We start from the raw sequence: 49,280 nt of genomic DNA, 5'->3' as shown, positions 1-49,280 counted from the left end.
TTCGCCGACGTCGTTCAATAGACCCGCAATCAAGCGAACGGAACGACTGCCGCGCGCGCTGGATACCAGTGTAAACGACCCGCAACGGCTAAATCGTCCGGCCGGCCCGTTCAGTTCCGGGCAGTCTGCGTCGGCTTGCCAGCTATTGCGTTCGGTGGCGGACAGTAAGCGTACCCGGACGGCGGCGAATTCGGCGGGATATTGTTGTTGCCAGCGTTGCAGCCGCGGCGACGCATAGGCTAGGACGCCGGCGCCGTTGACGCCGCGCTGGCGGAAAACCGCTAAATAGACCGGATGTCCGGCCGGCCAGGCCACCATCAGATGACCGATCTCGGCTTGGCCGTCCGCGCTCGAGACCGTGCCGGTTTTTGCCATTGCCTGTAATCGGCGCAATATCGCTAGCTCGGAGTCGGGACGAGCTGCCAAGGTCGAACCCGGAAGACTACCGTTTTGGGCTAGGCCTTGAAAATAGCTGGGCTGGCTTAACATGGCGGCTCGCATGGTCAGCGCCAATTCGGGCAAGTCGGCGACGATCGGGAAGCGGCCGTCGGTGTCGCGTTCGCCTAAAAACACGCGCCAACCTTGGTCGTCAATCTGGGCTGTCGGTGGACCTGGCCGAGAAGCTTCCGGCAAAAATCGTCGGTAAAGGTCGGGTTGAAATTGGGCGCGGCGTTGTAGCAATTTGTAGGTGTCGCTGGTCGCTAATTCGGTGGTCAGCACTTCCGGATTGGCGTTTCGCAATGCGGCCGCATAGGGAATCTTCAATAACGAGCCCGGCGGCAAAGCGGTTTGCGAGTCACCGCCTTGGTCCAAAATCCGCCCCGAAATCAAGTTCATCAGTAAGTAGCCTGCTCCCGCGCTCGCATTGGAGCCCAACCAAGATTGCCATTGTGGCGGCGCGCCACAGGCACGCGCCGGCCAATCGGCTGTCACCGCGAGGCGGCCCAGTAACGATCTGGCTTTAGCGCTCAATTGATTGCCGGAGCGGATGTCTGCCGCTAGCGCTTCCAACTCGGCAGCATTGAGTTGAGACGGGGCATCGACGTTGGATAGTTCGCCGCTAAAGCGCATTGCGGCGGCTTCCTCGATCCAGGTCGGCCAAAGTCCACCGCAGCTGCGATGGCTGGCTTCATGAAACAGCTCGTGGCGCAGATAGACTGCCGCATCCAAACCGCCTTGCGGTTGCTGGCGCAGGTAAATGGCGCCGGGTCGCCAGCCGCCCGCATGGCTAGCGCTGAATTGGCCGTTCGTTAATGTCGGAAACACTCGTACCGGATCATTTTCGCTGGGGACTCGGTAGCCTTGTTCGATCAATTCGGCCAACGCTGCAACGCCGGCGTCGTGCAAATCTGGCGAATGGGCCAGGCTGCCGAAAAACAGGATAGCGGCACCGGCTTCCGCGCAGTACCCAAAGCGAAGCAAGGGGCGTATCCAGGCCGCAATGGTCGTCAAAGCTAAAATCCTCCAACAAATAATGTCAGGGTACGTCATCTCTTGTTTAAAGACACGAATTAGATTGACATGCCGGCGAATCAGCCTAGAATAAGGTCAGCTAGAAAATACGTTTTTACCTTTGTTTATCAAATCGGTGTCGGTACGTTAGACATTCGTCCTTGTTCTTCATTTAGTAATTCCAGCATTTACCAGCGTTACCGGCCTATCGCAGGCCAAATTTTAATATTTTTCTAGGACTTATCATGTCTACTACTTTCACCACCGGCGTCGTCAAATGGTTTAACGCGGATAAAGGCTTCGGCTTTATCGAGCAAAAACAAGGCCCGGACGTTTTCGTTCATTTCAAAAACATTCTGAATCCGAACAACAGTTACAGAACCTTGGACGAAGGCCAGCACGTGCAGTTTAAATTGGGTCGCGGCCCTAAAGGTCCGCAGGCCGAAGAAGTTAGCATTATTTAATGCGGAGAAAGGCCGCCGAGATGTCGGCGGCCTTTTATGAGCCGCATCCGGTTTGGTGCCAGCTTCTCTATCCAGATGGGCGGCGCTAAACTCCCTCTTCTTACTCGATTCGGTTCTGGTTAGCGAAAAGCTTGCGCCGAAGCTACCCATCTTTGTTAGAATAAGCCGTCCAAGACGGCATCGGAGTGTAGCTCAGCTTGGTAGAGCACTGCCTTCGGGAGGCAGGGGCCGGAGGTTCGAATCCTCTCACTCCGACCATTCCAAAATGATTGAAAATCCCTCGTGATTGTCAATTGTCATCGATAGTCTCAAGTATAAAACCGGCGGTTGCCTGACAACGTGGATCACGCCGCTTCCCTGGCTCGAAACGGTTCAGGGCATTTGAAAACTTCAGCGTTGTTCCGGAATTGTCTTTGTTGAGATCAATTTAAACTAGCGCTGCTAAGCTATTGCCAGCTGGATTTTAGAACGCAAACGGAATGCTGAAGGTCGCCCGCATCTGGTGGCGGATGCTATCGGCGTGCTTTGGACTTCGCAGATGCCGTTATTATATTTCCCCGGCTGAGTGTACGCGCAGGTATAGCGGCTGCGGACGCGCAGGGAAATCAGCATATTCATCCCTCGCCATCGGCCGTGGTACCCAGGTTACAAACTGGAGGAGATGGCTGGCGCTAACTTTTTAAATGCTTGGCACCGATGGTTTGTCTTTCACGATTACAAGGGGAGCTGAATGCCGTGAGTTACGGTAAAAATAGATCGTCGGCGTTGCCACTCGTTTTTAATTGACTTCTTAAGCACTTGAACTGACTTCCTGGCGCCGCGAAGGGATATCAAACCGTCTCGGCCCCATATCTACAGCGCCCTTAGGCATTTTCCACTGTCCTTAACGCAATCGTTCTAGCCTGGACGGTGCGCTAGCCAATCGCGAAGAAACGGCCCGAAGCAGCGATGGTATCGCTGAATGTCGTGCAAGTGTGGTCGGCGTGGCTGTCCACGCAAGTAATTTCGTTGCAATCCTCGCTTACAATGGATGCGAACCAAGTTTTGGGTTCGAGCCTGCCGCGACTTTGGCGTTGGAACGGCGGTTAACAAAGTTTTACCTGCTTTTACCTTTTCGGTGGCCCCGTTGAAGGCGATGTCTTCTAGTATTTCGTTGGCCGGTCAAGTCGCAACTTCCCTCTATTCGATTTGGCCGGCTACCGGCGACGGCGTTGCCGTCGCCACATTCCAACGAAAACCAGGAGTTTTAATCATGACTAGAGCATGGCTGATTTCCAGTCTCTTGATCGCGTTGGTCGGCAGTGCGCCGGCTTACGCCAAATCGTCGCAAACCGCGCTACGGACCGCCGAGTTCGAGGCTGCCAATACCGACACCGCCGACGACTTGACCTTGGCCGAGTACCAGACCTATATCGCCGGTTTGACCGACACTCGTTTCGACGAACTGGATGCAGATGATAGCGCCGACATTTCGCTTAGCGAATTCGTCGTCGGCAAGACCGGGAAGGCGCTGACTTTGGAAACCGAAGTTTTCAATTTGGCCGATGCTGATGCCAGCGGTGCGTTAAGCAGCGAGGAGTTCGCCGTGACCGCATTGGGCAACAGTGATGGAGAAGTATTGCGCCGCTTCGCGGATATGGATCGAGACAGCAGCTTGACGGTCAGTCTGAGCGAGTATTTGGTCGGTTGTCGGAAACAACGTCATTGATTCGCGTACTCGGTCGGAGGGTTAACTGGGCGGCAAACGCACAGAGGCGGTTCGCCTTGATTTAACTCCTTACGGCTCGACACGCCTGTCCGCGAGAGGGAGCTTCGCCCTAAAAAGCACGCAAGACCGGCGCTTGGGCCAATTGAAAATGCAGCTCGAAATTTGTCGAAACTGGCGGCGTTTATCGATGCCGGTTTCGGCGCGGCTCGCGTTTATTGGGCTTTGTGAGCGAGAGCGGAGTCGGGTTTCAAAATCACCGCCGTCCGCAGCCTGGATTTGCCGAAACAGCACATCCGCTCGAAATCCTCGCGGGCGATCGGGATGAACTGGCAATCCAGGTCGCTTTGCCGGCCATCGTCGGGGTCGGAGTCGTGCATGTACAAGCAATCGTTGTCGTAGCCGCTCATGACGACCCAATGCGGGGCTTTCTTACGGTCCATCGCATAGGTGCTGATCAGAATCAAGGGAATTGCACCGGTCTCGAACGCGGCGATTAGATCGGCCTGGCTGATGCTGGCGTAATGTACCGGTATTTGCCGACGCTCGGCTTCGCGTTTGAAATATTGATCAGTGAGTTCGATGACGCGTTTTTTCTCGTCGCTGCGTACGCTGTCGATGAACAAGGTCGAGGTTTGGTTGATCCAGGTTTCCACGTGAAAACCGCGCCGGCCCGCCGCCAGCGCCAAACCGAGCGGGTGGCAGCCGCCGTGGCCGGAGGTCATGAAGACTGTGGTGGCCTCGCGCCAAAGATTGATTTCTTCGTCGGCCGACGGCTGGTAGGTTCGGTTCAAGGCGTGCATCGCCATCATCAGCGCGGCCGGCCCGCAGGTAAACGGCGTGGTTTGTCTGAGCCAGTGCACCGAGCGGTGCTGCGGTTTGTCGCGGTAACGGCGGATGCGTTTTTGATAGCGCAGCGCGTCCTTGTGATCCTGATAATAATCGCGGTAGACCCCGAAACGCTGGTAGCCTAGCGCTTCGTAGAGCTTGATCGCCGCCGCGTTATCGACGCTGACTTCCAGGCGCAGATAAAGCCTGCCGTCGTCGCGAGCGGCTTGTTCGCCGGCGGTCATCAAGGCCTTGGCGATGCCGTGGCCGCGCAACTCCGGCGCCACGGCCAGCGAGTAAATTCGCGCCAATCGGGTGCCGGGATGGTAAATGATCAATATGTAGCCCGCCACCCGATGTTCGAATTCGCCGACCAGCAGGGCGCGATGCTCGTTGGTCAGCCAATGCCGAAAACTGCGCCGACTGAGTTTGTCGGTGGCGAAGCTGGCGTTTTCCAGTGCAACCAGCGCCTCCAGATCGGTCGGCAGCGCCGGGCGTATCACGGTCGTCATCGTGCCAGCCCAGCTAGTGCTTGGCCGATGACCTGACGGGCGCGAAACAGTACCTGTTCGCGCCAGACCGGATCGTCCGGACAGAAATGCCGGCGCATCGCGTCGCGGTGGATCAGGTGAGCCGCGTCGTTGCCGGTTTGCGCCCAAAGCAAATGATCTTGCAGCAAGACATCGAACAGCGCATCGGTGGAGTAGGTGCCGAACTCCAGCGTGACGTAGCAACCGGCATCGCCGATTGCCGCGTGCCACAAATAATCCAGCAAACCCCATTTCGGTACCGAACTCGAGGTGCCGGCCGCCGGTAAGGTCACCGCGTCGCCGTACCAAGTTTTTGCAAGCGTCGAGCCGATGCTGTTCGGCGCGTGGTCGCAGATGATTTCTCCGTAACCGTAGGCTCCTAGTCCTGTGTGGATGTCGACGACCGCCAGCCGGCGCCGATTGAGTTGATAGCGAGAAATCAACGCTTCGCATACCTTACGGCCGTGAGCCGGCGCGCGGCCGCCGTAAAAAGGCCCGAGCGGATCGAGGTATTGCCCGCCGCTGATCGCGATTTCCAGCGCGGTTCGGCCGTGGCGGGTGGCGAATTCGGCGAGTGCCTGTTGGCGTCGGCCAACATCGGCTTCGAATAAGGCCGGCCGGAGTTCGCGGTAATGTCGGTTGTCGGGCGGTGGTTGGCTGAAGTCGATTGCGTTGCGGTTCAAATCGACGCCGTCGGCATCGCAGCGACGCGACCAGGCATAACCCCACGGCGTTAATGCATGCACCAGCACTAATGCGACACCGTTGGGCAGCAGCGAGGGTTGTGCACTCAAACGGTGCAACCAATCGGTTTGTACCGCCGAACCGGTGTAGCCTTCGATGCCGTGGGTGCCGGCCAGAATCACCACCACTTGTTCGGCATCGGCTGGTCCTATCCAAATGCTGTCCGTGAATAAGGCCGCGCCGTCCGGTCCTTGGCCGGGACAGGGAAAATCCAAACTCTCGCAATGCAAGCTTAATTCCGCCGCCGCTAGCCAGCCCTGGCGCGCTTCGACGTAGTTGCTTGGAAAGCAAGCGAGGTCTAATGGGTTGGAAGTGGTTGAGCTGGACATGGTGTTTTGGTGGCAGGGCGAAGGCCGGTTTTGCGGTTCACGGATTATCGGCCTTCCTCGGCTAGCGAGTCCAGCGCTGACTGGAGAAATACCGGCCGGATTTTTGCATGGATTCGTCCGCAACTATCGGTTATCAGTAAATAGTCAATTCGTGAACAATCCCGATTTTCGGCTGTGTTTATTTGCTGTTTGCAATAGAATAGCTGCATCACCGCCATTAAACGCAAGCTTTCAGGAGAATTCCCCGATGACTGACAGAAAAGTGACGATAAAACGGGACGATCAGGACCAGCACTACGAATTGCCGGTGATGCCCGGTACCTTGGGGCCTTCGGTGATCGACATTCGCTCGCTGTACGCGCAGACCGGCCATTTTACTTACGACCCTGGTTTTACCTCCACGGCCAGTTGTACGTCCAAGATCACTTTCATCGACGGCGACGAGGGCGTCTTGCTGTATCGCGGCTATCCGATCGAGCAATTGGCTGAAAAATGCGACTTTTTGGAGGTTTGCTACCTATTGCTGAACGGCGATTTGCCCAACGGCGCGGAAATGAAGAATTTCGTCACGACGGTCAGTCAACACGTGATGGTGCACGAACAATTGACCAAGTTCTACAACGGTTTTCGCCGCGATGCCCACCCGATGGCGGTGCTGGTTGGCGTGGTCGGCGCGCTGTCGGCTTTCTATCACGACGTCATGGACATCAACAGTCGTGAGGATCGTTACATGTCGGCAATCCGGCTGATCGCGAAAATGCCGACCATCGTGGCGATGTGTTACAAGTACAGCATCGGCCTACCCTTCATATATCCCAAGCGCCGCTTGGGTTACGCCGAAAACTTCATGCGGATGATGCACGGCGATCCGTACGACGATTACATCGCCAATCCGGTGCTCACCCGCGCGCTGGATCGCATCCTGATCCTGCACGCCGATCACGAACAAAACGCATCGACCTCGACGGTGCGTCTGGCGGGTTCCAGTGGGGCGAACCCCTATGCCTGCGTCGCGGCGGGCATCGCTTGCTTGTGGGGCGCGGCGCATGGCGGCGCCAATGAAGCGGTGTTGAACATGTTGGAGCAGATCGGCGATGTCTCCCGAATTGGCGAATACGTGGCGCGGGCCAAGGACAAAAACGACTCGTTCCGCTTGATGGGGTTTGGGCATCGGGTCTACAAAAATTACGACCCGCGCGCCAAACTGATGCGGCAAACCTGCCACGAAGTGTTGGACGAATTGAATTTAAACGACGATCGCCTGTTCAAGCTGGCGATGGAATTGGAACGCATCGCGCTGGAAGATCCGTATTTCGTCGAGAAAAAACTTTACCCCAATGTCGATTTCTACTCGGGTATCGTGTTGCGGGCGCTGGGCATCCCGACCGAGATGTTTACCGCGATTTTTGCGCTGGCCCGTTCGGTGGGTTGGATCGCGCAGTGGGACGAAATGATTTCGGATCCGGAGCTGAAGATCGGCCGGCCGCGCCAGCTATATCGCGGGGTCGGCAAGCGCGATGTCAAGTTTATCTCCGGCCGCTAGCTCTTAAGGCCGCCAGCGGCCGGCGCGCGCCGGCCGCGTTCCGTCAAACTCTTGCTCGATCGCTTAGGTTAGCCGCCAAATAATTGGTGGTCGATCAAATCGCACAAACAATGCGAAATCAACAAGTGGACTTCCTGAATCCGGGCCGTGGAATAGGACGGCACGCGGATTTCGATATCGGCTTCGTTCAAGGCGCCGGCCAGTATTCCGCCATCCTTGCCGCTCAGCGCGATCACGGTCATGTCGCGGTCGTGCGCGACTTTCACGGCCTTGACGATATTGCCGGAATTGCCGCTACTGGTGTACACCAATAAGATGTCGCCGGCCTGCCCCAGCGCGCGGAGTTGTTTGGCGAAGATTTCGTCGTAGTGGTAGTCGTTGGCTATCGAGGTGATGGTGGACGTATCGGTCGTCAACGCAATCGCCGGTAAGGCCGGCCGTTCGCGCTCGAAGCGGTTCAGCATTTCCGACGAGAAATGTTGGGCGTCGCCGGCCGAGCCGCCGTTGCCGCAGGTTAATACCTTCCGGTCGTTGACCAAGGCCTCGACAATTTTCTGCGAGGCGAATTCGATCAACTCGCACAAACTGGCCATCGAATCCTGCTTGGTCTGGATGCTGTCGGAGAAGTGACTGATGATGCGGTCTTGTAAGCTCATGTTAGGTTTGAAATGCGTTTTTGATCCAATGGAGATGCTTGTCGCCGGAGACGGCCACTACATCGAAGCGAACCGATAGGTGGTTTAGCTTGTGGATTATGACATAGTGCTGAGTGGCGGCGATGATCCGGGCCTGCTTTTGCGGCGTGATACTGGCCAGGGCTCCGCCGTATTGTTCGGATTTGCGGTAGCGAACTTCGACGACGACCAGCATTTCGCCATCGCGCATTACCAGATCCAATTCGCCGCCTTTGCAGCGGAAATTGCTGCACACCCAGATCAATCCTTGGCCTTGCAAATGGTTCAGTGCCAAGCGCTCGGCGTCCGCGCCGCTTTGCAAATGCGCGGGTTTGGGTTTGCCGAAACGGATCAATTCAAAAATCCGTCGGCGATCGGCACGCCGGCCTTGAATTGCGCGCAGACCAGCGCCCGGCCGATCCGGTTTTCGCCGGTCAAGGACAAGCGCCCGGTGGCGCCGGCATAAGCGCCGCCGGCTAACTGGTTCAATTGCCCGCTCAGATTGTAGGCGTCCACGCCCAGCGCCACCAGTTTGATTTGGCTGTCCGGCAGACCTTGCCAGATGTTTTGCAACGCCGACTGGCTCAGCGGGCCGGGATAGTATTCGCCGAACAACCATGGCATGTCGCAAAAGCGGATGGCGCCCAAGTCCACGTCCCGCACCGGATTTTGCCGGCCGCTGTAAAGGTTGGGCATCGCGTAAATCGACAATTCGGCACTTTGCGGGTACTTGAGCTGCGGCGCCAATTCGCGGGCGATTTCCGGGCTGGCGCTGACGAATACCGCCAACGGTTGTTTCTTACCGTCGATACTGATCGAGGGCGCCAGCAAAGCGGCGACCGATCCCGAGAAATCGTGCTGCTTGGGGTCGTATTGTTCCAGACCTACAACGCTGCCGCCGCCGGCTTGCCAGGCCGAGGTCAAAAAATGGCCGACGCGCTGGCCCTGGGGGGTATTCGGCACCAGAAACACCGCGTTTTGCAGGCCGTCGCGGCGGGCTTTTCGCGCCAGTTGCTCGGCTTCGTCTTGCGGACTTAGACCGAATTGGTACAGGTTGGCCTTGCCGAGATTGTCGACCTGGTTCAACGCCAGCACCGGTATCGGCAGCTCCCCGGATAGCGCTAAGGTTTGAATGTCTTCCTTAACCAACGGGCCGACCACCAAGCCGGCGCCCTCGGCGATGGCCTTGCGGTACAGTTCGCCCAGTTCGCCCTGGCTGGTGTCGTAAAACTTCAATCCCGGTTGCGGCGCGGCACTGGCCGCCAAGCGGTGGGCGACCGACAAACCCTCCTTGATGGCTTTCGCGGCGGGTGCGTAAGGGCCGGCACTGGGTAACAACACGGCGAGGTTGGCGCCGGCGGCGGAGGTCGCCGAGGCCGGGCCAATAGCGGATTCACTCGGCGCGGGTTCGGCCGCGGCCGCCGGCGCATTCAGGTAGGTTTGCAGATATTCGGCGTTGGCCGGATGGTAGGGATAGGCTTGCCGCCAGCCGGCGATTTGCCCGCTCAAATCGAAACCCGGCGAACCTTGCTGCTTCAGGATCTTGGCCAGCGCCATCCAGCCGCCCAGTTCGTCGGCCACTGGCGCAGATGCATTCAAGGTTTCCACCGGCAGTACGCTTAATGCGTCCAGGATTGCCGCGATATTCTGCCTTTGCTGTTCCGGGGCTTGCAGTAATTGGCCGAGCTTCAAGCGGGCGCGTACCGAGGGCAGGACGTCGCCGAGCAAGGCATGCACGAAGGCCAGGGACTGATAGTAAGCAATTCGGTCGGCTTCGGCCAACACCGCCGGCCGGGTGCCTTCCAGTTTGTGCAACGCTCGTTCGGCGTCTCCGGCGCTCAACGAGATTTGCGCGTCGAGCAGTTTATACTTGCTCAGTTGCTCGGGCGTTAGCTGCTCCGGATTGATCCGGTCCAGGGCTTTTTGCGCGGCTTCGCTGTCGCCGGCCTGAATGCGGGTATCGGCATCGAGCAAATGCAAGCCGTTTTGGTTGTCCGTCATTCGGTAGCTTTGGGTCGGTTCGTTGGGCTTGCCGCGTTTCGCCGCCGACTTGGCCCGCGCGGCCTGAGGTTTGACGGATTTCACCGGCTCTTCGGCGCAGGCCGTCAATAACAGCCCGAAAACCCAGCAGGCGGCCAAGCGAGCGGGCATAATGGCGGCGAATTTAAAATCAGACATGGCAAGAGGGCCTGCAGCGGAAATGTCCGGGAAATTATACGTGGTCGCCACGCCGATAGGGAATCTGGCCGATCTCAGCTTTCGAGCCGTCGAGGTTTTGAAGTGCGTCGATTTGATCGCCGCCGAGGATACCCGCCATGCCAAGCTGCTGATGCAGCACTACGGCATCGGCAAGCCGTTGCAATCGCTGCACCAGCACAACGAAGAGCATGCCTCGGCGGGCTTGATCGCCAAAATTCAAGACGGCCAGTCGGTGGCACTGGTTTCGGATGCCGGCACGCCGCTGATCAGCGATCCGGGCCTACCCTTGGTACAACTGGCACGACGCCAAAGCATTGATGTCGTGCCCATTCCCGGCCCTTGCGCACTGATCGCCGCGCTCTCGGCGGCCGGCTTGCCGACCAGCCGCTTCAGTTTCGAAGGGTTTTTGCCGCGTACCGCTTCGGCTCGCAAAGGCTTTTTCGAAACAAAATTAAGCGATACTTCGACCTGGGCCTTCTACGAGTCCAGCCATCGGATAGAGGATGCGTTGGCCGATATGCTGACGGTGTTTCCTCCGGAACATCCCATCGTCGTGGCCAGGGAAATCACCAAATTGCACGAGACCATCGTCGGCGATCGCTTGGACAAGGTTGCCGAGCGCGTCAGAGCCGACGAAAACATGCGCAAGGGCGAGTTTGTGGTTATCGTCGCCGGCTATCAAGCGCCGGAAGTCGCCGGCGAAATCAGTGACGAAGAGCGGCGGATTCTGGCCTTGTTGTTGAAGGAGTGCTCGACGAAAACCGCCGCCGCGTTGGCGGCCGACATCACCGGGCAGCGCAAAAAGTTGCTGTATCAAGCGGCGTTGGCGATGCAGGGCGGCGCCAACGCCGCCGATTAACCTACGTTGCCACGGCTCAGCTTCGACGGATTAGGGGTTTCAGATCGAAGGCCGCGACGACCGCCAGATAAATCATCAAGCCCAGGCTGCCACTCAGCCAAGCGTTCCAATGGTATTCGCGCAGCGTCCAGCGATTGGCGAAATACAAGCCTATCCCCAGTAGCAAATAGCTGAAAATCCGCGCCAACGGATACGGAACCGGGTAATAGTGCCGTCCCAGCAGCCAGGAAGCCGCCGCCATGAAGGCATAGCAAGCCAGCGTGGCCCAGGCCGAGCCGACGTAACCCCAAAGCGGTATCCAATAGATATTCAAGGCGACCGTCAACGCGGCACCGGCCAGTGCCACCCAGGCACCGAGGCCGGTGCGGTCGGCGAGTTTGTACCAGATCGCCAAATTCACATAGATACCGAGCAGCAAATTCGCCATTAGCAGGATGGGGACGACTTCCAGGCCGGCTCGATATTCGGCGCCGATAAAATATTGGAAAAAGTCGATAAACAGCGTCACCAACAAAAAGATGAACACCCCGGCGATGACGAAATAGCGCATCACCAACGCGTAGGCGCGTTTGGCATCGGCGCGGCCGGCGTAAGCAAAAAAGAACGGTTCGCCGGCGTAGCGGAAGGCCTGCACGAACAAACTCATCAGAATCGATAGTTTGTAACAGGCGCCGTAGATGCCCAGCAGTTTCAGGTTGGTGGTCAGATCGTAAGGCAGTAGGATTTTCAGGATGGCCCGGTCCAGCATTTCGTTAACCATGCCGGCGAAGCCGATCACCACCATCGGTAGCGAATAGCGCAGCATGGGGCCGAGCAGCGCCGGATTTAGGTTGACCGGTATCCGGCGGAATTGCGGCATCAGCAGCAGCCATTTTGTCAGACTGGCGATCAGATTGGCGATGAAGATGTAGCCCACGCCCAAGGTGGGGTCGTAAAAGCGTAACCACGCCGCGTCCGGCCAGTGTTGCGCCAGTTTTGGGCATAGCAACAGGAAAAATAGATTCAGCGCGATCGTCATCGCGATTTCGCTCAATTTGATGCCGGCGAAACGCCAGGCGTGGTTTTCGGCGCGCAGTCGGGCGAACGGCAGCGCGGTGATGCCGTCCAGCGCTAAAATCGCGGCAAACCAGACCAGATACTCCGGATGATCCGGATAGCGCAGCCAATCCGCCAAGTCCTGGCGCCAATAAGCGACGGCGGCGAGGAATCCGGTATTGGCCAAGGTCAGCAAACTAAGGGCGTTAGCATAAATCGTGTCGCTGGCGTAAGCGGGATTTTGCCGAAACCGAAAGTAACCGGTTTCCAGGCCCAACGCCAACACGACCGCGAAGAAGCCGGCGTAGGCGTAAAACTCGGAGACCACGCCGTATTCCGCGGCGCTGTAGGTATAGGTGTAAAGCGGGACCAACAGATAATTCAAGAAGCGGCCGACAATGCTGCTGAGGCCGTAGATTGCGGTTTGGGAAACCAGTTGGCGGAGATTCACTTGACGAAACCGGGGAAACGAGGGCGGCGCTTATTGTAATCGTTGCAGGCGCGAGCGAAATGGCTCAATCGCGGGCCGATGCGATCAGGATTTCGGCGGCCTCGCGCGCCAAGCGCATGTTTTCGGTGCCGCGCCGCATTTGCTCGCCGACCATCGCGCCGGCGATCAACATCGCCAACTGTTTGGATAACGGCTCCGGATCTCGGACGCCGGCCCGAGCGGCCAAATCGGATAACAGCGCGCGAAAGCCTTCCGAAAATTCGGCGGCGGTTTGTTGAATCGGACTGCCGGAGTCGGCGAATTCGGCGGCGGCGTTGATAAACGGGCAGCCGCGAAACGCCGGGTTGGCCTGCAAATCCCCGAAAGCATCGAAAACCGCCAGCAGTTGTCGCCCCGGATCGGTACCGGCCTTGAACAAATATTCTTGGATGTACGCCTGAAGTTTGGCCCGGCTCTTGCTCAAATGCGCCAACACCAGATCGTCTTTCGACGGATAATATTTGTACAAACTCATTTTGGTGGTGCCGGCCGCTTTGACGACGGCATCGACACCGGTGGTTTTTATGCCCTGGCTGTAAAACAGCTCCGAGGCGACATTCAGGATATGTTCTTGCAGATTGCGGGTCATGGCGGCGAGAGAAAAACGATGTTGCAACTATACCGACCGGTCTGTATTATTTCAATAGACTGACCGGTCTGTTTGGGTCGGTCGTTTTTCAACCAAGGGAGACAACAGCATGATTACTCTGTACGGTTTTGCGATCAGCAATTATTACAACAAGGTCAAATTCGCGCTTTTAGAGAAAAACCTGCCGTTCAATGAAGAAGTGGTGCGGCCCAGTCAGGATGAAACGGTATTGAAGCGCTCCCCGCTCGGCAAGATTCCGTTTATCAAAACGCCGGAAGGTTATCTGTCCGAATCGCAAGCCATCCTCGAGTATTTGGAAGACGCCTTCCCGGAACATCCGCTGTACCCGGCCGATCCCTATCAACGCGCGAAATGCCGAGAATTTATTCAGCACATCGAATTGAACGTCGAACTGATCGCTCGCCGCCTCTACGGCGAAGTGTTGTTGGGCTCCGCCGTGTCCCAGGAGGTTAAGGACGAGGTAAAAATCAAAGTGGAAAACGGGTTGAAGGGCTTGAACCGTATCATGCTCCGGACCCCTTACGCGCTGGGCGAGCACTTCACGCTGGCCGACGTGATCGCCTGGCCGCACTTGCAATTGGTGGGTTTCGTGACGCAGAAGATTTACGGCGTCGATTTGGTGGCGGAACATTTGCCCGATATTGCCGCTTACATCGCGCTGATCGAAAGTCGCCCGCATGCGCAAACGGTGTCGGCGGGACGAGCCGAAGCGCTGGCGAAGTTTTTCGCACGTTAATTGTCGGGAAGACGGGCTGGCCTTAACTCAGATGTTCCCAGGCGACGTCGGCGCTCAAAAACGCGGAGATGGCCTGGGGCGAGCCGAAATTGGCGAGCGCCAGCATGAGTTTGGCGTAAGCCGCTTCCAGCGACATATTCCAAATCATTTCGGCGCCAGCCGCCAGCAATGCGCGGGTCGAGGCGTAAGCGTCGTCCGAATACAGCGCCGGGGCCAGATACAGCGGAATGCCACGCTGCCGGCACGCGGCGGCGAACTCGATCAGGTTGTATTGGGCGCCAGCCTCCGCCGATACGCAGGCGGTACCGGAGTGGTACAGGTCGTGCAGCACCGCATCGCAACCATCCAGACGGAAGTCGCGGTAATTCAAGCCGGGATAGGGGCGGATCACCAGCAATTTTTTCGAGAAGTCAGGTTTTAGCGCGTAAGGGCTACGCGCCGGTAAGGGATGATGGAATTCGAAACCGTCGAACGAATAGGTCGCGTAGGGCCGGGATTGCGCGCTGATGAAATCGCTACCTAGCGGCAGACAGGAGGCTAGGCGACTGGCTAGATGCAAGTGCATCGCACCGCCCGGATTGCGATACGCCGCAAACACGCCGGCCGTGCCGATGTCGCGGATATAGGACACCGCGCAACTGAAATTATCCAGCCCGTTAGCCCGCGGATCGGCAAGCGGTTTATCGCTGGAGACCAGTACCAGCGGTATAGGCAAACGGTTGAAGTACAGCGCCAGCATCGCGGCGGAAAACGCCAGGGTGTCGGTGCCGTGGGTCACGATGATGCCGGCGAAACTTGCCAGATCCAGGGCTTCTATCGCGGAGACCATGGATCGCCAATGGCTGGGGTGTAGATTTTCCGATAGTATGCCAAACGGCTGCATACTGGAAAACGTCACGGTTTCGGCAATGTCCGGGTGGCTTTGCCGGTAGCGTTGCAACAACGCGAAGCCGGCGTCGGCCGAGGTGTTTATCGTGCCCGCCTCCGATTTGGAGCCTATCGTGCCGCCGGTAAATACCACCAGTATGTTTTTCTTCATGGGCTGATGTCTAGTATCATCTTCGGTTTGAACAAGGCTAGCCATCTTAACCCACTCCATGAAAATTTCACTGATCGTCGCGATGTCGTCCAATCGGGCGATCGGCTTGGACGGCCGTATGCCCTGGCATTTGTCGGCCGACTTGCGGCGCTTCAAACGCATCACGCTGGGCAAACCGGTTTTAATGGGGCGTAAAACCCATCAGGCGATCGGCCGGCCGCTGCCGGGTCGGGAAAATCTGGTGGTCAGCCGCGCGAGCGATTACCGGGCCGAGGGTTGTCTGGTCTTTACCGGCATCGACGCGGCGCTGGCGCATTGCCGGGACAATGACGAGGTATTCGTGATCGGCGGCGCCGAACTTTACCGGGCCTTGCTGGACCGGGCCGACTGCTTGTATTTGACCTGCATAGACCGGGATTTCGCCGGCGACACGTTTTTTCCGGAAATCGATGCCGAAGCTTGGCTTGAGGTCGAATCCGAGGAAGTCGACGACGACCCCTCCGTCGATTTCGGCTATCGGTTTTTGACGTTACGCCGCTCCGTAGCCGATAGCGCGGTTAGGCGCGAATGACGCCGGCGGCCGGCTAGGCCTACAATTCGCCGGCAATTGTCACAAAACTGTCATATTCGCTTCATACTATTGTCACGCTTGCTTGGCAAACTGTTTGCAAGTTTTAAAACAAACCTTTTCGAGATCATTTATGAAAAATACTTTCGCGCTGAAGTCACTGGCATTAGGATTCGGGTTCGTATCGGCAACGCTGACTGGAGTCGCGGCCGCCGCGCCTGCCACCTTAGATCCCGCTCTGCCCGAATACGCGCCGGCCAGCGGCGTCTCCGGTAACATTTCCAGTGTCGGCTCCGATACCCTAGCCAACCTGATGACACTGTGGGCGGAAGAATTCGGCAAGATTTACCCTAACGTCAATATTCAAATTCAAGCCGCCGGCTCGTCGACCGCGCCGCCGGCGTTGACCGAGGGAACCGCGAATCTGGGTCCTATGAGCCGGAAGATGAAAGACAACGAAATCGACGATTTCGAAAGCAAATACGGTTATAAACCAACCGCTATCCCGGTCGCGATCGATGCGTTGGCGGTATTCGTCAACAAGGACAACCCGATCAAGGGTTTGAGCATTCCGCAGGTCGACGCCATCATGTCGTCCACCCGAAAATGCGGCTATGCGAACGACATCGGCACCTGGGGACAAGCCGGCCTGACCGGCGGCTGGGCCAGCAAGCCGATCCAGTTATACGGCCGCAACTCGGTTTCCGGCACCTACGGCTTCTTCAAGGATGAAGCACTGTGCAAGGGCGATTTCAAAAGTAACGTCAACGAACAACCCGGCTCGGCTTCGGTCGTGCAATCGGTGACCACGTCGAATAACGGCATCGGTTATTCCGGTATCGGCTATTCGACTTCCGGCGTAAAAGCCGTGCCGCTGGCCCGCAAGGACGGCGAAGCCTTCGTCGAAGCGTCTCCCGAAAACGCCACCTCCGGTGCTTATCCGTTGTCGCGCTTCCTATACATTTATGTCAACAAAAAACCCAACGAGCCGTTGGCACCGTTGGAAAAAGAGTTCTTCAAAATGGTGCTGTCCAAAGCCGGTCAGCAAGTCGTGATTAAGGACGGCTATATTCCGCTGCCGGCCAAAGCGGTCGAAAAAGCCCTGTCCTTGGTACAGTAGTCTAAGTTTCAGGGATGGACGATACATGGATTTCGTTGCAGGGATGCAACCAAGGAACGGCGACTTGCATCAATGCCTATTCCCCACTCCCCCTTTCTACGGGCGTTGATCTTGTATAATGCTCAAGCCGATAATCCCTAAAGGTTATCGGCTTTTTTGTTGGCGCCGCGTCGTTTCCGAGCGGCGCAACCCAAGTTAACTACACATGCCTTGTTATGACTGAAGTCCAATCGATTCCGGCGAAACCTACGTTGCTGCAGAGCGCCTCGAGCGAACGTCATCAGCGTTGGCGGCTGTTAAAAGACAAAATCGTCGCGCGCGGCGTGGTGGCGGGTGGTCTGAGCATCATTGTCGCCGTCGTCCTGATTTTCTTCTATTTGCTGTATGTGGTGTTTCCGTTGCTGTTGCCGGCGACACTGCAGCCGGCTGGCGGTTATCCGGTTCCGGAGCCGGCCTTGGGCAAGACTCGTTTCCTGGCCACCGAAGAGCAAAACGAATTGGCCGTGCGCTTTACCGATACCGGTAATGCGGTATTTTTTCGGGTCGCGGACGGACAGACAGTGAAAGCCCAGGAATTGCTTGGCGCCGACGCCGCCAAGATTGCCAGTTTTAGCCACGGCAGCCCGGACAGCGGTGTCGTCGGCTACGGCCTGTCCGACGGTCGCGCGGTAATTATGAAGCACGAGTACAAATTAAGTTACCCCGACGGCAAGCGGGTGGTGACGCCGAATATCAGTTACCCGCTCGGCGAGCAGCCGTTGACGATAGACAACTCCGGTCAGTCCTTGCTGCAATTGACGTTCGCGATCGGCGATGAGCATAGCCTGCTGGTTGCCAAGACCGCCGATCATCGTTTGATTCTGGTTAGGCTCAGCAAGAAAGAGTCGATGTTCGACGACGAAGTCACGCTGGATAGAAGCGATGCAACGCTGGATGTACCGGGCGACGATGTCGAATTCATGTTGGTGGATAAGGAACAGCACAACCTTTACCTGCTCTCCAAACAGAGCCTGACGGTGGTCGATGTTGGCGAATCGTCGGCCTTGGCTGTCAAGCACAAAATGAACCTGGTCGATAACGGCCGGCAAATTACCGACGTCGAGTTTTTGAATGGCGAAAATTCGCTGCTGGTCGGCGATTCGAAGGGCGAATTGGCGCAGTGGTCGATGGTACGCAACGAGCAGAATTACGTTAGCTTGCAAAAATTGCGCAGTTTCAAGCTCGCCGACAGCCCCATCGTCAAAATCAATCCTGAGCAGCGCCGGCGCGGCATGCTGGTGGTCGATAGCAGCGGTATGCTAGGCGTGTTTAATTCCACCGCCGAGCGCGAACTGATCAAACAGCCGGTAATGCCCGGCGCGCCGATGGCAATGTCGTTGTCGCCGAAAGCCGACCATGTGCTGGCCGAGGACGCCGACGGCAACCTCAAGGCCTGGAAGCTGACCAACGAACATCCGGAAATTTCGATGAAATCGTTGTGGCGGAAGATTTGGTACGAGAGCTATTCCAAGCCGGATTATATTTGGCAATCCTCGTCCGCCAGCAACGACTTCGAACCGAAAATGAGTTTGACGCCGCTGGTGTTCGGCACATTGAAGGCGTCGTTTTACGCGATGTTGGTCGGCATTCCGCTGGCCTTGTTCGGCGCGATTTACACCGGCTACTTCATGTCTTCGGGGATTCGCCAATACGTCAAACCGGGCATCGAAATCATGGGGGCGTTGCCGACCGTGATATTGGGTTTCCTGGCAGGTTTGTGGTTGGCGCCGTTCGTCGAAGCGAATCTGGCGGGAATCTTCGCACTACTGATGATCGTGCCGTTGGCGGTAATGCTGTTTGCCTACGCTTGGCAGTTCCTCCCAGAGCAAAAACGGCAAAAAATTCCGGACGGCTGGGATGCCATTATATTAATCCCGGTCGTGGTTTTTGCCGCGTGGCTGGCCTTTCAAGTCAGTCCCGGTATCGAAGCCTTATGCTTTAACGGTGATCTGCGTACCTGGATGCGCGAGGAATTCGGCATCGCTTACGATCAACGCAATACGTTGGTTGTTGGTCTGGCGATGGGATTCGCGGTCATTCCTATGATTTTTTCGATCGCCGAGGATGCGATTTTCAGCGTTCCCAAGCATTTGACCACCGGATCGCTGGCCTTGGGCGCGACGCCCTGGCAAACCTTGACCAAGGTGGTTTTACTGACGGCCAGCCCCGGTATTTTTTCGGCGATCATGATCGGCTTCGGCCGGGCGGTCGGCGAGACGATGATCGTGTTGATGGCTACCGGCAACACGCCGGTAATGGACCTGAGTATTTTCCAGGGCCTGCGGACCTTGTCCGCGAATATCGCGGTGGAAATGCCCGAGTCGGAAGTCAACAGCACCCACTATCGGGTTTTGTTTTTGGCCGCGCTGGTCTTGTTCATGTTTACCTTCGTGGTCAACACCTTGGCTGAAATGATTCGGCAGAATCTGAGACAAAAATACAGTTCATTATGATGAAAGAATGGTTCAAAAGCGGCACGCCGTGGATTTGGTTTACCGCCGGCGCGGTCAGTATCAACCTGGTTCTGGTGATCGGTTTGCTATTGTTGATTGCGGTGCGCGGCCTGGGGCATTTTTGGCCGGCCGACATCGTCGAATATCACTACCGCGATCAGCAAGGCTTGGACAGCGTTATCGTCGGCGAGCAGGTCGCCACCGCGTTGCTGCCGACCGCGCAAGCCAGGGCCGCCGGTCACGAAGTCTTGAACAATGCCGAATACTTGGAACAGCATCTGGTCAAGACCGGGAATCGGGATATATTAGGTAGCGATTTCCGTTGGATATTGCAGCAATACATTACCGGTATAGCGCATCCGGACGATCTGGCGTGCATCGAGCGCCGCGAGTGGGGTAATTTTTACGGCCGACTGGTCGCGGTCAAGGAGGACGGCAACGTCCTGGCGCAAGGCGGATCCGCTTGGTCGGTAGCGCAGCAAAAACTGAATGACGCGCTGGCCTTGCATGAACAGATCGACCGTTTGCAAAACAAGGACATCGGCGCGATTAATTACAATTTGGAGCGCCTGCGCTTACGGCAACGCAAGCTGGAGTTGGAAGGTACCTGGAGCGCCGACACCGAGCGCGAATTCGCCGCCCAAAAGCAGGCCTATCAGGTGCAATATCAGCAAATTCAACAACAACTCGCACAGCTCAACCGGGAGATCAAACGCGTCAATCTGGTCGTCGCCGAAGCCGGCGGAAGAGAAGTCAATCTACCGTTGCATCGGGTCGTCAAACTGACGCGGCCCAATGCGATGAGCACCTTCGACAAATCGATCGAATACGTAGCGCGCTTTATCGACTTCATCAAGGAAGAGCCGCGCGAAGCCAACACCGAGGGCGGCATATTCCCGGCCATTTTCGGTACGGTGCTGATGGTGTTGCTGATGGCGGTGGTCGTGACGCCATTCGGCGTGATTGCGGCGGTTTATTTGCGCGAATATGCCAAGCAAGGTTTCATCACCCGGGTGATCCGCATCGCGGTTAACAATTTGGCCGGGGTGCCGTCCATTGTGTATGGCGTGTTCGGTTTGGGCTTTTTCGTTTACATCATCGGCGGCAATATCGACCGGCTGTTTTATCCGGAGGCGGCGCCCGCGCCGGTGTTCGGTACGCCGGGTCTGCTCTGGGCGGCGTTGACCTTGGCGTTAATGACCCTGCCGGTGGTTATCGTCGCCACCGAGGAAGGTTTGTCGCGGATACCCAAATCCATCCGCGAAGGCAGTCTGGCGCTCGGCGCGACCAAGGCCGAAACCTTGTGGCGTACGGTGCTGCCGATGGCGAGCCCGGCCATCATGACCGGTTTGATCTTGGCCGTGGCTCGTGCCGCCGGCGAAGTGGCGCCGCTGATGTTGGTGGGTGTCGTCAAGCTGGCGCCGACCTTGCCGCTGGACGGCAATTTTCCCTATCTGCACTTGGACCGCAAGTTCATGCATTTGGGTTTCCATATCTACGACGTCGGTTTTCAAAGCCCCAACGTCGAGGCGGCCCGGCCGCTGGTATACGCGACATCGCTGCTGCTGGTGATGGTCATCGTCGGTCTGAACATGACCGCGATCGCGATACGCAATAACTTGCGGGAAAAATACCGCGCCCTCGAAAACTAACAGCCATCGATATCCCGATGTTCGGACCCGATAACATGACGACACTACAAAAACGCACTCACGGCATTGACATTAATGCGCTGAATCGAGAAGAGAAGCCCGATGCCGGCAAAATCGAAACCTGCATCAAAGTTGAAAATCTGGAATTGTTTTACGGCCAAAAACAAGCCTTGCATAGCATCAATATGGAAATGCCGCGTAAGAAGGTCACGGCCTATATCGGTCCCAGCGGTTGCGGCAAATCGACCCTGTTGCGTTGCATCAACCGGATGAACGATCTGGTTGACGGTGTCAGCATCCGCGGCAAAATATTGCTGGACGGCGACGACGTCTACGACAAATCGGTCAATGTCGCGGCCTTGCGGCGCCGGGTCGGCATGGTGTTTCAAAAGCCTAATCCTTTTCCGAAGACCATTTACGAAAACGTCGCTTACGGTTTGCGTATCCAAGGCATCAACGACCGACGGGTTCTCGATGAAGTGGTCGAGAAATCGCTACGCGGCGCGGCGCTGTGGGACGAGGTGAAAAATCGCTTGAACGACAACGCCTTGGGCATGTCCGGCGGCCAACAGCAGCGCTTGGTGATTGCCCGGGCCATCGCAATCGAACCGGAAGTGATTCTGCTCGACGAACCCGCTTCGGCCTTGGACCCGATTTCGACGTTGAAAATCGAGGAATTGATTAACGAGTTGAAGGAACAGTACACCATCGTCATAGTGACTCATAACATGCAACAGGCGGCGCGGGTATCGGACTACACCGCGTTCATGTACATGGGCGAACTGATCGAATTCGGTGAAACCAGCGAGTTGTTTACCAACCCGGCTAAGAAACAAACCGAAGATTACATTACCGGCAGGTACGGCTAGGAGGTAAACATGGATAACAGCAAAATCAAACAACACATCTCCCAGCAGTTCAACCAGGAAATGGAGGAGCTGCGTAACAAAGTGATGATGATGGGCGGGTTGGTGGAAGAGCAAGTCGATCTCGCCACCAAGGCCTTCATGAGTTACGACATGGAAAGCGCCGATCAGGTGGTGTTGCAGGATCATCAGGTCGATACGCTGGAAAAGGAAATCGACCACGAATGCACCGATATCATGGCGCGCCGCCAGCCCGCCGCCTACGATTTACGGATGCTGATCGCGACGATCAAGATCATTACCGACCTGGAGCGGATCGGCGACGAAGCTACCCGGATCGCGCGGATGGTGATGCGTCTGGAAGGCACCGACTACTACCAGGACAAATACTACGAAATCGAGCATTTGCTGAATCTGGTCAAGGGTATGCTGAACGGCGCGCTGGATGCCTACGCCCGCAACGACGTCGAGGAAGTCATCGCGATCACCGCGCAAGACGCCAAGGTCGACCGCGAATACAACAGCATCACCCGCCAGCTGATCACCCAGATGATGGAAGATCCGCGCAATATCACCCGCGCGTTGGATATGCTGTGGACCGCCCGCGCCCTGGAGCGGATCGGCGACCATTCTTGCAACGTCTGCGAACATGTGATTTACATGGTCAAGGGCAAGGACGTTCGCCATCTCAGCCGCGAGGAAATGGAACGCACCATCAATTCCGTGCGTTAGCACCGAGCTCGGCCGGAACCCGCAAGCCAGGGGGCCGGCCTTGCGCCCTTACGGTTACCGGTGAAGGGAAGTTCCCGCCCTACCCTTGACTGGACTCAGGGGTCACGCCGTATCCGGTATAAACCCCGGGCTCCGACTGGTCGGCGTCGGTGGAGGCGACCGGCAGTAAAATCGTGAAGCGACTGCCCACGCCGGGCCTACTGTCGACCAATAATTCGCCGTTCATCAACTCCACCATGTGTTTGGTGATCAAAAGACCGATCCCGGTGCCTTCGATGGTTTCCTGTTCCAAATGAAAACGGGTGAAGGGTTGAAACAGCAGGGGCATATTCTCGGCGGCGATGCCGCGGCCGCTATCTTCGACGGCGATTGCGACTTTGGTCTCGGCCATGAAGATCGATACCTGGATCGTGCCGTCGGCGCGGTTGTATTTCACGGCGTTCGACAGCAAATTCAACAAGCACTGTTTCAAACGCAAACGATCGGCGCTCGCTGGCGGTAGCGCTTCGCCGCCGCTGATGCCGATTTGCAGTCCCGCTTGATGAACTTGCGGGGTGACAAGTCGGACGGTTTCCTCGACCAGCGATCGGCACTCGATCGGTCCGGGTACCAGATTCAGTTTGCCGCTTTCCACGGTAGCGAGGTCCAGCAACTCGCTGATCAGCGCCAGCAAGTGATTTCCGGAATTCAGGATATGCCGCACAGAGTCGTGTTGCTCCTCGCTTAACGGGTGTTCGGGGTCCGATTCCAGTAATTGGCCGAAACCGATAATGGCGTGCAGCGGTGTGCGCAGTTCGTGGCTCATCCTCGACAAAAACTCGGATTTGGCGCGGCTGGCGCGCTCGGCTTCCCATTTGGCGTGAGATAGTTTGACGATCAGGGCATTCTTGTTGTGTTCCTGTTGTTCGAGTCGGTCTAGCATGTTGTTGAAACTGTGGATTAAAACGCCGGTTTCGTCGCGACTGTCGGCATTTAGGCGCGTGTTGAAACTATGATTGCGGCTGACTTGTTCGATGCTACGGGTCAGACGTTGCAATGGACGGCTGACCCGCCGCCCCAGCCAGCGGGCTAGTAATACCGAAAATAGAATGGCGATCGCTAAGCCGGAAACGGCTTCGTGGACCGTGCGTCTGAAATGTTCCGAAGTTTCCGCCAGCGACAGATGCAGGTCGATGAACCCGACCCATCGGCTGTCCAGTCGAATCGGTACGACGACGGCCAGACAATCGTCGTTAAAGCGGTAGGTCGCGTCGTCGCTGGATAGCGTGTCGACGGAGTGGGAACCCGCTGAAATCCCTTGGTCGATTTCAGCCAATAACGCCATGTGTTGGCTTAAGCGGCTGCGATATTCCGCGAAAACCTGGCGGTCCGGTGTGAATACGTGGGCCGAGATCACGTCGGACTTTTCCTTCAGCGCGGCCAATACCTCGGTCGCGGTGGCCGGATCGTGGTAAATCACGGCGGCGGCCACGTTACTGGCTAGGATGCGCGAGAGTAATTTGCTTTGCTCCAGCAGGGTTTGTCGCTGCTGATGAAAATCGGTAACCAAAAAAAACGACAAGGACAGGATTCCGGTCAGCAAGGCAGTGGCAAGCGCCATCGCTAGAATTTTTTGTCTGATGGATGGCGTGCCGCTGAACATAATGCCGCCTACTCGACCAGATGGGAGCTGCGCAACAACTTGGAGCTGATTCGCAGGTTGCCGTTCGAGACATTGCGCATCTGGATCACGGGTACTATCCGCCGACCCTCGCTAGCGAGTCGAATCATGCCGCCGCGTTGTTCGAAATCCGGTATGTCGCTAACCGTCAACACCGGGTATGGCTTGATTTGTTCCAGCGCGGCGGCCGTTATGCGCTCCTGCTGCAGCGGAATGAACAAAATCTGGCATTCGCTCAGTCGATCGGAACCCGGATCGACAATTAGCCGGAACGGACGGTTGTGCAATCGTTCGCCGTCAACCAATCGGGCCAACACCGGCGTCACCGGCGAGGCGGAATAGCTGCAAATGTTGAAGTTCGCATGGATGTCGTCATCGGGCCAGCTGGCGAAATACGCGAAGTTGTATAAGAACGCGGCTTTTAGTTCGTGTTCGCTAAACTGGTGTTGCTCGGTGGCGCAAACGATGCCGGAAAGCAGCCAGCCCAGCAGCCAGCCGCGTCGCGGCCCCTTGGCGGGACCCGGAAGTCCGGGCTTGCGGATGCGGAAGCTTTGCTTCGCCGGCATTTAGTAGCGCACCGTGGCTTTAAGATAAAAATTGCGTTCGATTTCGCTGGCAACCAGGGCATTGTCCGGGCTGGGTGCGAATTCCAGGTGCCGGTTGTCCAGCAGGTTCTGGGCGCCGAGTGCTAGTTCGAGATGTAAATTAGGCTGCCAGCCCAGTCTCGCGTCGAAGCGGTGGTATCCGTCAATTTGGCTGCGCAAGCGGCCGGTGTAGTACCAGTGTAGGTCCAATTCCAGTTGGTGGGGCAGGTTCAAGTACGAGCTGATGTTGAAGCGGTTGGAGGGGCTAGCGGTCTCGGCGGCTTCTGCGGCGCTATCCAAACTGGCCGGACGCTTGTGCAGCGCCATGCCGAACAAGCTGTAGCTGGCTTGCAACCGCCAACTTTGCGCGGGTCGCCAATTCACAGCCGATTCCCAGCCGTAGGTTTCGCCATAAGCCTGATTGTCGATCAATAGCGGGATCGTTATGGTCCGATTCCCGTTGACGGGAGCGAGCGGTTCGGTCGTGGTCAGTCGGCTATAGTCGCCGTAGAACAAGGTGGTGTCCAGACTAAACGCCGAATTGGGAAAGAAGCGATAGCCGATCTCGTAATTGACGACCGTTTCGGCAGCTAAGTTCGGGTTGCCGCGAATGTTGGCGGTCGTGCCCGGTCCCAACGAGAAAAAGGTATTCAGGTCATGTTCGACGCGCGTCGGAACGCGGACGGCCCGCGAAACGCCGGCCCAAGCACTGTGATGGGGTGCCGGTTGCCAAAGTAGGCGGGCGGAGGGTTGCAACTGGTAACCGCTAAAATCGTTATGTTCAAGACGGCCGCCTAAAACCAGGCGCAGTTCTTCCGCCAGTAAGCGCCACTCGTCTTGAGCAAACAGGTTGAACCAATGCCGGTCTCGATGCGTCGGGCATATCGTCAACGACGGCGACTTAAGTTGGAGCATGTCGCCGACGTAACGATAGCCGGCGCCCCAAGTCAACAGATGGTCATTCCAGGGGAAATCGTGCTGCATGTCCAAGTCGAGGGAGTCGCGGCTGTAGTCGAGTAACGACTGGTCGCGGGTGGCATGGTCGAAGTAGCCGCGAATTTGCAGGCGAGCGTCGTCGGCCAGCGCCTGCTGCCAGCGAAGCAGTAAGTTGCCGCCGTAGGATTTACCGGGATCGGCCGAGATGCTCATACCGTCCAGCGGATTGCTTAGAGTCTGGTCGGTGTTACCGTTGTAATAGTCGCCTTGGGCGATCAAGCTATGGCGAGCGTCCAAACTCCAATCGCTACGAAAACCGGCACGGCCGATGTCCAATGCGTCGTAAGCCAGATCGCCGCCGTTCAGATGCAAACGGTCGCGGTGGTTGTATTTGCCGTATACGCGATAATGCAAGTCGTTGTCGAGTTTTCCGCCGTAGCGGACACTGACGAAGCCGGGTTCTTCCTGGCTCGTGCCGGTACTGACCAGCGTGCCTTGGGTCTCCTGCGCGGAGCGAGTGACCATATTGATCACGCCGTTAACGGCATTAGACCCCCACATTGTAGCGGCGGGTCCGCGAATCACCTCAATACGGTCGATATCCTCGAGCGGATAATCCTGTTCGTTCCAAAACACGCCGGAGTTGAGAGGATCGTAGACGGTGCGGCCGTCCACCATCACCAACAATTTATTGGCGTAAAGTCCGTTGAAACCGCGACTGGTGATAGCCCAATGATTTCCGTCCACTCGGGCGACTTCCAGGCCGGGCACTCGGCGGAGAATCTCCGGGATAGACTGCAAACCCGAACGGCGGATTTCTTCCTGATTGACCACGAATACCGCGGAGGGTGTTTCGCCGACCGCCTGGCTGCGCTTGGCGGCGATCGCCACGGTACTGCTGCTTAGCGCCTGGAGAGACAGCGATTTAAGCTCCGAAATCGCTTCCTCGCCATGGGTCGGTTCGGCGGTGACCGCCAACAGCAGTAAGAGGCGCGCTCGCGCGATGATATGTGAAAGTGGCATAAACCCAAAGCCGATTGCGTTAGCGTCCGGCCATTTTAGACCGGGGGGCGCAAATGGTAAAACCGGGATGCCGTTGGCCTACTTGACCGCGCGGATCAGTTTGATCATGTCGCCGCTGGCCGGATCGACGTAGATATGCCGGAAGGGGCAGGATTGGACGTTTTTGACGGTCTCTCGGTTGATGTTGGCACCGAACAGACGGACGGTTAATGGATTGCACAGCCGCATCAGTGCTGCCATGATCCGGTTCGCGCTTAATACGTGTTCCAAAAGCAGCACTTGACCGCCGGGCTTGCAGACTCGGTAAAGTTCCTTCAAGCCCTTGCGCGGACGCGGTACCGAGCAGAACACGAAGCTGGCGATCACGGTATCGAAACAGTTATCGGCGTAATCCAGAGCCTGCACGTCCATCAACGCCAGTTCCGCGCTCAGGCCCTTGCGTTCGCGCTTGCGTTGGGCGATCGTCAACATGTTGGGGCTAAAGTCTATCGCGGTCACGCGAGCGTCGGCCGGGTAAAACGGAAAATTCTTGCCGGTACCGACGCCCACTTCGAGTATGTGCTGCCCTTGGACCTCGGCCCAAAGTCGCTTGCGCCAGCGGCGGAAGAAAAGCCCTTCCAGGACGCTCTCCAGGCCGTCGAACCACGGCGCCAGCCGGTCGTAGCGCCGCCGAATCTCGCGACTGTCGGCCGCCATGCTCAATTCTCGATTTGCTGGATACCGTCCAGATACCAGCGCGGCTCATTACTGAATTTCGGTTTGGTAAAATGCCAGGCTTCCCTTACGGGGTTCGCTTGACCGCCGTTTTCGCGGATCGTGGCATCGAATAGCACCGAGGCTTCCAGTTCGCTACCGACTTCCCGGACATCCAGTAATTCAGCGGTCAGCGCCAGCACTTCGGTGCTGTGGGTTTCGCCGGAAGCGCGCAGCTGCTCCTGTATCTCGGCGAACACTTTATCGGTAGTGAGGCTGCGGATTTCCGCCAGATCCCGGTTGTCCCAGGCCGCTTGCAAATGTCGATAGACGTTTTGCGCGCCGTTCAGAAAGACTTTCGCGTCGAAACCGGCCGGCAGGTTGCCGGCGTCGAAGGCTTGCGGCGCCGGAGCGCTACCGACTGCCTTGCCCTTGCCGAATAATAAATCGGTGTTGAAACCGGCCGTGCTTTGCGCGGGTTGTCGGTAGTCCGCCGGATCTGCTTGGGGCGGGTAAGCTTCGCGGGCATGCGCGCCTTCAACGGCGGGCTGGCGCGCGGATTTGGCGGCGAACAGCCGGTACAGGAGGAAGGCGAGGCCGGCGAATAGCGCGATATCCATCAAATTGAGACCCTCGAAGGCGCCTCCGAAGAACATCGAACCGAGCAAGCCGCCCAACGCCAATCCGCCCAGCATACCCATCAGGCCACCACGTCCGGCCCAGTTTTGCCGGGCGGCCTGATTTTGCGCGGCGGCTTGTTGCTGAGCCGGCGAGCGGATAGGTTGGCTGGTCGGCGCGCTGGGTGTGGGACGCTGGTACGGCGTGCTGTAACTGGGTTTACTGCCGAACGATTTGCCGCCGCCCATGCGCTTGGCGTGGGCCGCGTCAATGCCGCCGAACGCCAAGGCCATTGCGATCAGCAAGCCGGCTAAAGTACGCGTTTTGTTGTTCATGTTGTGGTTTACCTGGTGTTGATTGAAGTCTATGCCGATAGTCGGGGTAAGATCGTCTTTTTCAAGTAGAATAACGGTTCGTGCCAACGGCAACAACCCGAGCTTACCTGAATCCGCCATCATACAGAGTATTAAACATTAAAATGGTTGCATTCTTGCGTCGGTTTCTCGTGGTGTTTTTGGTGTTGCTGCAATTGGTAGCCCCGCTGGTGCATGCGCATGTCGGCGATGAAGTCGGTGTCGGCGGCTGGCATTTGCATGAATTCGAGCAATGGCGTGCCGCGAACGCCGACGAAGTGCTGGCCCATATCCATCACGAGCTCCATGCGCAAAGTGCCGTGGTTGAAGTCGGTTCGGCAATTAAGCTCAATTTACCGTTATTTTACGCCGATAACCTTTCCCATGCGTTCGACACGTCGATATTCGGCCCAGCACCGCTAGCGTCTGCGACTTTGGTATTCCGTCGTCTCGATCCCCCTCCGGAACTCATCCAGCCCGGTGTTAGTCTCCATTCTTCTCGCGCGCCTCCCTGTTGATTAGTCAAACGTCGCGCTGACGTCCGGCTTGCTTCGGCCAAGCTCGGTATTTTGGCGCTCACCCGTTTCAAATCGGGTATTCTGGATTTCTGCATACCTACATTTTCGGAGAAAAATATGACCGGATTTCGTCATATTCCAAACGCGTTGTTCGGCGCGTTGTTGTCAGCTGGCGCGTGTTGGGCGGAGCCGCCGGCCACTGAGTTACCGCCGCCCGTTCACGCAATGTCGGCGGGGCCGATGATCGTCGAGCATCTCGATCCGATAGAAACCGATCCGCAACTGAGTTTACCGGGCTTGATCGAACAAACCTTGGAAAAATACCCCGACCGCTTGATCAGCGAGGCCTTGAGCCAGGAGGCCGAGGCTCTGACCGAGCGTAGCGACAGCTGGGTGGCGGGTTCCACGGCCTTGCAATTGGGTTACATGGATGATCGGATCGCCGACGATCTGGGTTCGCGGGAAGCGTCGGCCCAAGTGGAGATCACCACCTGGAAATGGGGGCAGCGCGAAGCAGGTCAGGTCGTGGCGGATCGCGCCGGCGCGGCCGCGCAAAAACAACTGGCAGCGGTTAAGTTGGAAGTCGTTCGGCTGGTGCGCGATGCCTTGTGGAATATGGAAATTGCCAACATCGGCTTGCAGCAGGCGCAAAACGCGCTATCGATCTCCGAGCAATTGATGAAAAAGGTCGAGCGCCGGGTCGAGCTGGGCGATTTGCCGCGCGCCGACTTGCTTTTGGCCAAGGGCGAATATTTGCAAAATCGGGCGCTGGTGACGCAGGCGGAAGCCGAAGTCATGCACAGCCGCAAGGCCTACACCAATCTCACGACACTGACCAAGGTGCCGAGTAGCTATCGCGAACGCCAGAGCGAGATTACCACGGTCGCCAACGATCATCCGATGTTGGATGCCATCAACGCCATCATCGAGCGGCGGCGCGCCGAGGTCGAATGGATACGCACGACCGATCCGATCAACCAGCCGAAACTAGGCGTAGGCGCAAAGAGCCAACGCGACGGCCGGGGCGGGCAGAATGTCGAAAGCGTGGGTGTGAACGTCGTCATGCTGTTTGGTGGCGATGCTTACAACGCGCCGGAAATCGCCAAGGCTAATCTGGAGTTGAACAATGCGATGGCCCAACGCGAACATTTGTACCGGCAGCTCGAAAAGAATTTGCACGAAGCCGAGCATGCGCTGGAAGTGACCCGCGCGGAACTGGCCATTGCCAACGAACTGAAAGACATCGCCGAAACCCATTTGAAGATGACCGAGATCAGTTTCTCGGCCGGCGAGATCAACCTGCTGGATTTGTTAAAAATTCAAGCCAGAGCCTTGGAGGCGATTCGTAACGCCAAGCTGCAAGAGGTCAAGTTGGAACGCAATATCGCCTTTTATAATCAGGCAGTAGGAGTAGCGCCGTGAGATCGATGTTTTTGTGCGGTTTTTTTATCGTGTCTTGCGGACAGGCGAGCGCGGAACTCTCGCAAATTCGCATGTCCCAACAGCAAATCGACAATCTGGATGTGCGAGTGGCGCCTCTTGCCGCCGGCTCGAACATCCCGCTGTTTTACGCGCCGGCGCGCGTGACTGTGCCGGCCGATCGCGAAGCGCTGGTCGCCAGCAGCGTGGCGGGTCTGGTCACTAAAATTCACGTCAATATTGGCGATCGGGTGGTCAAGGGGCAGGTGCTGGCCACGTTGAACAGCCCGGAGTTGGTTGGTTTGCAACAGGCTTATTTGACGGCCGGTAGCGAGCATAATTTGGCCGATATCGAGCAAGGGCGCGACCAAAAGTTATTGCAGGAAGGCGTGATCGCCGAACGGCGTTTGCAAGAAACCGAAGTGTTGCATGGCAGCAAATCGGCCAAGGCCGATGAAACCAGACAATTGCTCGAGCTTGCGGGCATGTCGGTTGGCGAAATTAAGCAACTGGCGAAAACCAAGCGCTTGAATAACCAACTGGCGATCCGCTCTCCGCTGGATGGCGTGGTATTGGAACGGCTGGTGGTGTTGGGCAGTCGATTGGATATGCAGACGCCGCTGTTCCGGGTCGCCGATCTCTCGCAATTGTGGCTGGAAATCAATATTCCGCAAGAACGGATGGGGCAGGTCAAGATTGGCGACAGCGTCGGCGTCGAAGATAGCGGTATCGTCGCCCGCGTTGCTTTGCTGGGCCAAAGCGTCAACCGAGATAACCAAACCGTCGCCGCCCGGGCCGTGCTCGATGGCAAGGCCGAGGGCTTACGCGTCGGTCAAAGCGTCAACGTCAAACTGCTGGGCGGTGGTCAGACCGGTTTCCGGGTACCGAATACCGCGTTGGCGCAAAACGAAGGCCATAGTTATGTATTCGTGCGCAATGCCGAAGGCTTCGCGGTGACCGAGGTCAGCGTGGCTGGTAAACAAGCCGATGTGACTTTGGTTAACGGCCCGTTGACCGGTAACGAGCAAATAGCCGTCAAGGGCGCGGTGGCGTTGAAGGCTAACTGGTTGGGTTTAGGGGGCGACGAATAATGGCCGGCTTGATCCGCTTTGCGCTGATCCAGCGCCTGTTGGTCATGCTGGCGGTCGCGTTGCTGACCGGCGGCGGCTATTACGCGTTCACCAATATCCCGATCGACGCGTTTCCGGAGGTGTCGCCAACTCAGGTCAAAATTATCGTCAAGGCCAACGGCATGACACCGGAAGAGGTCGAAGCCAGAATTACCGCGCCCGTCGAAGTCGAGTTGCTGGGCATTCCCCACCAAGTCATGCTGCGCTCGCTAGCCAAGTACGCGATCACCGATATTACGCTCGATTTCGAGGAAGGCACCGATATTTATTGGGCGCGGCAACAGGTGGCGGAGCGGCTGAACGGGATTTGGGGCAACTTGCCGGAAGGGGTTCAGGGCGGTATCGCGCCAATGACGACGCCGCTCGGCGAGATGTTCATGTTCGCGATCGAAGGCGGCGATTTAAGTTTGATGCAGCGCCGCGAGCTGCTCGATTGGACGATACGGCCGGCCTTGCGGACCGTTAAGGGCGTGGCGGATGTCAACGCCTTGGGCGGCGAGGTTCGCAGCTTCGAAGTGGTGCCGGACAACATTCGAATGGCGGCACGCCATATCGACATCGCACAACTCAGCGCGGCCTTGAAGAAAAACAATGCCAACGATGGCGCGGGGCGCTTGACCGAGGGCGAGGAGGCACTGATCGTCCGTGCGGAAGGCCGGATTCGCGACGAGCACGACATCGCGACGATAGTGGTCGCCGAGCGCGACGGTCTGCCGGTCAAAATAGAAGATGTCGCCGAAATCAGGATAGGCGCGCTGACCCGTTACGGCGCGGTCAGTAAGGATGGACTCGGCGAGGCGGTCACCGCGGTGGTGCTGGGCTTACGCGGCGCCAATGCTCGGCAGACCATCGCGCTGCTAGAGGAGAAATTGGCGCAATTGCAGCCCAGTTTGCCTGAAGGCGTCAAGATCAATGTGTTTTACAACCGGGGCGTGTTGGTCGGCAAGGCGGTCGCGACCGTATCCCAGGCGCTGCTCGAAGCGATCGTCCTGGTCGTGATTCTGCTGATTGTGTTTCTGGGCGATTTGCGGGCCGCTGTAACCGTGGCCTTGGCACTGCCGATGGCGGCGCTGATAACGTTTATCCTGATGCAGGCCTTCGGCATGTCGGCCAATCTAATGAGTCTGGGCGGCTTGGCGATTGCGATCGGCATGCTGGTGGACGGTGCCGTCGTGGTTGTCGAAAACATCATTACCCAACTCGCCGACCATCGTAAAGCCGAGCGTTTGCCGCGCCTGCACCTGATTTATCGGGCGACCCGGGAAGTCGCCGCGCCGGTGACGTCGGGCATCCTGATCATTGTCATCGTATTTTTGCCGTTGTTGACGCTGCAAGGGCTGGAAGGCAAATTGTTCGGCCCGGTCGCGATGACGATCGTGTTCGCGCTGAGCGGTTCCTTGTTGTTGTCGCTGACGGTGATTCCGGTGTTGGCCTCGTTTCTGTTGAAGAATGTGTCGCACGAAGAGCCTTGGCTGCCGCGTAAATTACTGGCTTTGTATCAGCCGGTGTTGGCGTGGTGTTTGGCGAACGCCAAAACGGTGTTTATCGTCGCGGGAGGATTATTGCTGGCAACGCTACTGGTTTTCAGTCGAATCGGCAGCACTTTCATACCGACGATGGACGAAGGCGACATTATCGTGCAACTCGAAAAATTGCCGTCGATTACGTTGGCGGATTCGGTGGCGCTGGATGTGCGGGTGCAGAAAAACATTCTCGAGCATGTTCCGGAAGTGGCTCACGTGGTGTCCAGGGTCGGCACCGACGAATTGGGTTTGGATCCGATGAGCCTCAACGACACGGATACCTTTTTAATTCTGAAACCGAAAGCCGAATGGCGGATGCATACCAAGGAAGCGCTGATCGAGGAAATCCGCAAGGTCATGCCGCACACGCCGGGTATTGCGTTCGGCTTTACCCAGCCCATCGAAATGCGGGTTTCCGAGATGTTGACCGGTACGCGCGGCGACGTGGCGATCAAGCTGTTCGGCAGCGATCTGAATGTATTGAATCATAAGGCGGAGGAAATCGAAGCGGTATTGAAGACAATACCCGGCGCCAGCGACGTCTTCACTCGCAAGAACGAAGGCATGCAATTTCTGCAATTGAAAATCGACCGGTCGGCCGCCGGTCGCTACGGTTTGGATGCCGAAGGCATCGAGAATCTGCTCAGAGCGCAGATAGAAGGTTTGCAGCTCGGCATCGTTCAAGAAGGCGTCAAGCGCACACCTCTGTTACTGCGCGGCGCCAGCAACACCGCGAATTTCGATAATTTGCAAATTACGCTGCCGAGCGGCAGCCACATACCGATTTCGGCGGTAGCGAAAATCGAAGCGGTAGAAGGCGTGGTGTCGATAGATCGGGAAAAAGGCCAGCGTTTTGTCGTGATTCGCTGCAATGTCGAAGAGCGCGATCTGGTCGGTTTCGTCGAAGAGGCTCGCAAGACGGTCGCGGAACGTGTCCGACTGCCGACCGGTTTTCACGTCGAATTCGGCGGTCAGTTCGAGAACCAACAACGCGCCGCAGCCCGGCTCGGTTTGGTGATCCCGTTGGCGCTTGGCTTGATCTTCCTATTACTGTTTTCGACCTTCGGTTCGGTGCGGCAAGCCTTACTGGTGTTGTCTAACATTCCGTTGGCGATGGTGGGCGGCGTGTTCGGACTGTGGTTATCCGGGGAATATTTGTCGGTGCCGGCCTCGGTGGGTTTTATCGCGCTGCTCGGTATCGCGGTATTGAATGGCGTGGTGATGGTCAGTTACTTTAATCAGCTATGCGCGACCGGTATGGAATTGTCGCGCGTCGTGATTGTCGGTTCTTGCCGTAGGCTGCGTCCGGTGCTAATGACGGCTAGTATCGCCGCGTTCGGCTTGATTCCGCTATTGTTCGCCTCGGGGCCTGGCTCGGAAGTGCAACGGCCCTTGGCCATCGTGGTCACCGGAGGGCTGGTGTCGTCGACGCTACTCACGCTGATTTTGTTGCCAATACTATATCGTGCTTACGGGTGCGGCGAGGAGACCGCTGAATGAATCATGAGGCTTATCTGCTAATGGTCGACGTTCCACCGGATTTGGAGGAGCAATTCGTGGACTTTTTATTGGCGTTGGCGTGGCGGCAAAGTTTTTCCTGTATGCCGGCGAATATCCACGACGCGGACGACCAGGGCCTGTCGCTGGCCGAGCAGGTCAGCGGTTATCGGCGCAAGGTCCGCTTTCAAATTTTTATCGAAAAAACCAACATTTCCGGGTTATTGACTAAGCTAAAAGCGGACTTCGCGGGCGCCGGCTTAAAGTATTGGTTGTTGCCGGCATTGGAGCGCGGAAAAATCTGACCGCGAGGTATGCAGAATTCAGTACGGAATGCTACAGTTGTCTCGTATGTTTAAAAAACCGACCCTGTCACTTTGCAAGCGAACCGATGAACATATTTCTGAGAAGAATTCCGGCCAACACCAGACACTCTGAAATTACCGAATTCATTAGTCCTGCCTTGAAAAGCGGCTTTTTCCTGAAGCCGGGCCGGATAGTGGACGTGCAGATTCTGGCACTGCAAGACAGTCGCTTCGGTTCCATGGAGTATCACGGCTTGGTGACGCTGGATTCGGAGTTGACCGTGCAGCGGGTCATCAAGGGTTTGAAAAACCGGCGCTTCAACGGCCGGATGGTGGTCGTTAGACCTTATTACCATCGCAGTTGGTATAACGATCCCCGGCAGCATCAGCGAGCCGATAACGAATTTGTCGAAAAACGCAAGGGAGACCGGCGGCGCGGCAAATTTCTGCAAGTCGTCAAAAATGCGTCGGATCGATTCAATAGCGAGGACGACTTTGTCAACACGCTACAGCATCAGCAGTTTTCGATTTCGTTTGTCGTGCCCGGCGATATGGAAGCGGCGGTGATGGAGTGTTTGGACGAGTTCGAAACCATGCGCTTGAACGGGGACGCGGCCAGTCACAAAATCGTCAAGCTGCCGAGCGAGCATGACGAAGCAGAGCCCAGAAATACCAGTTTTCAGATTTACTCGGAAAAAATTGTGATTTCCGCGCTTTTGGAGCGCTTAAAGGCGGAGTTCGCCGGCTCGGGTATCCATTATTGGATCATGCCGGTCGTCGAGAAAGGCGAGATTTGATGCTTTAAAGCGTTAGCCTACGTTGTTGGCGGGGAGCGCCAGCGATGTCGCGGCGCTCCCTGTATCCCGTAACGGATTATTTTTCCAGCAATTTAAATTTGTCCGGCTTGCCGTTCCATTCGTCGGCGTCCGGCATCGCGTCCTTGACTTCTGTGATCAACGGCCAGGTTTTGGCCAATTCGGCGTTCAACGCCGCGAAGTGCTCTTGGCCTTCCGGCAGCTCATCTTCGGCGTGAATCGCACCGGCCGGGCATTCCGGTTCGCACAGCGTGCAATCGATGCATTCGTCCGGATCGATAACCAGAAAGTTGGGTCCTTCGTGAAAGCAGTCGACAGGGCATACGTCGACGCAATCGGTATATTTGCATTTGATGCAGTTTTCGGTAATTACAAATGCCATAGTGTTCTCCCAAAGTGGGGTGCGGGATTAAGCTGACGTACATCGCGCAAGCTTTATCGTTAAAGAGACGCCTGAAAGACAGGCGGCCAAATCGCAAAAAAGGCTGCTCGGAGACCTTGCGGTCTCGGGGCAGCCCCACTGTTTACTTGTCTTTGTTTTTGTTGCGTTCGTTGACTTCCTTGATCACTTCGTCGGCCACGTTTTTCGGGCAGGCGATGTAATGCGAGAATTCCATCGAGAATTGGCCGCGACCGGAGGTCATCGTCCGCAAGTCGCCGATGTAACCGAACATGTCGCTCAGCGGTACGTCCGCTTTGATGCGAACGCCGGTGACGCCTGGATCTTGGGATTTGATCATGCCGCGGCGGCGGTTCAAGTCGCCGATCACGTCGCCCACGTGTGCTTCCGGTGTGAACACGTCGACTTTCATGATCGGTTCCAGCAATTGCGGACCGGCTTTCGGAATCGATTGACGATACGCGGCGCGGGCGGCGATTTCGAACGCGATGGATGACGAGTCAACCGCGTGGAACGCACCGTCGGTCAGGTTGACTTTGAAGTCCAAGCAAGGGAAGCCCGCCAATACACCTTTCTCGATACTGGCTTTGAAACCTTTTTCGACGGCTGGCCAGTATTCGCGAGGTACGTTACCGCCGACAACCGAGGATTCGAATTGGAAGCCGCTGCCGGGTTCGCCGGGTTCGATGATGTAGTTGATTTTCGCGTATTGCCCTGAACCGCCGGATTGTTTTTTGTGGACGTATTCGTCTTCGATACGTTTGGTGATGGTTTCGCGGTAAGCCACCTGTGGTTTACCGACGTTCACTTCGACACCGTGGGTCCGTTTCAGGATGTCCACTTTAATGTCTAAGTGCAGCTCGCCCATGCCTTTGATGATGGTTTCGCCGGATTCCTGGTCGGTTTCGACGCGGAAAGACGGGTCTTCGGCGACCATTTTGCCGATCGCGATGCCCATTTTCTCGTTGCTGCCCTTGTCTTTCGGCGAAATCGCAATCGAGATAACGGGGTCAGGGAATACCATTGGCTCCAATGTGGCCGGTTTGTCCGGATCGCACAAGGTGTGACCGGTTTGCACGCTTTTCAAACCGATCAGCGCGACGATGTCACCGGCTTGCGCGGTTTCGATTTCGTTACGGTCGTCGGCGTGCATTTCCACCATCCGGCCTACCCGCTCGGTTTTGCCGGTGTAGGTGTTCAAGACGGTGTCGCCTTTTTTCAGTTTGCCGGAATAAATACGTACGAAGTTCAGCGCACCGAAACGGTCGTCCATGATTTTGAACACCAGGCCGCGGAATGGGCGCTCGGGGTCGACAATCGCGTGTTCGCCGGTTGGCACGCCTTCGATGTCGGTTTCCGGTTGCGGATTGACTTCGGTCGGGTTCGGCAGGTATTCGACGACGCCGTCCAATACCAATTGCACGCCTTTGTTTTTGAACGAAGAGCCGCAAAAGGTTGGGAAGAAATCCATCGCGATGGTGCCCTTGCGGATACACTTTTTGATTTCTTCGATGGTCGGCTCTTCGCCTTCCAGATATTTTTCCATGATGTCGTCGTCTTGATCGGCGACTTGGTCGATCAGTTTGGCGCGCCATTCTTCGACTTGCTCGACCATATCGGCCGGCACGTCTTGGATTTCATATTTCAACGGGTCGCCGGAGTTATCCCAAATCCAGGCTTTGCGGGTCAATAAGTCGATCACACCGACAAAGTTTTCTTCCTCGCCGATCGGCAGGGTCATAACCACTGGTTTGGCACCCAATACGTCCTCGACTTGCTTGACGACGCGATAGAAGTTCGCGCCCAAACGGTCCAGTTTGTTGACATAGATAACGCGAGCGACTTTGGAGTCGTTCGCATAGCGCCAGTTAGTTTCCGATTGAGGTTCAACGCCACCGGAGCCGCAGAATACGCCGATACCGCCGTCCAACACTTTCAGCGAACGATACACTTCGATCGTAAAGTCGACGTGGCCCGGGGTGTCGATGATGTTGAAACGGTGTGCCGGAAACTGGTTGGTACTACCCGGCCACATGCAGGTGGTCGCGGCCGATTGGATGGTGATACCGCGTTCTTGCTCTTGCACCATGAAGTCTGTGGTCGCCGCACCATCGTGTACTTCGCCGATTTTATGGATTTTTCCGGTCAGCTTGAGAATCCGCTCGGTCGTGGTGGTTTTACCGGCATCGACGTGAGCGAAGATCCCGATGTTTCTATAAAGCGATAGATCAGTCATGGTTATACTCTAAAAATGGACATAAAAATTCTTTAACCCCAGCACCATTGCCACGGTTTTAGTGGGTCACATAGCTGCTGTTCTAGCGAAGTATGCGGCCGGACTCCACTTTCCAAGCAACTTGGAAGTCAGCGAGCGGCTTCTTCAAAGACAAGGTCAATGAAAATCTTCACATTCTAACCGAAAAATCGGTAAAAACGGAATGTCAATTGTGTGACGGGTGTTTTCCGCCCAGGCCCGTCGCCGACTGTTGTTCCCGTAAGCGCATCAACGCATATAAGGATTGCAGGCAAGGCACATCCAAACCCAAACGTTCGGCGGCGCGGACAGTATTGCCGAGTATCGCCTCGGTTTCCATACTCTGGCCGGTTTCGAAATCCAGCAACATACTGGTTTTGTAGGGCGGCATGCTTCGAGTCATCGCGATATTTCGCTCGATAATGTCGGCAGGCAGCGGATGGCCGGCGGCTTCGGCGATGGCTTGGACTTCCGTCATGATACGTCTGACCAGTGATTCCTGATTCTGCAGGATGGTCTGAGTCGCCAATCCGCCGGACAGTACCGACAGCGGGTTGAACGGCGCGTTCCAGACGCATTTTTGCCAACGGCCGCCGACGATGTCTTCGCAAGTTTCGGCCTCGATGCCGCTGGTCCGGTACAGGTCCGCCAGGCGGCGGGTTTTGTCCGAGACTCCGCTCGGCATATTGCCTAACAGCAGTCGGCCGTAGGCCAGATGTTGAATTTCGCCCGGTGCGATCCGGTTACAGCAAACGAAGGCCAGGCCGCTGATCAGTTCGTTATCGGGAAACGCGGCCTGCAACTCCGCTTCGATGTCGATGCCGTTTTGAATGAAGACGATCGCGGTATTTGGGCCAACCGCGTCGCGAATCAATTCGGCCCGGTCCAAATCGGGTTTGACCTTGGTACACAGCAGCAGGAAATCCGGCTCGCCGCCGTATTCGCCGGAGCGTTGCACCAGGCGCCGCGGAAAAAACCGCCAACTGCCCAGTTCCCGGCTGTCGATTCGGAAGCCTCGCCGTTTGACGGTCTCGAAATCCGAACGGCAGGTCATCGTCACGTCGGCACCGGCCTTGGCCAGTAAGGCGCCGTAAAAGCCGCCGATCGCGCCGCTGCCCACTACCAATACTTTATTGCTCATAGCTCACCCGCCAAAATTTGTTTCAGGAACGGCACGGTCAGTTTGCGTTTGGCCGCCAAGGTTGCTCGGTCAATTTTGTCCAATAACAACCACAGGGCCGGTAAATCGTGGACGTAGTGGCTCAGTAAAAACCGTCCGACCGACGCCGGAATGTCGAAACCCAGAAAATGCGCTTTGTGATTTAAGGCCGCGATTAATTGATCGTCGCGCAAACTCTGGATTTTTAACGTCAGTCCCCAACCCATTCGGGTTTTCAAATCCAGTAATTCGAAAGGTAGAAATTTAGGTGGACAATCGGCGGCTAATACCAGTTTGTGTCCGTTTTGGCGGTGGCGATTGTAGAAATTGAATAACGCTTGCTGCCAATCGGCACGCCCTGCTAAAACAGGCAGGTCATCCAGGCAAACCAACGCCATGTCATCCAGGCCTTCCAGTACGGCAGGCGGCGGCAGACGGGCCGCGGTCAGGCACAGGTAAAATGGGTCCATGCCGATCGCCTTGGCGTGTTGGCAGCAGGCCTGCAGTAGATGGCTCTTGCCGCTGCCGGTATCGCCCCAGATATACAATTGCTGTTCCCCGTTCGGTGCCGCCAGGCTTTGCAACTGGCCGACGATTTCGGCATTCTGGCCGGCGTAATAGCTCGCGAAGGTCTGATGGCTCTGGAACTCGAACTGAAGCGGCACTTGCATCGCGGCTAGCCTCTGATTTTCTCGGCTTTATAGACGTAAAGCCCCGCGCCGAAACACAGTAACAGGCTGAAGCCGACCTCGGCCAGTGCGTAGGTCCGGCTAGCCGGATCGACATAGGCTTCGATAATGCCATGCACGAAGTACGGCAAACTCAGGTAGCTCATCCAGGTGCAGCTTTTCAGGTCGCGGTTTAACAAGCCGCGCATCGGCAACAGCAATGGACCGGCGCTGACCAACAATACCAGTGCCGTCGGAATGTGCTTGGGCGGCGCTAGCAGCGTGGGCCAGGCCATCAATAACAAAAACAGGCCGAAAAATCCGGCCAGGCCGGCGTAGTAATAATGGATGCGTTGCATGAACGGGACAGGGCGTTGAGCGATTCGACAGGCGGCTATTATCACAGACTCGGCTCGGGAATGTTGGCCGGCTACCTTCGGCTGCCCGGGCGGCGCTAAGAAATCTTCGGTAGCAGCGCGTATAATCCCGCCATTTTACGACAAGGCAGATCCAGATGAGACCCAGCGGACGCACCCCCGAGCAACTGAGAGAAATACGCTTTACCTGCAATTACACCAAGCATGCCGAAGGCTCTGTGTTGGTAGAGTTCGGGGATACTCGGGTCTTGTGTACCGCCAGCGTCGACACTAGCGTGCCGCGCTTTCTGAAGGGCAAGGGCGAGGGCTGGATCACCGCCGAATACGGTATGTTGCCGCGTTCCACGCACAGCCGGATGGAGCGCGAAGCCGGTCGTGGCAAGCAGGGCGGACGTACCCTGGAAATTCAACGCCTGATCGGCCGGTCGCTGCGTGCCGCTATCGACCTGAAAGCCTTGGGCGAAAACACGATCACCATCGATTGCGATGTGTTGCAGGCCGACGGCGGCACGCGCACCGCGTCGATTACCGGCGGCTTCGTGGCCTTGTCCATCGCCATCGAACATATGCTGAAAACCCAACGAATCAAGAAAAACCCGCTGCACGGCCAAGTGGCCTCGGTTTCGGTCGGGATCTACGGCGGCGTGCCGGTACTGGATTTGGATTATGCCGAGGATAGTCAGGCCGAAACCGACATGAACGTTGTGATGAACGATGCCGGTGCTTTCATTGAAATTCAGGGCACCGCCGAGGGGCATGCGTTCCGTAAGGACGAACTGAATGCGATGCTGGAGCTGGCCGAACTCGGCATACGCGAGTTACTGGACAAGCAAGCAGCGGCATTGCAAGCCGCCAAGACGCCGGCCGCCGCATGAGTTCCATCGTGCTGGCCAGTGGTAATGCCGGCAAGATTCGGGAAATTCAGGCGATTTTGCAAAACGATTTGATTCTGCCGCAATCGCAATTTCAGGTCGTCGAGCCGGAGGAAACCGGTTCGACCTTCGTCGAAAATGCCATCATCAAGGCGCGCAATGCCGCGCGGCATTGCGGGTTGCCGGCCATCGCCGATGACTCCGGCTTGGTCGTCGATGCGCTGGGCGGAGCGCCCGGTGTGCTGTCGGCCCGCTACGCCGGCGCGGCTGCGTCGGATAGCGACAACAACGCCAAGTTGCTCGATGCTCTGTCGGCTGTGCCCGACCACCAGCGCACGGCCCGCTTTGTCTGCGTAATGGTGTTCATGCGTCATGCCGACGATCCGACGCCTATCATCGCCCAGGGCGTTTGGGAAGGGCGCATCCTACGCGAACCGCTCGGCGGCAACGGCTTTGGCTACGATCCGTTGTTTTGGGTGGAGACCTTCGCAAGTTCTTCAGCGCAATTGGCGCCCGAGCAAAAAAATGCCGTCAGCCATCGCGGCCAGGCCCTGCAAGACCTGCGCCGCCAACTCGGCGGCTTGTGAATAGTCCGCGCTGCATCGCCGAGCATTTTGCAGGCGAGCAGCCGGTGTTGGCCGTCGAGCCGCTCGGTAACGGGCTGATCAACGATACTTACTCGGTTGCGACCGCAGTCGGGCGCTTCGTGCTGCAACGCTTGAATTCCGAAGTGTTCGTTCGGCCCGATTGGGTGATGGCCAATTGGCGGCGCTTGGCGGCTTACGCCGCAAAGCGCGCCGAGGCGGGCGGATTGCGTGTGCCGGGCTTGTTGATCGGCGCGGACGGCGGCGACGTTTTGATCGACGATCAGGGATTTAGCTGGCGAGCCCTGGAGTATCTTGGCCCGTCGGAAAGCCGAGAGGCGCTCAGCCGTCCGGCCGAAGCCACGGCCGTCGGCGAGGCGCTGGCCCGGTTTCACCGCTTGTGTGCCGATTTGCCGGGCGAGGCGCTGCACGATACCTTGCCCGGCTTTCACATTACGCCGACCTATTACGAGACGTATCTGCAACGCCTCGAGCTGCCGTTACGGGTGGCCGCCGACGCCGACTTTCGGGATTGCGTTGCTTATATCGAGCGCCACGCCGCCGCTATTCCGGTGCTGGAACAAGCCAAACAGCGCGGCGAGTTGGTCGAGCGAGTGATCCACGGCGATCCCAAGCTCAATAATTTTCTGTTCCGGCCCGGTAGCGATAGCATTATCGGCCTGATCGACCTGGATACCGTCAAACCCGGCCTGCCGCACTACGACATCGGCGATTGTTTGCGCTCTTGTTGTCATACGGACGGCGACCGTTTCGATCTGTCCACCGCGAGGCGCGTTCTCGGCGGTTATTTGACGGTCTGCGGCGATCTTATCGATGCCGCCGCCGACGAAAGCCTGTATGCGGCCATCTGGTTGATTCCGTTCGAGCTGGGTTTGCGATTTTTCAGCGATTATCTGGACGGCAGTCGCTATTTCAAGGTGAGCGATCCGTTGCACAACTTGCGGCGCGCCCTAGCGCAGTTTCGGCTGTGCGACAGCATCGCCGAGCAGCGCGCGGCGTTGGAAAGCAGCATTTCGAAAGCGCGTCGCGGGACGGTTTGACAATCCGCAAGGCGCGGGAACACTGGTTTATGTCAACAATCCGCCAGGAGACGATTATGACAACTACCGTGGTTTCCGGACTGCCTTCCGCCCGTTCCGAATTCTCCGACGCCGTGCTTGTCGGCGCTATCGTCGATCGCGTTTGCGAAAAGATGCTCGACGATTATCGGATCAACCGATTTTTCAACAATCGCCCGGTTGCCGAACACGCCAAGGCACTAAAGGCCTATTTGAACGTAGCCTTATCCAGCGACTTAGACGCGTCCAAGCTGTTGGATGCTTATTTCGCGGTGGCTTTCGGACGCGACAGTCCCAAGTCCAGGACGTCGGCCGGTCAGAATTTCGTGCCTTTGCCGGACGTCGTCCGCGCGGAGGAAGCACGCGCGAACAACTTGTTATGTCCGGCGCATCGGTGTTTGATGAAATTCCATCCGGACGACGCGCATTACGACGTAGCGATGGCGCATTTGGCTGCCGTCTTGGGCGAGCTTAAGGTTAGCGAAGCCGGCACCTACCGTCTGACCATGCTGGCGGAATCCGTCAGGGATGCCGTGTTGGGGCGGCGCGTTTATGACCGTAAAGTGGCCTAGGATTCGCTTGAGCGGCGGCCAAAGCCCTGTCCTGATTCGGTCCGGTTCCCGCCGGGCGATTTTTTTTCTTTGGCGTCACCGCGGGAGTAAGATACTCCGCCCCGGACCGCGCGCAGCATTGGTCTCGGTCTGAATCCACGACTCCTGGTGCTTTGCCATGGCCGTTGCCAATCTAAAATTTGCCGATCTTGTCGATGTCGCGAGTTTGCAGACATTGATGGACGGGTTATGCGAGCTGATTGGCATCGCCAACGCCGTCATCGATACCGACGGCGTCGTTATCACCCACTCCGGTTGGCAAGAAGCCTGCGCGCTCTATCATCGCGTCGATCCCCGCACTCGCGGCAATTGTTTGGACAGCGATACGGTATTGGCCGCCAGTTTGCTGAAGGGAGAGGCGTTTGCGATTTACGCTTGCCTGAACGGTTTGGTGGACTGTGCGATGCCGATTATCGTCGACGGTTATCATGTCGCGAATATTTTTACCGGCCAGTGTTTTACCGAGCCGCCCGACTCCGATTATTTCCGGGAGCGAGCACAGAATCTGAAATTCGATGAAGAAGCGTATTTGCGTGCCATCGCCAAGATTCCGGTGGTGCCTCGAGAGCGTTTGGAGAAAATCACCCGCATGTACGCCGATCTGGCGCAAATTCTCGGCGCATACGGACTGGATCGCTTGCGCCAGCGGCAGACCGCCGAGGAATTAGTGACGTTAAGTCAGCGGCTGGCTGAAAAAGTCGAGGAACGTACCCTGGAGTTGCACGAACGCAATAGTCAGTTGCAGCGCGAGAAGCAGGCATTGACGGATAGCGAGGCGCGCTTGCAGGCCTTATTCGAAAACATGAGCAGCGGTGTTGCCGTGTATTTGCCGATTGACGCCGAAGCCAGCGATTTCGTGTTTCTGGCCTTTAATAAAGCGGCCGAGGCAATTGACAAGATTCAGCGTGACCAAGTGATAGGCCGCCCGTTGAGTCAGGTGTTTCCAGGTGCCGCCGAATTCGGTTTGGCGGCGGTATTGCGCCGGGTCGCCGCGACGGGTCGGGCCGAGGCGTTTCCGTCCGCGCATTACCGGGACGGACGAGTCGACGGCTGGCGCGACAACTACGTTTACCAATTGCCCAGCGGCGAATTGGTGGCTATTTACGACGATGTGACCGAACTTCGCGAGCGCGAAACCGTGCGTCAGGAACTGGATGCCCGCTTCCGCTCCACCTTCGACGCCGCCGCCATCGGCATGGCGTTGGTTTTACCGGATGGCCGTTTCATGCAAGTCAACGCCGCGTTGTGCAAGATCGTCGGTTACAGCGAGGCGGAATTGCTGGGTCTGACTTTTCAAGACATCACCCATCCCGACGATTTACAAACCGATTTGAGTCAAGTTCAAGCGCTGTTGGACGGTGACGGTACCGGCTATCAGATGGAAAAACGTTATTTTCATAAGGACGGCCGGCTGATTTGGATTTTGCTGAGCGTTTCGGCGGTTCGGGACGGCGAAGACCGGATTTTGTACTTCGTGTCGCAAGTACAGGACATCACCGATCGCCGACATTTGCTGGAACAATTGGAACGACAGGCTCATCTGGATTATCTGACCGGTATCGCCAATCGGCGGTACTTCATGGAGCAGGCCGAACTGGAACTGGCCAGGGTACAGCGTTACGGCAACCACTTGTCGGTGTTGATGCTGGATATCGATCGCTTCAAGGCCATTAACGATACTTACGGCCACGCGATCGGGGATAGGGTTTTGCAGAAAATGGGGCAAATCTTCATCGAGACGCTCCGCGAAATCGACATTCCCGGCCGCTTGGGCGGCGAGGAATTTGCGGTGTTGTTGCCTGAAACCGGTTTGCAAAAAGCGGTCGAAGTGGCCGACCGCTTGCGGGTCATCGTCGTCGCCAGCAAAATTGCGCTGGCGTCGGGGTTGCCGTTACGGTTCACCGTGTCCATCGGTATCGCTACGTTGCGCGAATCCAGCGTCAACATCGATACCTTGCTGAATCTGGCGGACCAAGCGCTATACCAAGCCAAGCAAACCGGGCGTAACAAGGTGTGCTGCCTCGAGGAATAACGGCAACGACAAACGAGAGTCGCGTCTCGCGCTAAACTTACCCTGTCCGACTTGACTTGCGTCGGTACCCTTATCGCGGATTTCGCACGTACCGATGCCATGGATCGCGACTAGCGGAATCGTGCCGGCGATTTGATCGGCGACAATTCCGGCCAATTTTCCGGCGATGTGATCGGTGCTAGCATGTCGGCGCTTAGTCATCGTTGCCAACTCGAACCCAAGGATGTCATGAATTCGGAAATTTTCAGCAAGCTGCATATCGACGTCGCCCGCAACTCCACCGACGACTTCAACCTGTTTCACGACAGTAAGAAGTGGGGTCGGATCAATCGGAATCCGTTCGCCGGTCCGATCGTGATGGGGTTTCAGTTGGAATCGCTGGTCGAGGGCAAAGTGGCGGATTTCCGCCGCAAGCTGGGTGAAGAGCGGTTGATTGCCGAGCACGGTCTGCATTTCAGCAATTACCAGTTTACCTTCGCCAACGCGGTCAAGCCGGGTCAACACGTGGCGGTCGAGATCAAACAGTCGCAATTCAAACTCGAACCCGAGCCGGTACTGAGCAACCGGATCGCGGTCAAGGCCGATGGCGGCCTGGCGTTGATGGGCTTTAAAAAGGAAACCGCCCGGCCGTTGGTGACGGGCAAGCCGGATTTGCTAGGCATCGGCGAGATGCGGATCCAGCCGGATCGCTGCTTTCTGCCGAACGGCTATTTCCTGAAACGCAAGTTCATGATGAACAGCAATGCCAAGAATTTTCTGTGCGGCTCATTGCGGGATCAATCGGAATACATCGACGAAATTCAGGATGTCGTCGGCTTTCCGGAGTTGTTTCCTTGCGCGCTGTTGTCCAGTGCCTTATTGGAAAAAGCGTTGAAATGGCAGCACGACTTCGAGCGTAATCCGATGGTGTACACCTCTCACAAAATCAGCATCGACCGGCGGCTGTTGGCCGAATTACGCAGTAACGACGCTTTACATATTCTGATCAAACCGGCCGCCAATTGCGCCGAACACGATTTCGGCGATCTGCGCGCCACGCCGCTGGATTACGAATGTTACGGGCTGTTTCGCGCGGACAACGCCTTGTTGTTCAGCGCCGAAATTTCGTTGGTGCCGCTGGAAACCATCTTGCAGGCCATGGCCGCTTCCGCTTGAAGCCGTATCCCGTCCAACGCCATTTCACCTCTCGAGGAAATTCAATGAAGTTTTTGTTTGCGATGTTGCCGCTGCTGATGTTGATCGGCTGCGAGCAACCGGTGCCGCCGCCGCCGCCGCCCAGGCCGGCATTGGTGACGACGGTGGGGGAACGCACTGCCGAAGCGCCGACCACGCTGGTCGGCGAGGTTCGTTCGCGATACGAAAGTGTGCAGGGTTTCAGGATCGCCGGCAAGATTATCGAACGCAACGTCGACGTCGGCGCCGTGGTCGTGGCCGGTCAGATGTTGGCGAAGTTGGATGCGGTCGATACCGGCTTGTCCACTCAGGCCGCCCAGGCCGAAGTGCGGGCCGCCGAAGCCGATCTGGCGCTGGCGCAGGCCGAATTGGACCGGCAGCGGCAATTGTACGCCCGCAAGTTTATCTCCAATCAGGCCCTGGATATTCAGGAAGCCCAGTACAAGGCCGCCGCCGCCCGCGCCAAGCAGGCACGCGCTCAGGCCGCCGTGACCGGCAATCAGTCGCGCTATACTCATCTATTGGCCGAACGCGACGGCGTGGTGACCGAGATCCGCGCCGAGCCGGGGCAGGTTGTCGCGGCTGGCGAACCCATCGTTCGGATCGCGGTGGCCGAAGCCAAGGAGGTAGCGATCGCGGTACCCGAGTCGCGGATGGCTGGAATTGCGGTCGATACGCCGGCTGAAGTCCGCTTATGGGCGTATCCGGGGGTGACGTATCAGGGCCGGGTCAGGGAGGTGGCGCCGGCCGCCGATAGCGCCACCCGCACCTTCCAGGTGCGGGTGGCGCTTCAGAATCCCGATGCGGCGGTACGCTTGGGCATGACGGCCGGGGTGCGCTTTTATCGGCAAGATACCGCCGCCTATTTGCTGCCGACGCCGGCGTTGACCGAGCGGGACGGACGGACGGTGGTTTGGGTCGTCAATCCAGCCAATGGCGAAGTGCGGCCCAGACCGGTGCGGGCCGGCGATTACCGCGAGGATGGCGTACTGATCCTAGAGGGTTTGCAAAGTGGGGAGCAAGTCGTCGCGGCGGGTGTTCAGACCTTGGTGCCGGGCCAGATCGTCAGAGCGGTGCCGTCGCGGAGTCGGCCATGAAGGGATTCAACCTGTCCGAGTGGGCCTTGCGCCACCCGGCGCTGGTACTGTACGCGATGCTGGTAATGACGTTGGTCGGGATGGCGTCTTATACCAAGCTGGGGCAATCCGAGGACCCGCCGTTTACGTTCAAGATCATGGTGATAAGAACCGGTTGGCCTGGAGCTAGCGCGGAAGAGGTCGAGCGGCAGGTCACCGATAAACTCGAGAAAAAACTCCAGGAAGTGCCGTGGCTGGATACCTTGCGCAGCTACTCGCGAGCCGGCGAATCGTTGATATTTCTGTCGGCCCTTGATTCGACGCCGCCCAGCGAAGTCCCCAATATTTTTTATCAGGCGCGGAAAAAAGTCGGCGATATTCGCTATACCCTGCCCGACGGCGTCGAAGGGCCAACCTTTAACGACGAATTCGGCGATGTCTACGGCAATTTATATGCCTTGACCGGGCCGGGTTACGATTACGCCGAATTGAAACGGCACGCCGAAACGGTACGCGCCGAATTGTTGCGGGTGCCGGACGTCGTCAAGGTGGATTTTTTCGGCGAGCAAAAACAGCGTATCTACGTCGATTTGTCGAATGCCAAGTTGGCGACGATGGGTATCGATGTGGTCAGCATGCTGCAGACCCTACAGGCCCAAAATCTGGTCACCGGCAGCGGCAGTTTCGACTCGCCCGACGAGCATGTCCGGATCGCCGTATCCGGTCGCTACGACCAGTTGGAGGCCTTGCGGGATGTGAGACTCCGGGTTAACAATCAAGAATTTCGCCTCGGCGATGTCGCGACAGTCGGCAGGGGCTACGAAGATCCGCCCAAGGACAAGGTGCGTTTTAACGGTCAAGAATCCTTATTGCTCGGTGTCGCCATGCGTGACGGCGGCGACATCATTCGGCTGGGCAAGGCTCTGGACGCCGCGGTCACCCAAATTCAAAGCCAGTTGCCGGTCGGTCTGGAACTGCATCCGGTTTCGTCTCAACCTAAAGCCGTGCAGCGATCGGTCAACGAATTCGTCAAATCGCTGGCGGAAGCGGTCGTGATCGTGTTGGCGGTTAGCTTGATGTCGCTGGGATTACGTACCGGCATCGTCGTGGCCATTAGCATACCGGTGGTATTGGCGATCACCTTTTGGCTCATGCATTTGTTCGGCGTCGGTTTGCATAAGATTTCGTTGGGCGCGTTGATTTTGGCGCTCGGCTTGCTAGTGGACGATGCCATCATCGCGGTCGAAATGATGG

44 protein-coding genes and 1 tRNA gene are annotated in these 49,280 nt (G+C 57.2%); 26 read left to right on the top strand and 19 right to left on the bottom strand.

Translation table 11 applies throughout. The features are described from left to right. Nucleotides 1-1,452: hypothetical protein (locus A1355_RS04410; protein ID WP_064025377.1), on the bottom strand; the 1,452-nt coding region annotated here is incomplete at its 3' end. 245 nt (nucleotides 1,453-1,697) lie between these two features. Between A1355_RS04410 and A1355_RS04405 the strand changes: the two genes are divergently transcribed. The 3 genes from A1355_RS04405 (at nucleotide 1,698) to A1355_RS04395 (ending at nucleotide 3,624) form a co-directional block, all read left to right on the top strand. Then, nucleotides 1,698-1,916: a cold-shock protein gene (locus A1355_RS04405; RefSeq protein WP_064025375.1), complete on the top strand. Its 219-nt coding sequence runs from the start codon at nucleotides 1,698-1,700 to the stop codon at nucleotides 1,914-1,916. A 181-nt stretch (nucleotides 1,917-2,097) separates the two neighbouring features. Continuing rightward, a tRNA-Pro gene (locus A1355_RS04400) sits at nucleotides 2,098-2,174 on the top strand. Nucleotides 2,175-3,168: 994 nt separating this feature from the next. Continuing rightward, nucleotides 3,169-3,624, top strand: coding sequence for a hypothetical protein (locus A1355_RS04395; protein WP_139306335.1), 456 nt, complete (start codon nucleotides 3,169-3,171; stop codon nucleotides 3,622-3,624). 212 nt (nucleotides 3,625-3,836) lie between these two features. Here A1355_RS04395 and A1355_RS04390 read toward each other — a convergent pair whose 3' ends face one another. Together A1355_RS04390 and A1355_RS04385 are read right to left on the bottom strand one after the other, a co-directional pair. Further along, nucleotides 3,837-4,961: a GNAT family N-acetyltransferase/peptidase C39 family protein gene (locus A1355_RS04390; protein ID WP_064025370.1), complete on the bottom strand. Its 1,125-nt coding sequence runs from the start codon at nucleotides 4,959-4,961 to the stop codon at nucleotides 3,837-3,839. Further along, entirely contained in the window at nucleotides 4,958-6,052 is a 1,095-nt protein-coding gene (locus A1355_RS04385; RefSeq protein ID WP_064025367.1) for a DUF2817 domain-containing protein, read from the bottom strand. The genes A1355_RS04390 and A1355_RS04385 overlap by 4 nt, the downstream gene beginning before the upstream one ends. Before the next feature lie 247 nt (nucleotides 6,053-6,299). Here A1355_RS04385 and gltA point away from each other — a divergent pair, with 247 nt between their 5' ends. Continuing rightward, nucleotides 6,300-7,595, top strand: a complete 1,296-nt coding sequence (gene gltA, locus A1355_RS04380; protein ID WP_064025365.1) for a citrate synthase — start codon at nucleotides 6,300-6,302, stop codon at nucleotides 7,593-7,595. Between the two features lie 68 nt (nucleotides 7,596-7,663). Here gltA and A1355_RS04375 read toward each other — a convergent pair whose 3' ends face one another. Genes A1355_RS04375 through A1355_RS04365 form a run of 3 tightly spaced genes read right to left on the bottom strand, consistent with a single transcriptional unit; the run spans nucleotide 7,664 to nucleotide 10,447 of the window. Further along, entirely contained in the window at nucleotides 7,664-8,251 is a 588-nt protein-coding gene (locus A1355_RS04375) for a phosphoheptose isomerase (protein WP_064025363.1), read from the bottom strand. A 1-nt stretch (nucleotide 8,252) separates the two neighbouring features. After that, on the bottom strand, nucleotides 8,253-8,624 hold the full coding sequence (locus tag A1355_RS04370) for a YraN family protein (RefSeq protein WP_396643012.1): 372 nt from the start codon (nucleotides 8,622-8,624) through the stop codon (nucleotides 8,253-8,255). After that, nucleotides 8,621-10,447, bottom strand: coding sequence for a penicillin-binding protein activator (locus A1355_RS04365; protein WP_064025361.1), 1,827 nt, complete (start codon nucleotides 10,445-10,447; stop codon nucleotides 8,621-8,623). The genes A1355_RS04370 and A1355_RS04365 overlap by 4 nt, the downstream gene beginning before the upstream one ends. A gap of 22 nt (nucleotides 10,448-10,469) precedes the next feature. Here A1355_RS04365 and rsmI point away from each other — a divergent pair, with 22 nt between their 5' ends. Next, nucleotides 10,470-11,327, top strand: coding sequence for a 16S rRNA (cytidine(1402)-2'-O)-methyltransferase (rsmI, locus tag A1355_RS04360; protein WP_064025359.1), 858 nt, complete (start codon nucleotides 10,470-10,472; stop codon nucleotides 11,325-11,327). Nucleotides 11,328-11,343: 16 nt separating this feature from the next. Here the strand turns inward: rsmI and A1355_RS04355 are convergent, their stop codons facing one another. Next, nucleotides 11,344-12,813 carry a polysaccharide biosynthesis C-terminal domain-containing protein gene (locus A1355_RS04355; protein ID WP_064025358.1) on the bottom strand — a complete coding sequence of 490 codons (1,470 nt, stop codon included), beginning with the start codon at nucleotides 12,811-12,813 and terminating at the stop codon, nucleotides 11,344-11,346. A 64-nt stretch (nucleotides 12,814-12,877) separates the two neighbouring features. Beyond that, entirely contained in the window at nucleotides 12,878-13,468 is a 591-nt protein-coding gene (locus tag A1355_RS04350) for a TetR/AcrR family transcriptional regulator (protein ID WP_231883555.1), read from the bottom strand. 82 nt (nucleotides 13,469-13,550) lie between these two features. On the opposite strand from A1355_RS04350, the gene A1355_RS04345 reads away from it, so the two are divergent. Next, nucleotides 13,551-14,198 (top strand): glutathione S-transferase family protein, encoded by a 648-nt coding sequence (locus A1355_RS04345; protein ID WP_064025354.1) that lies wholly within the window; start codon nucleotides 13,551-13,553, stop codon nucleotides 14,196-14,198. A 22-nt stretch (nucleotides 14,199-14,220) separates the two neighbouring features. Here the strand turns inward: A1355_RS04345 and A1355_RS04340 are convergent, their stop codons facing one another. After that, nucleotides 14,221-15,237 (bottom strand): asparaginase, encoded by a 1,017-nt coding sequence (locus A1355_RS04340; protein ID WP_064025352.1) that lies wholly within the window; start codon nucleotides 15,235-15,237, stop codon nucleotides 14,221-14,223. Nucleotides 15,238-15,295: 58 nt separating this feature from the next. On the opposite strand from A1355_RS04340, the gene A1355_RS04335 reads away from it, so the two are divergent. The 6 genes from A1355_RS04335 to phoU all read left to right on the top strand — a co-directional run bounded on the left by A1355_RS04335 (nucleotide 15,296) and on the right by phoU (nucleotide 22,667). Further along, a complete protein-coding gene (locus tag A1355_RS04335; protein ID WP_064025350.1) occupies nucleotides 15,296-15,808 on the top strand; it encodes a dihydrofolate reductase in 513 nt (170 codons plus the stop codon). A 130-nt stretch (nucleotides 15,809-15,938) separates the two neighbouring features. After that, nucleotides 15,939-16,925: a PstS family phosphate ABC transporter substrate-binding protein gene (locus tag A1355_RS04330; protein WP_064025348.1), complete on the top strand. Its 987-nt coding sequence runs from the start codon at nucleotides 15,939-15,941 to the stop codon at nucleotides 16,923-16,925. A gap of 215 nt (nucleotides 16,926-17,140) precedes the next feature. Continuing rightward, entirely contained in the window at nucleotides 17,141-19,417 is a 2,277-nt protein-coding gene (locus A1355_RS04325; RefSeq protein WP_064025346.1) for an ABC transporter permease subunit, read from the top strand. Further along, nucleotides 19,414-21,069, top strand: coding sequence for a phosphate ABC transporter permease PstA (gene pstA / locus A1355_RS04320; RefSeq protein WP_064025344.1), 1,656 nt, complete (start codon nucleotides 19,414-19,416; stop codon nucleotides 21,067-21,069). The genes A1355_RS04325 and pstA overlap by 4 nt, the downstream gene beginning before the upstream one ends. Nucleotides 21,070-21,104: 35 nt before the next feature. Then, nucleotides 21,105-21,938: a phosphate ABC transporter ATP-binding protein PstB gene (gene pstB / locus A1355_RS04315; RefSeq protein WP_064025385.1), complete on the top strand. Its 834-nt coding sequence runs from the start codon at nucleotides 21,105-21,107 to the stop codon at nucleotides 21,936-21,938. Nucleotides 21,939-21,947: 9 nt separating this feature from the next. Then, entirely contained in the window at nucleotides 21,948-22,667 is a 720-nt protein-coding gene (gene phoU / locus A1355_RS04310) for a phosphate signaling complex protein PhoU (protein WP_064025342.1), read from the top strand. A 79-nt stretch (nucleotides 22,668-22,746) separates the two neighbouring features. On the opposite strand, the gene A1355_RS04305 is transcribed toward phoU, so the two are convergent. The 5 genes from A1355_RS04305 to A1355_RS04285 form a co-directional block, all read right to left on the bottom strand. After that, entirely contained in the window at nucleotides 22,747-24,309 is a 1,563-nt protein-coding gene (locus A1355_RS04305; protein ID WP_064025340.1) for an ATP-binding protein, read from the bottom strand. An 8-nt stretch (nucleotides 24,310-24,317) separates the two neighbouring features. Continuing rightward, a complete protein-coding gene (locus A1355_RS04300; RefSeq protein WP_064025338.1) occupies nucleotides 24,318-24,893 on the bottom strand; it encodes a YfiR family protein in 576 nt (191 codons plus the stop codon). Then, the gene (locus A1355_RS04295; RefSeq protein WP_064025336.1) at nucleotides 24,894-26,870 is read right to left on the bottom strand and encodes a TonB-dependent receptor plug domain-containing protein; all 1,977 of its coding nucleotides are present in this window, start codon (nucleotides 26,868-26,870) and stop codon (nucleotides 24,894-24,896) included. A 78-nt stretch (nucleotides 26,871-26,948) separates the two neighbouring features. Beyond that, complete coding sequence (locus A1355_RS04290) at nucleotides 26,949-27,566, bottom strand: class I SAM-dependent methyltransferase (RefSeq protein ID WP_064025334.1); 618 nt, start codon at nucleotides 27,564-27,566, stop codon at nucleotides 26,949-26,951. A 2-nt stretch (nucleotides 27,567-27,568) separates the two neighbouring features. After that, complete coding sequence (locus A1355_RS04285) at nucleotides 27,569-28,516, bottom strand: Tim44 domain-containing protein (RefSeq protein WP_064025383.1); 948 nt, start codon at nucleotides 28,514-28,516, stop codon at nucleotides 27,569-27,571. Between the two features lie 143 nt (nucleotides 28,517-28,659). Between A1355_RS04285 and A1355_RS25025 the strand changes: the two genes are divergently transcribed. The 6 genes from A1355_RS25025 to A1355_RS04255 all read left to right on the top strand — a co-directional run bounded on the left by A1355_RS25025 (nucleotide 28,660) and on the right by A1355_RS04255 (nucleotide 35,723). Continuing rightward, nucleotides 28,660-29,052 carry a hypothetical protein gene (locus tag A1355_RS25025; RefSeq protein WP_157197747.1) on the top strand — a complete coding sequence of 131 codons (393 nt, stop codon included), beginning with the start codon at nucleotides 28,660-28,662 and terminating at the stop codon, nucleotides 29,050-29,052. Nucleotides 29,053-29,169: 117 nt separating this feature from the next. Beyond that, nucleotides 29,170-30,474, top strand: a complete 1,305-nt coding sequence (locus A1355_RS04275; protein WP_064025330.1) for a TolC family protein — start codon at nucleotides 29,170-29,172, stop codon at nucleotides 30,472-30,474. 5 nt (nucleotides 30,475-30,479) lie between these two features. Beyond that, nucleotides 30,480-31,562, top strand: coding sequence for an efflux RND transporter periplasmic adaptor subunit (locus A1355_RS04270; RefSeq protein ID WP_064025328.1), 1,083 nt, complete (start codon nucleotides 30,480-30,482; stop codon nucleotides 31,560-31,562). Further along, nucleotides 31,562-34,624, top strand: coding sequence for an efflux RND transporter permease subunit (locus A1355_RS04265; protein ID WP_064025326.1), 3,063 nt, complete (start codon nucleotides 31,562-31,564; stop codon nucleotides 34,622-34,624). Before A1355_RS04270 ends, A1355_RS04265 begins: the two co-directional genes overlap by 1 nt. Then, nucleotides 34,621-34,926, top strand: coding sequence for a DUF3240 family protein (locus tag A1355_RS04260; protein ID WP_064025324.1), 306 nt, complete (start codon nucleotides 34,621-34,623; stop codon nucleotides 34,924-34,926). Before A1355_RS04265 ends, A1355_RS04260 begins: the two co-directional genes overlap by 4 nt. 86 nt (nucleotides 34,927-35,012) lie before the next feature. Continuing rightward, nucleotides 35,013-35,723, top strand: a complete 711-nt coding sequence (locus tag A1355_RS04255; RefSeq protein WP_064025322.1) for a DUF3240 family protein — start codon at nucleotides 35,013-35,015, stop codon at nucleotides 35,721-35,723. 76 nt (nucleotides 35,724-35,799) lie between these two features. Here the strand turns inward: A1355_RS04255 and fdxA are convergent, their stop codons facing one another. The 5 genes from fdxA to A1355_RS04230 form a co-directional block, all read right to left on the bottom strand. Further along, a complete protein-coding gene (fdxA, locus tag A1355_RS04250) occupies nucleotides 35,800-36,123 on the bottom strand; it encodes a ferredoxin FdxA (RefSeq protein WP_064025319.1) in 324 nt (107 codons plus the stop codon). 142 nt (nucleotides 36,124-36,265) lie between these two features. Continuing rightward, complete coding sequence (fusA, locus tag A1355_RS04245; protein ID WP_064025317.1) at nucleotides 36,266-38,377, bottom strand: elongation factor G; 2,112 nt, start codon at nucleotides 38,375-38,377, stop codon at nucleotides 36,266-36,268. A gap of 205 nt (nucleotides 38,378-38,582) precedes the next feature. After that, nucleotides 38,583-39,536 (bottom strand): ketopantoate reductase family protein, encoded by a 954-nt coding sequence (locus tag A1355_RS04240; RefSeq protein WP_064025315.1) that lies wholly within the window; start codon nucleotides 39,534-39,536, stop codon nucleotides 38,583-38,585. Further along, entirely contained in the window at nucleotides 39,533-40,225 is a 693-nt protein-coding gene (hda, locus tag A1355_RS04235) for a DnaA regulatory inactivator Hda (protein ID WP_064025313.1), read from the bottom strand. Before hda ends, A1355_RS04240 begins: the two co-directional genes overlap by 4 nt. A gap of 5 nt (nucleotides 40,226-40,230) precedes the next feature. After that, nucleotides 40,231-40,581 (bottom strand): DUF2069 domain-containing protein, encoded by a 351-nt coding sequence (locus tag A1355_RS04230; RefSeq protein WP_064025311.1) that lies wholly within the window; start codon nucleotides 40,579-40,581, stop codon nucleotides 40,231-40,233. 155 nt (nucleotides 40,582-40,736) lie between these two features. Here A1355_RS04230 and rph point away from each other — a divergent pair, with 155 nt between their 5' ends. The 8 genes from rph to A1355_RS04190 form a co-directional block, all read left to right on the top strand. Beyond that, complete coding sequence (rph, locus tag A1355_RS04225) at nucleotides 40,737-41,474, top strand: ribonuclease PH (protein ID WP_064025309.1); 738 nt, start codon at nucleotides 40,737-40,739, stop codon at nucleotides 41,472-41,474. Continuing rightward, nucleotides 41,471-42,058: an RdgB/HAM1 family non-canonical purine NTP pyrophosphatase gene (rdgB, locus tag A1355_RS04220; protein WP_064025307.1), complete on the top strand. Its 588-nt coding sequence runs from the start codon at nucleotides 41,471-41,473 to the stop codon at nucleotides 42,056-42,058. The genes rph and rdgB overlap by 4 nt, the downstream gene beginning before the upstream one ends. Beyond that, on the top strand, nucleotides 42,055-43,116 hold the full coding sequence (locus A1355_RS04215; protein ID WP_064025305.1) for a phosphotransferase enzyme family protein: 1,062 nt from the start codon (nucleotides 42,055-42,057) through the stop codon (nucleotides 43,114-43,116). Before rdgB ends, A1355_RS04215 begins: the two co-directional genes overlap by 4 nt. A 56-nt stretch (nucleotides 43,117-43,172) precedes the next feature. Further along, nucleotides 43,173-43,706, top strand: coding sequence for a hypothetical protein (locus A1355_RS04210; protein ID WP_064025303.1), 534 nt, complete (start codon nucleotides 43,173-43,175; stop codon nucleotides 43,704-43,706). A 157-nt stretch (nucleotides 43,707-43,863) separates the two neighbouring features. Further along, complete coding sequence (locus A1355_RS24350; RefSeq protein ID WP_082885353.1) at nucleotides 43,864-45,777, top strand: diguanylate cyclase; 1,914 nt, start codon at nucleotides 43,864-43,866, stop codon at nucleotides 45,775-45,777. 183 nt (nucleotides 45,778-45,960) lie between these two features. Then, nucleotides 45,961-46,932 carry a hypothetical protein gene (locus tag A1355_RS04200; protein ID WP_082885354.1) on the top strand — a complete coding sequence of 324 codons (972 nt, stop codon included), beginning with the start codon at nucleotides 45,961-45,963 and terminating at the stop codon, nucleotides 46,930-46,932. 44 nt (nucleotides 46,933-46,976) lie between these two features. Beyond that, on the top strand, nucleotides 46,977-48,047 hold the full coding sequence (locus A1355_RS04195; RefSeq protein ID WP_064025301.1) for an efflux RND transporter periplasmic adaptor subunit: 1,071 nt from the start codon (nucleotides 46,977-46,979) through the stop codon (nucleotides 48,045-48,047). Continuing rightward, the coding region (locus A1355_RS04190; RefSeq protein WP_197471715.1) for an efflux RND transporter permease subunit at nucleotides 48,044-49,280 on the top strand (1,237 nt) is incomplete at its 3' end. The genes A1355_RS04195 and A1355_RS04190, both read left to right, overlap by 4 nt.

This window comes from Methylomonas koyamae (assembly GCF_001644025.1).
GTDB lineage: Bacteria > Pseudomonadota > Gammaproteobacteria > Methylococcales > Methylomonadaceae > Methylomonas > Methylomonas koyamae_A.
Note: the sequence above shows the minus strand (reverse complement) of the source record. Positions and strands in the feature narration are given on the sequence as shown.

Bases quoted from the DNA above. Each gene is read 5' to 3' on its own strand.
- A1355_RS04405 (WP_064025375.1), top strand. From the start codon at position 1,698: ATGTCTACTACTTTCACCACCGGCGTCGTCAAATGGTTTAACGCGGAT.
- A1355_RS04395 (WP_139306335.1), top strand. From the start codon at position 3,169: ATGACTAGAGCATGGCTGATTTCCAGTCTCTTGATCGCGTTGGTCGGC.
- A1355_RS04390 (WP_064025370.1), bottom strand. From the start codon at position 4,961: ATGACGACCGTGATACGCCCGGCGCTGCCGACCGATCTGGAGGCGCTG.
- A1355_RS04385 (WP_064025367.1), bottom strand. From the start codon at position 6,052: ATGTCCAGCTCAACCACTTCCAACCCATTAGACCTCGCTTGCTTTCCA.
- gltA (WP_064025365.1), top strand. From the start codon at position 6,300: ATGACTGACAGAAAAGTGACGATAAAACGGGACGATCAGGACCAGCAC.
- A1355_RS04375 (WP_064025363.1), bottom strand. From the start codon at position 8,251: ATGAGCTTACAAGACCGCATCATCAGTCACTTCTCCGACAGCATCCAG.
- A1355_RS04365 (WP_064025361.1), bottom strand. From the start codon at position 10,447: ATGTCTGATTTTAAATTCGCCGCCATTATGCCCGCTCGCTTGGCCGCC.
- rsmI (WP_064025359.1), top strand. From the start codon at position 10,470: ATGTCCGGGAAATTATACGTGGTCGCCACGCCGATAGGGAATCTGGCC.
- A1355_RS04345 (WP_064025354.1), top strand. From the start codon at position 13,551: ATGATTACTCTGTACGGTTTTGCGATCAGCAATTATTACAACAAGGTC.
- A1355_RS04340 (WP_064025352.1), bottom strand. From the start codon at position 15,237: ATGAAGAAAAACATACTGGTGGTATTTACCGGCGGCACGATAGGCTCC.
- A1355_RS04335 (WP_064025350.1), top strand. From the start codon at position 15,296: ATGAAAATTTCACTGATCGTCGCGATGTCGTCCAATCGGGCGATCGGC.
- A1355_RS04330 (WP_064025348.1), top strand. From the start codon at position 15,939: ATGAAAAATACTTTCGCGCTGAAGTCACTGGCATTAGGATTCGGGTTC.
- A1355_RS04325 (WP_064025346.1), top strand. From the start codon at position 17,141: ATGACTGAAGTCCAATCGATTCCGGCGAAACCTACGTTGCTGCAGAGC.
- pstA (WP_064025344.1), top strand. From the start codon at position 19,414: ATGATGAAAGAATGGTTCAAAAGCGGCACGCCGTGGATTTGGTTTACC.
- pstB (WP_064025385.1), top strand. From the start codon at position 21,105: ATGACGACACTACAAAAACGCACTCACGGCATTGACATTAATGCGCTG.
- phoU (WP_064025342.1), top strand. From the start codon at position 21,948: ATGGATAACAGCAAAATCAAACAACACATCTCCCAGCAGTTCAACCAG.
- A1355_RS04305 (WP_064025340.1), bottom strand. From the start codon at position 24,309: ATGTTCAGCGGCACGCCATCCATCAGACAAAAAATTCTAGCGATGGCG.
- A1355_RS04300 (WP_064025338.1), bottom strand. From the start codon at position 24,893: ATGCCGGCGAAGCAAAGCTTCCGCATCCGCAAGCCCGGACTTCCGGGT.
- A1355_RS04295 (WP_064025336.1), bottom strand. From the start codon at position 26,870: ATGCCACTTTCACATATCATCGCGCGAGCGCGCCTCTTACTGCTGTTG.
- A1355_RS04290 (WP_064025334.1), bottom strand. From the start codon at position 27,566: ATGGCGGCCGACAGTCGCGAGATTCGGCGGCGCTACGACCGGCTGGCG.
- A1355_RS04285 (WP_064025383.1), bottom strand. From the start codon at position 28,516: ATGAACAACAAAACGCGTACTTTAGCCGGCTTGCTGATCGCAATGGCC.
- A1355_RS25025 (WP_157197747.1), top strand. From the start codon at position 28,660: ATGGTTGCATTCTTGCGTCGGTTTCTCGTGGTGTTTTTGGTGTTGCTG.
- A1355_RS04275 (WP_064025330.1), top strand. From the start codon at position 29,170: ATGACCGGATTTCGTCATATTCCAAACGCGTTGTTCGGCGCGTTGTTG.
- A1355_RS04270 (WP_064025328.1), top strand. From the start codon at position 30,480: ATGTTTTTGTGCGGTTTTTTTATCGTGTCTTGCGGACAGGCGAGCGCG.
- A1355_RS04265 (WP_064025326.1), top strand. From the start codon at position 31,562: ATGGCCGGCTTGATCCGCTTTGCGCTGATCCAGCGCCTGTTGGTCATG.
- A1355_RS04260 (WP_064025324.1), top strand. From the start codon at position 34,621: ATGAATCATGAGGCTTATCTGCTAATGGTCGACGTTCCACCGGATTTG.
- A1355_RS04255 (WP_064025322.1), top strand. From the start codon at position 35,013: ATGAACATATTTCTGAGAAGAATTCCGGCCAACACCAGACACTCTGAA.
- fdxA (WP_064025319.1), bottom strand. From the start codon at position 36,123: ATGGCATTTGTAATTACCGAAAACTGCATCAAATGCAAATATACCGAT.
- fusA (WP_064025317.1), bottom strand. From the start codon at position 38,377: ATGACTGATCTATCGCTTTATAGAAACATCGGGATCTTCGCTCACGTC.
- A1355_RS04240 (WP_064025315.1), bottom strand. From the start codon at position 39,536: ATGAGCAATAAAGTATTGGTAGTGGGCAGCGGCGCGATCGGCGGCTTT.
- hda (WP_064025313.1), bottom strand. From the start codon at position 40,225: ATGCAAGTGCCGCTTCAGTTCGAGTTCCAGAGCCATCAGACCTTCGCG.
- A1355_RS04230 (WP_064025311.1), bottom strand. From the start codon at position 40,581: ATGCAACGCATCCATTATTACTACGCCGGCCTGGCCGGATTTTTCGGC.
- rph (WP_064025309.1), top strand. From the start codon at position 40,737: ATGAGACCCAGCGGACGCACCCCCGAGCAACTGAGAGAAATACGCTTT.
- rdgB (WP_064025307.1), top strand. From the start codon at position 41,471: ATGAGTTCCATCGTGCTGGCCAGTGGTAATGCCGGCAAGATTCGGGAA.
- A1355_RS04210 (WP_064025303.1), top strand. From the start codon at position 43,173: ATGACAACTACCGTGGTTTCCGGACTGCCTTCCGCCCGTTCCGAATTC.
- A1355_RS24350 (WP_082885353.1), top strand. From the start codon at position 43,864: ATGGCCGTTGCCAATCTAAAATTTGCCGATCTTGTCGATGTCGCGAGT.
- A1355_RS04200 (WP_082885354.1), top strand. From the start codon at position 45,961: ATGTCGGCGCTTAGTCATCGTTGCCAACTCGAACCCAAGGATGTCATG.
- A1355_RS04195 (WP_064025301.1), top strand. From the start codon at position 46,977: ATGAAGTTTTTGTTTGCGATGTTGCCGCTGCTGATGTTGATCGGCTGC.